The 56,463-nt window shown below is 40.6% G+C and carries 64 protein-coding genes and 1 riboswitch (1 of these 65 only partly in view); of the genes, 53 read left to right on the top strand and 11 right to left on the bottom strand.

Annotation, left to right across the window (positions count from 1 at the left end):
* Positions 1-14 precede the first annotated feature (14 nt).
* Complete coding sequence (locus AC6UD8_RS00855; protein WP_500699098.1) at positions 15-515, top strand: hypothetical protein; 501 nt, start codon at positions 15-17, stop codon at positions 513-515.
* A gap of 50 nt (positions 516-565) precedes the next feature.
* Here AC6UD8_RS00855 and AC6UD8_RS00860 read toward each other — a convergent pair whose 3' ends face one another.
* Positions 566-2,305, bottom strand: coding sequence for a phospho-sugar mutase (locus AC6UD8_RS00860; protein ID WP_500723552.1), 1,740 nt, complete (start codon positions 2,303-2,305; stop codon positions 566-568).
* A gap of 152 nt (positions 2,306-2,457) precedes the next feature.
* Between AC6UD8_RS00860 and AC6UD8_RS00865 the strand changes: the two genes are divergently transcribed.
* From AC6UD8_RS00865 to AC6UD8_RS00925, 13 genes are all read left to right on the top strand, one after another.
* Complete coding sequence (locus tag AC6UD8_RS00865) at positions 2,458-2,730, top strand: GNAT family N-acetyltransferase (RefSeq protein WP_500696433.1); 273 nt, start codon at positions 2,458-2,460, stop codon at positions 2,728-2,730.
* Positions 2,731-2,742: 12 nt separating this feature from the next.
* The gene (galE, locus tag AC6UD8_RS00870; protein WP_500693389.1) at positions 2,743-3,735 is read left to right on the top strand and encodes a UDP-glucose 4-epimerase GalE; all 993 of its coding nucleotides are present in this window, start codon (positions 2,743-2,745) and stop codon (positions 3,733-3,735) included.
* A gap of 14 nt (positions 3,736-3,749) precedes the next feature.
* Positions 3,750-4,661 carry a DMT family transporter gene (locus tag AC6UD8_RS00875; RefSeq protein ID WP_500695371.1) on the top strand — a complete coding sequence of 304 codons (912 nt, stop codon included), beginning with the start codon at positions 3,750-3,752 and terminating at the stop codon, positions 4,659-4,661.
* A gap of 132 nt (positions 4,662-4,793) precedes the next feature.
* Positions 4,794-7,523 carry an MMPL family transporter gene (locus AC6UD8_RS00880; RefSeq protein ID WP_500699100.1) on the top strand — a complete coding sequence of 910 codons (2,730 nt, stop codon included), beginning with the start codon at positions 4,794-4,796 and terminating at the stop codon, positions 7,521-7,523.
* 160 nt (positions 7,524-7,683) lie between these two features.
* Entirely contained in the window at positions 7,684-8,622 is a 939-nt protein-coding gene (locus AC6UD8_RS00885) for a DMT family transporter (RefSeq protein WP_500693392.1), read from the top strand.
* A gap of 8 nt (positions 8,623-8,630) precedes the next feature.
* Positions 8,631-8,948: a DUF7671 family protein gene (locus AC6UD8_RS00890; RefSeq protein WP_500693393.1), complete on the top strand. Its 318-nt coding sequence runs from the start codon at positions 8,631-8,633 to the stop codon at positions 8,946-8,948.
* 16 nt (positions 8,949-8,964) lie between these two features.
* Positions 8,965-9,897, top strand: a complete 933-nt coding sequence (locus AC6UD8_RS00895; RefSeq protein ID WP_500693394.1) for a DMT family transporter — start codon at positions 8,965-8,967, stop codon at positions 9,895-9,897.
* An 88-nt stretch (positions 9,898-9,985) separates the two neighbouring features.
* On the top strand, positions 9,986-10,249 hold the full coding sequence (locus AC6UD8_RS00900) for a hypothetical protein (protein ID WP_500693395.1): 264 nt from the start codon (positions 9,986-9,988) through the stop codon (positions 10,247-10,249).
* A 76-nt stretch (positions 10,250-10,325) separates the two neighbouring features.
* Positions 10,326-10,643 carry a winged helix-turn-helix domain-containing protein gene (locus AC6UD8_RS00905; RefSeq protein ID WP_500699102.1) on the top strand — a complete coding sequence of 106 codons (318 nt, stop codon included), beginning with the start codon at positions 10,326-10,328 and terminating at the stop codon, positions 10,641-10,643.
* Between the two features lie 114 nt (positions 10,644-10,757).
* Entirely contained in the window at positions 10,758-11,444 is a 687-nt protein-coding gene (locus AC6UD8_RS00910) for a response regulator transcription factor (RefSeq protein WP_500699104.1), read from the top strand.
* Complete coding sequence (locus tag AC6UD8_RS00915; protein ID WP_500699107.1) at positions 11,431-12,414, top strand: sensor histidine kinase; 984 nt, start codon at positions 11,431-11,433, stop codon at positions 12,412-12,414. Before AC6UD8_RS00910 ends, AC6UD8_RS00915 begins: the two co-directional genes overlap by 14 nt.
* 90 nt (positions 12,415-12,504) lie before the next feature.
* Positions 12,505-13,266 carry an ABC transporter ATP-binding protein gene (locus AC6UD8_RS00920; RefSeq protein ID WP_500699109.1) on the top strand — a complete coding sequence of 254 codons (762 nt, stop codon included), beginning with the start codon at positions 12,505-12,507 and terminating at the stop codon, positions 13,264-13,266.
* Positions 13,259-15,190 carry an ABC transporter permease gene (locus AC6UD8_RS00925; protein WP_500699112.1) on the top strand — a complete coding sequence of 644 codons (1,932 nt, stop codon included), beginning with the start codon at positions 13,259-13,261 and terminating at the stop codon, positions 15,188-15,190. Before AC6UD8_RS00920 ends, AC6UD8_RS00925 begins: the two co-directional genes overlap by 8 nt.
* Before the next feature lie 86 nt (positions 15,191-15,276).
* On the opposite strand, the gene AC6UD8_RS00930 is transcribed toward AC6UD8_RS00925, so the two are convergent.
* Both AC6UD8_RS00930 and AC6UD8_RS00935 read right to left on the bottom strand, forming a co-directional pair.
* Positions 15,277-15,495 (bottom strand): P8 family protein, encoded by a 219-nt coding sequence (locus AC6UD8_RS00930; protein ID WP_500693400.1) that lies wholly within the window; start codon positions 15,493-15,495, stop codon positions 15,277-15,279.
* A 59-nt stretch (positions 15,496-15,554) separates the two neighbouring features.
* Positions 15,555-16,814, bottom strand: a complete 1,260-nt coding sequence (locus AC6UD8_RS00935; RefSeq protein WP_500699114.1) for an MFS transporter — start codon at positions 16,812-16,814, stop codon at positions 15,555-15,557.
* A 252-nt stretch (positions 16,815-17,066) separates the two neighbouring features.
* Between AC6UD8_RS00935 and pyrF the strand changes: the two genes are divergently transcribed.
* The 7 genes from pyrF to AC6UD8_RS00970 all read left to right on the top strand — a co-directional run bounded on the left by pyrF (position 17,067) and on the right by AC6UD8_RS00970 (position 23,631).
* Positions 17,067-17,795: an orotidine-5'-phosphate decarboxylase gene (gene pyrF, locus AC6UD8_RS00940; RefSeq protein WP_500699116.1), complete on the top strand. Its 729-nt coding sequence runs from the start codon at positions 17,067-17,069 to the stop codon at positions 17,793-17,795.
* A gap of 2 nt (positions 17,796-17,797) precedes the next feature.
* Positions 17,798-18,424 (top strand): orotate phosphoribosyltransferase, encoded by a 627-nt coding sequence (gene pyrE / locus AC6UD8_RS00945; RefSeq protein ID WP_500699118.1) that lies wholly within the window; start codon positions 17,798-17,800, stop codon positions 18,422-18,424.
* A gap of 146 nt (positions 18,425-18,570) precedes the next feature.
* On the top strand, positions 18,571-19,599 hold the full coding sequence (gene adhP, locus AC6UD8_RS00950; protein WP_500696445.1) for an alcohol dehydrogenase AdhP: 1,029 nt from the start codon (positions 18,571-18,573) through the stop codon (positions 19,597-19,599).
* Positions 19,600-19,729: 130 nt separating this feature from the next.
* Positions 19,730-20,923, top strand: a complete 1,194-nt coding sequence (locus AC6UD8_RS00955) for an AbrB/MazE/SpoVT family DNA-binding domain-containing protein (protein ID WP_500693405.1) — start codon at positions 19,730-19,732, stop codon at positions 20,921-20,923.
* Between the two features lie 46 nt (positions 20,924-20,969).
* Complete coding sequence (locus tag AC6UD8_RS00960) at positions 20,970-21,854, top strand: aldo/keto reductase (RefSeq protein WP_500699120.1); 885 nt, start codon at positions 20,970-20,972, stop codon at positions 21,852-21,854.
* Between the two features lie 120 nt (positions 21,855-21,974).
* Positions 21,975-22,835, top strand: a complete 861-nt coding sequence (locus tag AC6UD8_RS00965) for a hypothetical protein (protein ID WP_500693407.1) — start codon at positions 21,975-21,977, stop codon at positions 22,833-22,835.
* Positions 22,836-22,941: 106 nt separating this feature from the next.
* Positions 22,942-23,631, top strand: a complete 690-nt coding sequence (locus AC6UD8_RS00970; RefSeq protein ID WP_500696449.1) for a hypothetical protein — start codon at positions 22,942-22,944, stop codon at positions 23,629-23,631.
* Between the two features lie 50 nt (positions 23,632-23,681).
* Here AC6UD8_RS00970 and AC6UD8_RS00975 read toward each other — a convergent pair whose 3' ends face one another.
* Together AC6UD8_RS00975 and AC6UD8_RS00980 are read right to left on the bottom strand one after the other, a co-directional pair.
* Positions 23,682-24,617 (bottom strand): aldo/keto reductase, encoded by a 936-nt coding sequence (locus AC6UD8_RS00975; protein ID WP_500695357.1) that lies wholly within the window; start codon positions 24,615-24,617, stop codon positions 23,682-23,684.
* Positions 24,618-24,631: 14 nt separating this feature from the next.
* Positions 24,632-25,015, bottom strand: coding sequence for a DUF488 domain-containing protein (locus AC6UD8_RS00980; protein WP_500699122.1), 384 nt, complete (start codon positions 25,013-25,015; stop codon positions 24,632-24,634).
* A 136-nt stretch (positions 25,016-25,151) separates the two neighbouring features.
* On the opposite strand from AC6UD8_RS00980, the gene AC6UD8_RS00985 reads away from it, so the two are divergent.
* From AC6UD8_RS00985 to AC6UD8_RS01100, 24 genes are all read left to right on the top strand, one after another.
* Complete coding sequence (locus tag AC6UD8_RS00985; RefSeq protein ID WP_500693411.1) at positions 25,152-25,694, top strand: hypothetical protein; 543 nt, start codon at positions 25,152-25,154, stop codon at positions 25,692-25,694.
* A 55-nt stretch (positions 25,695-25,749) separates the two neighbouring features.
* The gene (gene fabZ, locus AC6UD8_RS00990) at positions 25,750-26,196 is read left to right on the top strand and encodes a 3-hydroxyacyl-ACP dehydratase FabZ (RefSeq protein ID WP_500699124.1); all 447 of its coding nucleotides are present in this window, start codon (positions 25,750-25,752) and stop codon (positions 26,194-26,196) included.
* A 14-nt stretch (positions 26,197-26,210) separates the two neighbouring features.
* Positions 26,211-27,188, top strand: a complete 978-nt coding sequence (locus tag AC6UD8_RS00995) for a beta-ketoacyl-ACP synthase III (RefSeq protein ID WP_500695354.1) — start codon at positions 26,211-26,213, stop codon at positions 27,186-27,188.
* Between the two features lie 35 nt (positions 27,189-27,223).
* The gene (locus tag AC6UD8_RS01000) at positions 27,224-27,487 is read left to right on the top strand and encodes an acyl carrier protein (RefSeq protein ID WP_500693414.1); all 264 of its coding nucleotides are present in this window, start codon (positions 27,224-27,226) and stop codon (positions 27,485-27,487) included.
* A gap of 34 nt (positions 27,488-27,521) precedes the next feature.
* On the top strand, positions 27,522-28,433 hold the full coding sequence (locus tag AC6UD8_RS01005; RefSeq protein ID WP_500699126.1) for an ACP S-malonyltransferase: 912 nt from the start codon (positions 27,522-27,524) through the stop codon (positions 28,431-28,433).
* A 3-nt stretch (positions 28,434-28,436) separates the two neighbouring features.
* Positions 28,437-29,180: a 3-oxoacyl-ACP reductase FabG gene (gene fabG / locus AC6UD8_RS01010; RefSeq protein WP_500699128.1), complete on the top strand. Its 744-nt coding sequence runs from the start codon at positions 28,437-28,439 to the stop codon at positions 29,178-29,180.
* A 26-nt stretch (positions 29,181-29,206) separates the two neighbouring features.
* Positions 29,207-30,442: a beta-ketoacyl-ACP synthase II gene (fabF, locus tag AC6UD8_RS01015; protein ID WP_500695351.1), complete on the top strand. Its 1,236-nt coding sequence runs from the start codon at positions 29,207-29,209 to the stop codon at positions 30,440-30,442.
* Positions 30,442-30,885: an acetyl-CoA carboxylase biotin carboxyl carrier protein gene (locus AC6UD8_RS01020; RefSeq protein ID WP_500695350.1), complete on the top strand. Its 444-nt coding sequence runs from the start codon at positions 30,442-30,444 to the stop codon at positions 30,883-30,885. Before fabF (AC6UD8_RS01015) ends, AC6UD8_RS01020 begins: the two co-directional genes overlap by 1 nt.
* Before the next feature lie 2 nt (positions 30,886-30,887).
* The gene (locus AC6UD8_RS01025; protein ID WP_500699129.1) at positions 30,888-31,304 is read left to right on the top strand and encodes a 3-hydroxyacyl-ACP dehydratase FabZ family protein; all 417 of its coding nucleotides are present in this window, start codon (positions 30,888-30,890) and stop codon (positions 31,302-31,304) included.
* An 18-nt stretch (positions 31,305-31,322) separates the two neighbouring features.
* A complete protein-coding gene (gene accC / locus AC6UD8_RS01030; protein ID WP_500699131.1) occupies positions 31,323-32,696 on the top strand; it encodes an acetyl-CoA carboxylase biotin carboxylase subunit in 1,374 nt (457 codons plus the stop codon).
* A complete protein-coding gene (locus AC6UD8_RS01035) occupies positions 32,683-33,525 on the top strand; it encodes an acetyl-CoA carboxylase carboxyltransferase subunit beta (protein WP_500699133.1) in 843 nt (280 codons plus the stop codon). The genes accC and AC6UD8_RS01035 overlap by 14 nt, the downstream gene beginning before the upstream one ends.
* Entirely contained in the window at positions 33,518-34,288 is a 771-nt protein-coding gene (accA, locus tag AC6UD8_RS01040) for a carboxyltransferase subunit alpha (protein WP_500699135.1), read from the top strand. Before AC6UD8_RS01035 ends, accA (AC6UD8_RS01040) begins: the two co-directional genes overlap by 8 nt.
* A 65-nt stretch (positions 34,289-34,353) precedes the next feature.
* Positions 34,354-35,118, top strand: coding sequence for an enoyl-ACP reductase FabI (gene fabI / locus AC6UD8_RS01045; RefSeq protein WP_500699137.1), 765 nt, complete (start codon positions 34,354-34,356; stop codon positions 35,116-35,118).
* Positions 35,119-35,390: 272 nt separating this feature from the next.
* Positions 35,391-35,837 carry a 3-hydroxyacyl-ACP dehydratase FabZ gene (gene fabZ / locus AC6UD8_RS01050; RefSeq protein WP_500693424.1) on the top strand — a complete coding sequence of 149 codons (447 nt, stop codon included), beginning with the start codon at positions 35,391-35,393 and terminating at the stop codon, positions 35,835-35,837.
* Between the two features lie 21 nt (positions 35,838-35,858).
* Entirely contained in the window at positions 35,859-36,809 is a 951-nt protein-coding gene (locus AC6UD8_RS01055) for a beta-ketoacyl-ACP synthase III (protein WP_500699139.1), read from the top strand.
* 29 nt (positions 36,810-36,838) lie between these two features.
* Positions 36,839-37,090: an acyl carrier protein gene (locus AC6UD8_RS01060; protein ID WP_500699141.1), complete on the top strand. Its 252-nt coding sequence runs from the start codon at positions 36,839-36,841 to the stop codon at positions 37,088-37,090.
* A gap of 36 nt (positions 37,091-37,126) precedes the next feature.
* Entirely contained in the window at positions 37,127-38,365 is a 1,239-nt protein-coding gene (fabF, locus tag AC6UD8_RS01065) for a beta-ketoacyl-ACP synthase II (protein WP_500693427.1), read from the top strand.
* The gene (locus tag AC6UD8_RS01070) at positions 38,365-38,808 is read left to right on the top strand and encodes an acetyl-CoA carboxylase biotin carboxyl carrier protein (RefSeq protein WP_500699143.1); all 444 of its coding nucleotides are present in this window, start codon (positions 38,365-38,367) and stop codon (positions 38,806-38,808) included. Before fabF (AC6UD8_RS01065) ends, AC6UD8_RS01070 begins: the two co-directional genes overlap by 1 nt.
* A gap of 36 nt (positions 38,809-38,844) precedes the next feature.
* Positions 38,845-40,224, top strand: a complete 1,380-nt coding sequence (locus AC6UD8_RS01075; RefSeq protein ID WP_500699145.1) for an acetyl-CoA carboxylase biotin carboxylase subunit — start codon at positions 38,845-38,847, stop codon at positions 40,222-40,224.
* Complete coding sequence (locus tag AC6UD8_RS01080) at positions 40,205-41,047, top strand: acetyl-CoA carboxylase carboxyltransferase subunit beta (RefSeq protein ID WP_500699147.1); 843 nt, start codon at positions 40,205-40,207, stop codon at positions 41,045-41,047. The genes AC6UD8_RS01075 and AC6UD8_RS01080 overlap by 20 nt, the downstream gene beginning before the upstream one ends.
* On the top strand, positions 41,040-41,810 hold the full coding sequence (gene accA / locus AC6UD8_RS01085) for a carboxyltransferase subunit alpha (protein WP_500693431.1): 771 nt from the start codon (positions 41,040-41,042) through the stop codon (positions 41,808-41,810). Before AC6UD8_RS01080 ends, accA (AC6UD8_RS01085) begins: the two co-directional genes overlap by 8 nt.
* A gap of 115 nt (positions 41,811-41,925) precedes the next feature.
* The gene (locus AC6UD8_RS01090) at positions 41,926-42,507 is read left to right on the top strand and encodes a 4'-phosphopantetheinyl transferase family protein (protein ID WP_500699148.1); all 582 of its coding nucleotides are present in this window, start codon (positions 41,926-41,928) and stop codon (positions 42,505-42,507) included.
* A 3-nt stretch (positions 42,508-42,510) separates the two neighbouring features.
* Positions 42,511-43,293 (top strand): biotin--[acetyl-CoA-carboxylase] ligase, encoded by a 783-nt coding sequence (locus AC6UD8_RS01095; RefSeq protein WP_500699150.1) that lies wholly within the window; start codon positions 42,511-42,513, stop codon positions 43,291-43,293.
* Between the two features lie 75 nt (positions 43,294-43,368).
* A complete protein-coding gene (locus AC6UD8_RS01100; RefSeq protein WP_500699152.1) occupies positions 43,369-44,466 on the top strand; it encodes a M24 family metallopeptidase in 1,098 nt (365 codons plus the stop codon).
* Positions 44,467-44,511: 45 nt separating this feature from the next.
* Here the strand turns inward: AC6UD8_RS01100 and AC6UD8_RS01105 are convergent, their stop codons facing one another.
* Positions 44,512-45,780 (bottom strand): adenylosuccinate synthase, encoded by a 1,269-nt coding sequence (locus tag AC6UD8_RS01105; protein ID WP_500699154.1) that lies wholly within the window; start codon positions 45,778-45,780, stop codon positions 44,512-44,514.
* A gap of 204 nt (positions 45,781-45,984) precedes the next feature.
* Between AC6UD8_RS01105 and purB the strand changes: the two genes are divergently transcribed.
* From purB to AC6UD8_RS01120, 3 genes are all read left to right on the top strand, one after another.
* Positions 45,985-47,280, top strand: coding sequence for an adenylosuccinate lyase (gene purB / locus AC6UD8_RS01110; protein ID WP_500699156.1), 1,296 nt, complete (start codon positions 45,985-45,987; stop codon positions 47,278-47,280).
* Between the two features lie 81 nt (positions 47,281-47,361).
* Positions 47,362-47,453: riboswitch (TPP riboswitch) on the top strand.
* Between the two features lie 67 nt (positions 47,454-47,520).
* Complete coding sequence (locus AC6UD8_RS01115) at positions 47,521-48,084, top strand: ECF transporter S component (RefSeq protein WP_500699158.1); 564 nt, start codon at positions 47,521-47,523, stop codon at positions 48,082-48,084.
* Between the two features lie 33 nt (positions 48,085-48,117).
* A complete protein-coding gene (locus AC6UD8_RS01120) occupies positions 48,118-49,503 on the top strand; it encodes a class II fumarate hydratase (protein ID WP_500693438.1) in 1,386 nt (461 codons plus the stop codon).
* A gap of 69 nt (positions 49,504-49,572) precedes the next feature.
* On the opposite strand, the gene AC6UD8_RS01125 is transcribed toward AC6UD8_RS01120, so the two are convergent.
* Positions 49,573-50,610 carry a YczE/YyaS/YitT family protein gene (locus tag AC6UD8_RS01125; RefSeq protein WP_500696472.1) on the bottom strand — a complete coding sequence of 346 codons (1,038 nt, stop codon included), beginning with the start codon at positions 50,608-50,610 and terminating at the stop codon, positions 49,573-49,575.
* A 192-nt stretch (positions 50,611-50,802) separates the two neighbouring features.
* Here AC6UD8_RS01125 and AC6UD8_RS01130 point away from each other — a divergent pair, with 192 nt between their 5' ends.
* The 3 genes from AC6UD8_RS01130 (at position 50,803) to AC6UD8_RS01140 (ending at position 51,920) form a co-directional block, all read left to right on the top strand.
* Entirely contained in the window at positions 50,803-50,967 is a 165-nt protein-coding gene (locus AC6UD8_RS01130; RefSeq protein ID WP_500693440.1) for a hypothetical protein, read from the top strand.
* A 71-nt stretch (positions 50,968-51,038) separates the two neighbouring features.
* Complete coding sequence (locus AC6UD8_RS01135) at positions 51,039-51,320, top strand: hypothetical protein (RefSeq protein WP_500699161.1); 282 nt, start codon at positions 51,039-51,041, stop codon at positions 51,318-51,320.
* 75 nt (positions 51,321-51,395) lie between these two features.
* Positions 51,396-51,920, top strand: coding sequence for a TetR/AcrR family transcriptional regulator (locus AC6UD8_RS01140; RefSeq protein WP_500695318.1), 525 nt, complete (start codon positions 51,396-51,398; stop codon positions 51,918-51,920).
* A gap of 69 nt (positions 51,921-51,989) precedes the next feature.
* Here AC6UD8_RS01140 and AC6UD8_RS01145 read toward each other — a convergent pair whose 3' ends face one another.
* Positions 51,990-52,190: a cold-shock protein gene (locus AC6UD8_RS01145; RefSeq protein ID WP_010022560.1), complete on the bottom strand. Its 201-nt coding sequence runs from the start codon at positions 52,188-52,190 to the stop codon at positions 51,990-51,992.
* Between the two features lie 202 nt (positions 52,191-52,392).
* On the opposite strand from AC6UD8_RS01145, the gene AC6UD8_RS01150 reads away from it, so the two are divergent.
* Both AC6UD8_RS01150 and AC6UD8_RS01155 read left to right on the top strand, forming a co-directional pair.
* The gene (locus tag AC6UD8_RS01150; RefSeq protein ID WP_500699164.1) at positions 52,393-53,097 is read left to right on the top strand and encodes an NAD(P)H-dependent oxidoreductase; all 705 of its coding nucleotides are present in this window, start codon (positions 52,393-52,395) and stop codon (positions 53,095-53,097) included.
* A gap of 1 nt (position 53,098) precedes the next feature.
* Positions 53,099-53,278 carry a hypothetical protein gene (locus AC6UD8_RS01155; RefSeq protein ID WP_500696474.1) on the top strand — a complete coding sequence of 60 codons (180 nt, stop codon included), beginning with the start codon at positions 53,099-53,101 and terminating at the stop codon, positions 53,276-53,278.
* 114 nt (positions 53,279-53,392) lie between these two features.
* Here the strand turns inward: AC6UD8_RS01155 and AC6UD8_RS01160 are convergent, their stop codons facing one another.
* The 3 genes in view from AC6UD8_RS01160 to AC6UD8_RS01170 are tightly spaced (at most 2 nt apart) and all read right to left on the bottom strand, a layout consistent with a single transcriptional unit that may run on beyond the window.
* Entirely contained in the window at positions 53,393-54,097 is a 705-nt protein-coding gene (locus tag AC6UD8_RS01160; RefSeq protein ID WP_500699166.1) for an MIP/aquaporin family protein, read from the bottom strand.
* Positions 54,098-54,099: 2 nt separating this feature from the next.
* The gene (gene tpiA / locus AC6UD8_RS01165; protein ID WP_500699168.1) at positions 54,100-54,885 is read right to left on the bottom strand and encodes a triose-phosphate isomerase; all 786 of its coding nucleotides are present in this window, start codon (positions 54,883-54,885) and stop codon (positions 54,100-54,102) included.
* A protein-coding gene (locus AC6UD8_RS01170; protein ID WP_500699170.1) for an FAD-dependent oxidoreductase crosses the window boundary here: on the bottom strand, positions 54,878-56,463 show its 3' portion. 232 nt of this gene lie beyond the right edge of the window; 1,586 of the gene's 1,818 nt are visible here — the last part of the coding sequence; the start codon falls outside the window, past its right edge; the stop codon is at positions 54,878-54,880. The genes tpiA and AC6UD8_RS01170 overlap by 8 nt, the downstream gene beginning before the upstream one ends.

The following is a 56,463-nucleotide window of genomic DNA, read 5'->3' on the forward strand; positions in this document are numbered from 1 at the left end:
AAGGGGTTGGCAATTTGAGCTTAAAAAGTTGGTTTAGTAATTTGACGGATAAGGAGACCCCGAGCCTTTCGGATTCGAAACTAGCGGATAACGTTCAATTCATTGATAACGAAGGAAAATACCTTGAAACGGTTGTTAATAGTTTTAAAGATAACTCCGGGTTAATTCATTATCGTGGTGATGGTTACACCGTTGAGAATTCATTTGCGTTTGCGATTGGTGACCTAGTCAATGACGATAACTTGCTTGAAAAATGCGCTTATTCGATTAAATTGTTAAAGAGAATGGACGCACCCAAAAAATCAAAGTTGGCCTCCTTAATTGCGCAGTTGATTAAGATGATTACGTATGTTTCTGATTATGTTACGGGAATGCGGCGTGATATGCGCCAGGGAACAACTGGTCATGCTGCGATCCAGATGTTCTGGCGTAGTGAGAAGGCCATTAAGGAATTTAAAGTTGAAAAAGTGTACACGGTCGCACTTGTTAATGCTGATGAACCAGTAACTAAATGAAAGTATCAAAAAACTGGACTCAAACGAGTCCAGTTTTTGTTTGCTTAAAATTATTTATTTAATAGTTCATCGTCAACGGCTTGAGTGTAGCTCTCGAGTTTTTGATCAGCTGCCTTTGCTGTATCAGCTTTAACACCGATGTAAAACTTGATCTTGGGTTCAGTTCCAGAAGGACGAATTGCAAGCCAAGTCCCATCATCAAGCCAATACTTTAAAACGTTCGATTGTGGTAACTCAATCTTTTGGGTTGAACCATCAGCCATCGTCGTGGTGGAAGTCTGGAAGTCTTCAAGCTTAATCACCTTGGCGCCATTGAATGTTGTCATGGGATGGTCTCTAAAGTCTTTCATGATTGCGGCCATCTTGGATTTACCCTCTAGACCATCGAATTCCTTGGAGATGGTCTTTTCTCTAAAGTAACCGTACTTCTTGTAGATATCCTGAAGACCGTCGTACAGGGTCATCCCCTTTTCCCGGTAGTAAGCAGCAACTTCAGCAAGCAGTAGGGTTGACTGAATGGCGTCCTTATCTCTTACAAACGGTTTGATAAGATAACCGTAGCTTTCTTCAAATCCAAAGAGGAAGGTGTGATCGTGATTTTGTTCAAAGTTTTTGATTTGTTCCGCAATAAACTTGAATCCAGTTAGGACGTTCTTCATCTCGATCCCGTAATTCTTGGCAATATCGGTAGCAAGTTCAGTTGAAACGATTGATTTGACCACTACTCCATCCTTTGGAAGGGTACCAGCGTCTTTTTTGGCTTGAAGAATATAATTTAAAAGAACACTGGCAATTTGGTTTCCAGTCATCAGTTTGTACTCACCGTCAGGTTGTCTAACGGCGGCTCCCAAACGGTCAGCGTCAGGGTCGGTCGCAATCAGAACGTCCGCATCTTCTTTTTTACCCAATTTGATGGCAAGATCGAAGGTTTGCGGGAATTCTGGATTAGGAAATGGTGTAGTAGGAAATTCAGGGTCGGCGATGGTTTGTTCAACAACCGCGTCGTAGTTCTTGAACCCAGCGTCTGAGAGTGCCCGTCTAGCAACAATTTTACCAGTCCCATGAAGGGGAGTGTAGACAAACTTCAGATCTTTTCCTACCTTATTAATCAGGTCATGGTTCACGTTGACCGTTTGAACGGCTTCTAGATAAGGAACGTCGACGTTTTCACCAACGATACTCATGAGCCCATCCTTTCTAAGGTCCTTTTCCTCTGAAACTGGAATTTTGAAGAGGTCGTTGACCTTGCGGATGTAAGTAGTTATTAGATCGGATTCTTTGGGTGGCATTTGACCACCATCTTCACCGTAAATCTTGTAACCATTGTATTGTTTTGGATTGTGACTAGCGGTAATCATGATTCCGGCGTAAGTGTGTAAGTGACGCACAGCAAACGAAAGTTCTGGAGTTGGGCGAATGTCATCAAAAACAAACGTCTTGATGCCATGAGCACCAAGTACCCGAGCCGCTTCGTGAGCAAAGAGTTGCGAATTGTATCGGGGATCAAAACTAATAACAACCCCACGCTTTTTTACCTCAGGATCAAGGGTGTCCATCAGTTGGGCGAGACCCTCAGTGGCCTGTCTAACGGTATAAACGTTTATCCGGTTCGTTCCAGCACCGAGCGTTCCACGCATTCCGGCCGTTCCAAATGAAAGTGATGACCCAAAAGCGTCTTCAATTTGTTCCGAATCGTTTCTCATTTTGGCTAAATCGATTTTTAATTCTGCCGGCATATCTTCTTGAGAAACCCAGTTATCATATTCCTGTTTAGTATCTGTTGCACTCATAATTTTCCTCCTGGAAATAATTTTTCCACGTCGAATAGTTTGAATTGTAACTTCTAATATGGATTATAATTAAAGTCCGACACTCCGTCAATGTAAGCGCCTTTATATTGATGTCAAGACTGTGATATACTTACGCTAAGGTGGTGAGACAAATGAAATTTGATTATGAACCAGGTCGTTTCTATGCTAACGATGTCCATGGTGATTTAATTGCTGAAGTTACTTTTACTGAAGATAATGGAGTAGTCTCCATTAACGAAACATTTGTGAACCCAAGTTATCGTGGCCAGGGTTTAGCTGGAAAGTTAATTATGGTAATGATTGATTACGCCAAAGAAAACCATGATTTAATCAAACCAGTTTGTTCCTTTGCCGTTAAATTTTTCGAAAAAAATACTCAATATGATGATTTATTAGATAAATAGGAGGTAATTAAGATGGCTGTATTAGTTGCTGGAGGAGCTGGATACATTGGCTCACACATGGTCGATCAATTAATTAATAAAGGTTACGATGTTGTAGTGGTTGATAATTTGTCAACGGGACACCGCAAGGCCGTTAATCCTAAAGCAAAGTTTTATGAGGGGGATACTCGTGATTCTGACTTTTTGGATGACGTTTTCGCTAAGGAAAATATCGATGCTGTAATCCACATGGATGCTTTCTCACTGGTTCCCGAATCAATGAAGGATCCTTTGAAGTATTTTGATAACAACGTGATTGGGATGATTAAGCTGTTGGAGTCAATGAAGAAAGCTGGGATTAAGTACTTGGTCTTTTCTTCCACCGCTGCGACCTACGGTAATCCAGAGCGAATTCCAATCTATGAAAAGGATCGAAAAGACCCCATCAACCCTTATGGTGAAAGCAAGTTAATCATGGAGCACATTATGAAGTGGGTTGATGAAGCTTACGGCATTAAGTTTGTTGCTCTTAGATACTTTAACGCTGCTGGAGCCAAGGAAGACGGTTCCATTGGGGAGGATCATCATCCAGAAACCCATTTAATTCCCATCGTCTTAAAGGTTGCCGCAGGTCAGCAGGATACCATGAAGATTTTTGGGGATGATTATGACACGCCAGACGGGACCAACGTTCGTGATTACGTGCACGTCCTTGATTTAGCGGACGCTCATATTTTAGCCATGAAGTATCTGGAAAAGGGTAATCCAAGTAACATCTTTAACCTCGGTTCATCAACTGGTTTTTCCAATAAACAGATCGTTGATGCCGCTCGAAAGGTTACTGGTAAGAAGATTCCGGTTGAAATTGACGCAAGACGTGGTGGCGATCCTGATACCTTGATTGCTAACTCTGACAAGGCGAGAGAAGTTCTTGGTTGGAAACCACAGTTTGATAACGTTGAAGAAATCATTAAAACCGCTTGGACCTGGAAGACTAAGCATCCAAATGGTTACGAAGATAAGTAAATGGGGCACAAATATTGAAGAAAAGTAAAACTTACATTGGTGTCATCCTAGCAATTGCTGGAGCCATCATGTGGGGAATTCAAGGACCTGTTTCGCAGTTCTTGTTTCAAGATAAGAATTTTTCAACGGAATGGTTAATGGGAGTTAAGATGTCGGTTGCCGGCATCTTAATTCTTTTATTTACAAAGTTTGTTCAAAGAAATAGGATTTTAAAGATTTGGCACACCGGATATAGCTGGGTCATCCTGCTCTGTTATGCGATTTTTGGTTTATCGGCCGTTCAGTACCTATACTTACTGACAACGAGAGCCAGTAATGCGGCAACTTCAACTATCATGCAGAGCCTTGGAACGGTCATCATTATGATTTTGACGGTGATTGTGTACAAAAAAGCACCAACGATTCAGCAGGGTGTCGCTGTAGTGGTAGCCCTACTTGGAACGTGGTTACTGGTAACAAAGGGAGATTTGACCCATCTCGCAATGAGTCCTAAAGCGTTTACGCTTGGCCTCTGCCTGGCCTTTGCTGGCGCGCTTCAGACCATGCTGCCGGTCAAACTCCAGGAAAAGTTCAGCACGTTTGTCATCATTGGATGGGCAATGATCGTTGGCGGAGTGATCTTCACCTGCGTTCATCCCTTTTGGGTGAATGTTCCCAAGCTTTCTCTTGGTGGCATTTTGGGAGTGGCCTTCATTGTGCTTTTTGGCACAATGTTGTCATTTCTATGCTTCACATCGAGTTTAAGGTACGTGTCCGCTACGACTGCCGGTCTACTCGATACTTTTGAACCTTTGTCGGCAACGATTGGAACCGTGGTTTTCTTACATACCAGTTTCAATATCTATGAAATCATTGGTGGCATTTTGGTCTTGAGTACCGTTTTTATCCTGGCAATCAGACCCAGAAAAGCATCACTTCAGCACTGACTAATCGGTTGGTGCTTTTTTGATTGAACTGCTTTTGGCGGATTGCTTGTTTGTGATCAATTTTGTATAATTGGAAGCGTTATGAATGAATTAATGTTTTAAGTAAAATATTAAGCATTGAGGAGGAGTTTGATGAATAGGTTCGTCAAAAAATACATATTTTTTGCGATATTTTGGGTTCTTGCTGTTTTAGCTGCCATTTTCTTTTTGCCCAGCATTTCACAGGTAACTGCACAACATGGACAGACTAAGATTCCAGCTAACATGCAGAGTCAGGTTGCTGAAAATATTCAAAAGCATTGGGGCCATCATATTAGCGATACCAGACAAGTTGTACTGGTATATAACAACGGCAATAAACGCATTAATGCTAGTAAACAGGCTAACATTGATCGAACCGTTTCGAAGCTAAAAAATGATGCCGATTACTATGGAATTAAGGGTGTTACCTCAGCAAACGAGAATGCCGCCGCCAAGAAACAACTGATTTCAAAGGACGGTACGACCGAATTAGTTCAACTGAATGTTTCTAAAAAGGACTCGGTTGAAACGATGAACAACAAACTCAAAAAGGGTGCGAAAACGGCGAACTTGAAGTCGTACGTGACGGGATCCGATGTCTTAGATGACGACATGCGGCAGTCAATGATCGACGGCATCAAGCAAACCGAAATCATTGCGGCAGTCTTTATTTTGATTGTGTTGATCATTGTCTTTAAATCTCCAATCGTTCCGTTGATTTCACTTTTGACCGTGGGAGTTTCTTTCATTGTCTCTTTGAGTGTCGTCATGAATTTGGCGAAGTATATGGGCTTTCCACTCTCAAACTTTACCCAGGTCTTTATGGTGGTAGTGCTGTTTGGAATTGGGACTGACTACAATATCCTGCTGTATGACCGGTTTAAGGATAATCTGGGACAAGGAATGGACAAAGTTGAGGCGACGGTCGATGCCAGAAGACGAGCAGGTAAGACCATTCTTTACAGTGGTGGTTCGGTCCTAATTGGTTTCTTTGCCCTTGGACTGGCCAAGTTCTCAATTTACCAGTCTGGAGTGGCAGTTGCCATCGGAGTGGTGGTACTATTACTGGTACTTCTCTCATTAAATCCGTTCTTTATGGCACTCCTTGGTAAGACCATGTACTGGCCCGCTAAAAATCTGTCACCAAAGAAACGGGGTAGTCGAATCTGGTACTTCTTGTCCAGTCATTCAGTTGCACATCCGGTGATGGCGATTGCCTTAGTTCTAGTTTTGACTTTGCCGTTGATTTTCTTTGCGGGAAAGAGCAGCTTGAACTACGATAATTCGGTTGAATTAAGTAATTCATTGCCTTCAAAACAAGGATTAAATACGGTATCCAAGCATTTCTCAAAGGGAACTGCTGAACCGTCAACGATTTATATTCAATCCAAACACAAGGTCAATAACGAGAAGTCAATGATGGAAATTGATCGGATTACTCGTCAATTGGAGAAAAATAAGGAAATTAAGACGGTTGCTTCGGTCACCCAACCAAGTGGTGAACCAATTAACCAACTCTACTTAAACGATCAGCTGGGGACTTTGAACAGCAAGATGCAACAGGCTAATGCTGGTCTAACCCAACTTCAGAGTGGGGCTAACAGTGGTTCATTTAATGCTGATCAACTAAAGGCAATTGGGGCTTCGGCACAATCAATTGGAGATCATTTAAAGACCATTCAAGGCGCTAGTGGAGCAAGTACCGCTCCTGGTCAAACTTCTGGTCAGCAAGTCATCGCCCAGATGCAACAACAAGCCACCGCTATGGGGTCACCAATGAGTCCTCAACAGTTACAAATTGTTGCTTCCGGTCTTCAAAGTGTTAGTTCCAAGGTACAAATGCAACAGGCCGCTTCTATGTCAGGTCTTCAAAATGAATTGGCCGGGATTGCCTCAGATACTCAAAACATTGGTGCAAATGCTCAGGCGATGGGGCAACAGTTGCAAGGGGTCCAAGCCCAATTGTCGCAAGCAAATGATGGCCTAAGTAAGATTAATAAGGGAATGCAACAGTCAAATGAATACTTGACCGGTTTACAGAACTCAGCTGCGGCTGCGAACACGTTCTACATTCCTAATCAGGTGCTTCAAAGTGATACTTTCAAGCAAGCCTTAAACAACTACGTTTCTTCTAATGACAAGATTACAAGCATCACTTTTATCTTAAAAGATAACCCATCAAACGCTAAGTCGATGAACTTGGTTAAGGACGTTCAAAATCAAGTTAAACAGTCACTGAAGGGAACTAGTTTAAATGATGCAACCGTTGCAATTGGGGGAGAGACAGCAACCATGTCTGACACCCATGATATTGCCTCACAAGACTTCTTCAGAACGGCTGTCATCATGTTAGTCGGAATCCTGATTGCACTGATGTTTGTAACTCGTTCAATTTTACAACCACTTTACATTGAAGGAACATTAATTTTGACGTACTTCACTTCATTGACGTTGACACGGATCTTCTCGGATATTTTCCTCGGACAGAGCATGTTGACTTGGAACACGCCGTTCTTTACCTTTATCATGTTGATTGCGTTGGGGGTTGATTACAGTATCTTCTTGATGATGAGGTACCGAGAAACCAAAGACGGAACGCCTGCGAAACGAATCGTTAATTCGGCCAACTATATTGGAGTAGTGGTATTATCTGCTGCTGTGATTTTAGGTGGTACGTTTGCCGCACTGATTCCATCAGGAATTTTGACACTGATTCAGGTTGCCATCGGGGTTATCATTGGTTTAATTATCTTAGTAATCATCTTGCCAATCCTGTTACCAGCTGCCATTCGGTTAACATATCAACCAATGAGTTTTAAACGAGATAAAAACGAAGATTAGTTTTTAATTTAAAAGCGAAACCAGATAAAATTGGTTTCGCTTTTTTATGTTAGATAAAATGACATGGACTATTGACCGCCCTGTTCTTTACGCCTAAAATTAAACTATTAAATTGATATGTAAAAAAATAAATCGGTTTATGCCGAGTTAGGGTGAAAATATGAGTGAAGAAAAGACTAGCATTGGAAAAAGTAAAGTATTAAAAGGCATTGCTTGGGCAACCCTTGCATCCACTTTTTGGGGTATTTCTGGGGTTGTTTTGCAGTTTGTCTCACAAAATGCCGCTATTCCAGCTTCATGGTTCTTGTCCGTCAGAACTATTTTTTCCGGGATTCTACTTTTAGCAATTGGTTCGATTATGTATGGGAAAAAAATCTTCCATGTTTTTAAGGACTGGAAATCGATTATTTGTATTGTGGCATATGGAATCATTGGCTTAGGTGCCAACCTGATGTCGTTTTACCTTAGTGTTCAGGACGGAAACGCAGCATCAGCAACCATCTTGCAGTATTTATCACCACTGTTCATCCTTTTAGGGGGCTTTTTGTTCTTTCATAAACGTCCCTATAAGATTGATTTAATCGTGTTTCTGTTGGCACTTGTCGGGGTGTTTTTGGCAATTACCAAGGGTGACATTAATCAGTTAGCTATTCCGCTGCCAGCGTTACTTTGGGGAATTGTTTCAGGAATCACGGCCGCATGCTACGTTGTCATCCCTCGGCCATTAATGGAAGAAAATTCACCAATTGTCGTCCTTGGATGGGGAACCTTGATTGCCGGATTGGTCTTTAACATTCATCAACCAGTTTGGGTTGGTGTACCTCACTTAACGATGGGTGCGATCATTGGAATTGGTGCCATTGTTATCATTGGAACCGTAATCCCATTTGCATGTTTGCTTCACAGTTTACATTTTGCTTCCTCTGAAGACGTTAGTTTAGTTGATGCCGTTCAGCCAGTAGTGACTTTCATTTTGAGTGTTATCTTCTTGCACACCAAGATTAGTTTAATGGAAATTGTCGGATCCGCCTTGGTAATTCTTGCCATCTACATCTTGCAGGATTCCAAGCGTCGCAATATTAAGCAACAGAAGCTTTAGCCAAGATCATGGCAGATAAATATAAAGTAATTCGCTTTACCGGTGTCCCAGTTAAACTGGATGACTCCGGTAATTACGTAATTAAGAAGGATGAGCAGGGTAATTTTAAACTTCATACTTGGCGGATCGGAAAACATACTAAGGGACATTTTCAGCGCATTGGTCAGGTTTTTTTGACGGAAAATAAATTAAGGGTTGCCATTGTGGCGGATTTTAGTGTATCTTTTAAAAAACGACATTTGTACACACCGATGGAACGTTTTTTAAATGATTACGTTGATTTGAAGTTGATTGATGAGGCAAAGTCACATTTAGATCAAGAGTAGACTGTGAGGAGAGAATATGAAAAGTAAAACGGGTAAGATGAGCAACACCGTTAAAGGAATTAGTTTAGCGGCGTTTGCTTCAACTTCATGGGGTGTTGCTGGCGTTATTACACAGTATGTTTCACAAAACGTTGGGATTCCAGCTGCCTGGTTTTTGTCAGCACGGACTACCGGGGCTGCGATTGTATTGTTACTAGTCAGTGCCATTATTTATGGAAAGGGCATTTTTAGTGTTTTCCGTTCATGGAAATCAATCATGTGGCTAGTTTTATACGGTTTGTTCGGTTTGGCTGCCAACATGGGAAGTTTCTACGTTAGTATCCAGACTGGAAACGCCGCTGCCACCACGATTTTGCAGTACCTGTCACCGCTATTCATCCTACTGGGTGGTTTTCTGTTCATGCACAAAAAGCCCATGAAGATGGACATCGTGGTCTTCATTTTGGCGCTAGCTGGAGTTTTCCTTTCAATTACTAAGGGGGACCTTTCGCAATTATCCATTCCCTTTGACTCGTTTTTCTGGGGGATCATTTCTGGAATCACTGCTGCTTTGTACGTGGTGCTTCCAAGGCCACTGGCTCACGACAACTCACCAATCGTGGTTCTTGGCTGGGGAACTCTGATTGCCAGTTTAGCCTTTAACATTAATCATCCCGTTTGGACCAACGTGCCCCACTTAGGAATGGGTGGAGTCCTTGGTGTTTGTGGGATCATCCTCTTTGGAACCCTCCTGACATTCTCATCACTGATCTACGCTTCCCGCTTTACTTCTTCAGAAGTTATCAGTTTACTAGACGCCATTCAACCGGTTGCAACCTTTATCTTGAGTGTGATCTTTTTACACACTCACATCAGTTGGATTGAAGTCCTTGGTGCCGTTCTGGTTATTTTGGCCGTTTACATCCTTCAGTACGTCCAGCGACACAAGAATCAAGAAGAACTCTTATAACTTTCTTAAACCCTTGAGCATATTGGTTTGAACCCCTGATGTTTCAAGATATAATGATGTCATACTTAAATAAAGGGGAGAGATTGTTATGTCAGACGAAAGTAAAGAAACAAAAGCATTAGATAAGATTTCAGAAATTATGAACGAACTCCAAAAAACTTTGGACAAGGAAGGCACTGAATCACAAGAAGGCCACAAAGTTCATCGTTGGTTAGAAGAACACCGTGCCATTCATGAAATTAAACGCACCCTTCATGAAGTTGGTAAGTTCGACAAGTTCGATTCTGCTGCTTATGATAAATTTATGAAAGATTATAAAAAGGTTGTCGACGATTTGGACGACAACGATTAATAAGCTCTAAAAGGAGGCTACTTGGTAGCTTCCTTTTTTTGTGACAATTTTAATAAATAAAATCGGAGATGAGAATTTGGTAGATAAAAGTAATGGATTTAGTTTTGATGGGTTCACTTTAAATCCGGCAGTGGGAGAACTAAGCAGTAATACACAGTCAATTAAGCTAACTCCAACTGAGACCTCACTAATGGTCCTTTTCATTGAGCATAAGAATAAATTAGTGTCCAAAAAGGAATTGATGACGTTTCTGTGGGCGAACGGAAGTTTTATTGATGAGGATGCCATTGAAGATGACATTAGTTTACTTCGACGCAAGTTAGACCAAGTTGGATTAAAAGAAAAGATTAAGACGGTGCCAATGCGGGGATATAAACTGGTTACTGATCATTGATAATCTAAACTTTTTAGAGAAGTCAGTCATGCTGGCTTCTTTTTTGTGGATGAAAACTAATTATTGATAGTGTAAACTAAGATAAGATTAAGAAAATATAGTAGGAGGGTAGAAATGACACGAATATTTTTAGTTGAAGATGATCAGACAATTGCGAAAGCAGTTGTTAGTGAACTTAAGAAATGGAAATACATAGTAACGGTGGCAAAAGATTGGGAATACCTACTAGATGAATTCAATGCGGTAAAGGCTGATTTAGTTCTAATGGATATTACCTTGCCAATTTATGATGGATTTTATTGGACTGAAAAGATCCGCAAAAAATCAAATGTCCCCATTATTTTTCTTTCGTCTGCAGAAATGGACCCAAACGCAGTTCGTGCCATTTCCGCTGGTGCTGATGATTACATTACTAAACCGTTTTCCACTAACGTATTGAGTTCTAAAATTAGTGCGATGTTGCGTCGTACTAAGAATAACCAACCCAACGAAAACTATTTAGAATATGAAAACTTTAAACTGAACTTTCTAACAAATGAATTCAGTGACGGTAATGATGCGGTTAAGTTAACCCCAACTGAAGCCTACGTTTTACGCATCCTTATATTAAATGTCAATAGTCTAGTCTCGAAAAAGAAATTAATGCGTTTATTGTGGGAAGGTGGGTCGTTCATTGATTTGGACGTTCTTGGAGTAAATATTAGTCGTTTAAGAGGCAAACTAAATAAGGTTGGTCTGGATGATCGAATTGTAACCGAACGAAAACGCGGATATAGGTTAATTTCTGATGAACAAGATTAAATATTGGATTCAATTATTCTTACAACAAACTCCAATCGTATTAGTTTACTTGATCACGCTTAGTTTCATGTTAGTGCTATGTTTGCTTTACAAGTTTCCAATGGAAGTTTGTAAAGATTTGATCAGGTTTACGTGGATACCCGTCGTTTTTATTATTTTGTATCAAATCATTAAGACTAATTACAAAATTTCTAAAACCAAAAAGGATTTTTCTAGTAGAAAAATTAACGAGTTCTCCAAATCTGATCCATTACTTAGATTGACACAGATGAATTTTAATAAACAAATTGATAATGTCACTAGGTTAGAAAAGAAAATTAGACAGAGTGAGAAGAATAATCAGGATTATCTGATGATGTGGAGTCACGAAATGAAGCTTCCAATTGCCGGGCTTAGTATTTTGGCAGAACAATCCGCTAAGGTTGATAGTGATGACGTCGTCAAACAAGTGGCATTAATGCAAAATGAACTTGATAACCTATTAACTTATGAGCGATTGAATAGTTTTAATCATGACTTAAAGTTTGAGTCGTATGATTTAAATTTAATGATTCAGCAGGTTGTAAAAGAGTATTCGATTTTTTTCATCGAAAAACAAATCACTCCAAAAATTGAAGTTGATAACATTAAAGTTTTAACTGATAAGAAATGGCTTTCTTTTGTGTTAAAACAGGTAATTTATAATGGATTAAAGTATGCTTCGAAAAAAACTGTAATTCATGTGAATTGGAAGGGAACTACCCTTAGTGTTCAAGATAGTGGAGTTCCAATCCGTCAAAGTGAGTTGTCACGAATTTTTGAACCTGGTTTTACGGGAACTAACGGGAGAACACGGCAGTCTTCGACAGGGATGGGTTTATATTTAACTAAAACAATCTGTGATGAATTGAATATTAAAATTATGGTGACTTCTAATGAACGCGTCACTACCGTTAAATTAACTTTTTCTGACTTAACAATTGAAAAATAACAAACTGTAAGGTTACTTTCAAAATCGTAAGATCGATTTTTGAAGTGACCTTTTATAATGAATTCATAACTTAAACAAGGGGAATTTTAGATGACTTTATTAAGATTAGAACACGTTAAGAAAGTGTATCGAGAGGGATTAGAAAAGAAAATTGCGCTAAAGGATATTTCTTTTGATGTGAATAAAGGTGATTTTGTTGCCATCATGGGAGAATCTGGTGCTGGGAAGACTACGCTTTTAAACATCATGGCAACCCTCGATAAGCCAACAAGCGGTGTAATCAATTTGAATGGGACAAACATTGATGAGCTATCTGAGGAACAAGCAGCCAGATTTCGACGTGATCATCTAGGTTTTATTTTCCAAGATTTTGATTTACTAGATACATTTAATAATAAAGACAATATATTACTCCCCTTAGTTTTAGCTAAGACCAGTATGGTATTTATGACCAAGCAATTAAATAAAATTGCTGATGAATTAGGAATTAGTAGTATTTTGGAAAAATATCCATACGAAATTTCTGGTGGTCAGAAACAAAGAATTGCATCTGCTAGAGCGTTATTGACTCGTCCAGAATTAGTTTTAGCAGATGAACCAACGGGAGCACTTGATTCTCATAATTCGGCTAGGTTAATGAAACTACTTAATTCAGTAAATGTTGCCGGGCAAACGATTGTGATGGTAACTCACAGTGCCTTATCGGCAAGTTATTCAAAACGAACTCTTTTTATCAAAGATGGGATCATTTATCATGATTTGAGAAAAGGAGACATGAGCCAGAACCAGTACCTTGATGAAATTTCCAACAGTGTTAATTCCATTATTAGGGGAGGTTCTGATAATGATTGAAGCTAAATTATCCTTCCATAGTCTGAGACATAATCTTTCGCGATATGCCCTATTTATCCTTTCAACGTCACTATTAATTGGAATTAACTACATTTTATTTAGTTTATTAAATAATAGTAGTCTTCATAACAGTGAATATTGGAAGTTGATTGAGGCTCTGATGATACTCGGACTGGTATTTGTATTACTTATTTCTGTGATTTTTATTTTCTATGCGAATAGTTTTTTGATGCGACAGCGGGATCAAGAGCTTGGTCTGTATAATATTTTGGGACTGACTAAAGCAAATTTAGATCTGATTCTTTTGATTGAAAATATCATTTTATACTTAGTTAGTAGCGTAATTGGGATAATATTTGGGATCACTTTTGTAAAATTAGCGTTTTTAATTCTTAAACGATTACTAAATGACAACCAAATTAAGAGTACTGTTTCGATTATTGCTATCGGATTGGTGTTACTGATATTTGCTGGTATTTTTCTCTTAATATTTTTATTTGATGTATGTCGCATTATCAAGACTAATCCAATTATGTTGCTTAGGGCGGCAAGCAAGACTCCTAATGAGCCGAAGTCTCATTACCTCTGGGGATTGATGGGATTAATTTGTTTAGCAAGTGGCTATTTCATCTCAGCAACGACTAAGCCCAATAACAGCGTATTATATGTATTTATAATTGCGGTAATTTTAGTTGTAATCGGAACGTACTTGGTTTTTATTACCGGCATCATTTTAATTTTAAAAATGCTGCAAAAAAACAAACGATTTTATTACCAACCCAATCATTTTATTTCTATTTCGGGGATGTTGTATCGAATGAGACAGAATGGTGCAGGATTAGCCTCCATTTGCTTATTATGTACAGCAACTTTGGTGGTAATTGTGGCTACTGTAACTTTATTTATTAACACCCAAGCGTTAGTCAAAAATTTCAGTCCATATGATGTCATGGTTACGAGTAGTACTAAGTTTACTCAGACTAATAAGAAAAGTATTAGTAATATTGCTAGACAGAACCACACTAATATCACTGATTTTAAACAATTAAAACAAACTCAACCACAATCAGGAAACTTTACTGAGGAAGGTAAATTTGTCCCAAGTTTAACTGGTAAAACTGAATTATCAATCGTATCGTTGAAAGATTACAATGATTGGCAGCATCAAAGCGTTAAATTAAAACCGAACCAGGTATTATTTTTCTCACCTAGGTCTAAGATCGTTCCAAAAGAGATTAAGACAAATGGTGGTGAGTATCATGTTAAAAGAATTAATCATTTCTCTGTCACATCAGATTCACCTAACTTAGGGCAGCGTAGGACGTATGTCGTTGCTTCAAACAAAGAGAGTGTCTTGAAAATCAATCCATTGGTGAAAGAAGAGAAAGATGTTCCCTTTCAAAATGTAACTGCTTTTAATATTTATGGAAATGATAAAGCTAAGGCAGCCACTTCTAGACAAATCCAGAAACAATTAAAAATCCCAGAATATGAGTATACTTCTAAACCGATGATGAAAGATTTAATTCAATCTGTTTTTGGTAGTCTGTTATTTGTTGGAATTCTAATTGCTTTTATTATGGTAATTATGACTGCACTAATTATCTATTACAAGCAAATTTCGGAAGGACTGTCTGATAAAAACAGCTTTAAAACAATGAAAAAAGTTGGGTTAAGTACTAAGGAAAGTAAACATGCAATTCATAGTCAAATGCTCATGGTCTTTATGTTGCCAATTGTTGGAACAGTTATAAACTTAGGTTTTGCATATCCAGCTCTATCAAGTGTACTAAAAATGATCGGGGTATATGATTCAAAAGTTATGCTAAGCGTCAGTGTCTGTGCGACACTAGTTTTAATTGTTTTCTATATAGTAATTTATTTGTTAACAACTCATGTTTATCAACGAATCGTTAACAATTAATTCTAATAAAAGAGATGACAATTCAGTCATCTCTTTTTGTATAAAAAAAGAACCCATCAATAATGATGAGTTCTAAGAATCAAAAACTATTTCTTAAGTAACTTTTCAGCATCAGCTTTAACATCGTCATCGCTCATGTTTAAGTACTTTTCCATATCAGATTCAGTCTTCATGGTATCATGACTGTTATCTTCCATGTAGTGATCCCATAATGCATCACGTACTGGAGTTGAGTCGTCGCTCCAATCAAATACTTCTGACATCTTTTCGTCTAATACGCGTGGTGTTTCAAAATCATCAGCCATGTTATATATCCCCTTTTTCATTTATTCATGTTTATTTTAGTTCTTTTGGCTTAAAAATGTTAGTTATTTGCACTTAATTTGGTGTTTTTACTTAATTTTTTAATGCCAGGGATGCTTATCATGGTGACAAAGCTGATTAAATACAAAACGGAAAGGAAAATCATTACTACGTACAGGTTATATTGATCCATTAGAATTCCGATAATGACCGATGACATTCCACCAACAGCTCGCCCAACTCCCACGATGATATTGTTGGCACTACTTCTCACTTCAGTTGGGTAGAGTTGACTCACAACCGCACCGTATCCGCCGTACATCCCGTTTGAGAAGAAACCAACGACCGCACCAATAATTAGTAGAGCAATCGTGGTGTGCGCTAGGGCCAATAAATAAACCATGATTGATGAGGCAATTAGGAAGATCCCAAATGAGAGCCGTGGTCCGATGTGATCAAGAATCGTACCAAACACCATCATACCAATACTCATCCCAATAATGGTGGAAATCATCCACAATGAAGATCCGGCAACGTTTAAGCCACTTTGTTTTTGAACGATGGTTGGAAGCCAGTTCATTAACCCGAAGTATCCGGCGATCTGAACGGTGGTCATAATCATCAAACCGACACTTTGATAGGCGGTCTTAAAGTCTGAAAACATGTATTTTTTAATGGCTTCGACAGTTGAAATGTTCTGTTCCTGCTTTGATTCAAGAAATTCGTCTGACTCGTGTAAGTGGCGTCTAACGAAGAAGATTAGAATGATGGGAATGAGCCCGAACAAGTACAATGCATGCCAGCCAAGGTGTGGAATAATAAAGGCGGCCAGGATGGCTGCAAGTAAGGCACCGACTTGCCCTCCGACTGATGCAATTGATGACATTTTTCCTAACTTATTCTTCGGAAAGGCTTCGGCTAGTAAAGTAATGCCAAGTCCATACTCACCACCAGCTCCAATCCCGGTCAACAGTCTTAGAAAGTAGATTAAGTAGATATTGTTGGCAAACCCCATTAGAGCGGTCGCAAACGCAAAGATGAAGATGGTGTAGGTAAATGTCTTAACTCGACCAAAACTGTCACCAAGAAATCCAAAGATCACGCCACCAAGCAGCATTCCCCAGTTGGTGATGGTTCCAATTAATCCGGCCGCTCCGGCTGAGATATGCAGGGATGCGATGATCGAACTCATTGTAAAAGACAGAAAAAGCACGTCCATGTTTTCAAGACCAAAGCCAGAACTAGACGACAGTAAGACTAGTTTCTGGTTCTTGCTCATTGATGCATGGCTGTGCTCAGTATTATTGCTTATTTTATCCATAATTTCCTCCAAATTAAGACTCGCTGGTCTTGTTTATTTGACGCTGTTAGTGATTATTACATAGTAAAATTGTTTTGACAAGATGAACTTTTACCTTGACGGCCCCACCGATATTCCCTATATTTAGAGTAATAATTAATTAAGTTGGTTCAGAGAAACCAGGATTATGTTTATTAACTGATATAAATTTAATTTTAAAGGACCATTCTCTGACACCCGTCTGTGATTGGTCCTTTTTTGCGAGGTAAGAAAATGAAGAAGACAATGATGATTGCGCTGGATTTTCCGACGCAGATGGACGTAAATACGTTTTTGGACCAGTTTGCGTACCCAAGTCAACTGACGGTCAAGGTTGGGATGGAACTTTTCTATCGGTACGGTCCTGAGACGGTCAAAGAAATCAAAAATAAGGGGTGTTCAATCTTTTTAGACCTGAAGTTAATGGACATTCCTAATACTGTGTACGCGGGTATGTTTCAGCTTGCTCAACTTGGAGTTGATTATGTGACCGTGCACACACTTGGCGGAAGTGAAATGATGAAAGCTGCTAAGCGTGGCTTAGTGGATGGGAGTAATAAATCTCATAATCAGGTTCCCGAGTTATTAGGGGTGACCGAATTAACTTCTATTTCGCAAAAGGGACTCGCTAATGAACAAAATTGTTCTTTGAGCATGAATGAGCAGGTAGTCTCCCTAGCTAAGCAAGCTAAAGATTCTGGTTGTGAGGGAGTCATTACCTCCGCTAAGGAGTTGCCCGATTTAATGAAGCAAGTTGGGACTGACTTTGATTATGTTGTGCCGGGAATCAGAAGTAAAGACAACGCCAGTGAAGATCAAAAACGGGTGGCAACACCAGAACAAGCACGACGTGATGGTGCGTCTGCCATTGTCGTGGGGCGTCCCATTACGCAGAGTGAACATCCTTATCGGGCTTATCAAAAATACAATGATGAATGGAATTTAAAAAAGGGGACAGATTAGTTATGCATAATACAACTGAAATTTTAAAGGACCTGGTTAACGACCAAATCGTTCAACTGAATCCAAGACGCCCCTTTACGTTTGCCAGTGGGATTAAGTCGCCAATTTATACCGACCTACGTTTAACGATTTCGTATCCAGAACTAAGAAAAAAGATTTATCAGGCCCTTGGTCAATTAATTCAGACTAATTTTCCGAACGTCACGGTCATTGGCGGAGTGGCAACGGCTGGAATCCCGCACGCGGCTTGGGTAGCTGAAGCAATGAAGTTACCGATGATCTACGTTAGATCCAAACCAAAAGATCATGGAACCAGTAAACAGATTGAGGGGAAAGTAAGGACAAATGATCATATTGTGCTCATTGATGATCTAATCTCAACTGGCGGAAGCGTGATTAAGGCGGCTCAGGCAGTTCAAAAAGACAGCCATCAAGTTGATGGGGTAGTTTCCATCTTCTCCTATGGTTTTAGCGATGCCGACGATAATTTTAACAAGGCCGATTTAAGATTTGTTCCGCTGTTAACTTATCCTGAACTAATTAAGCAAATGCTTAACAACGGTCAAATCGAAAATAATCAGTACGAGCGACTTAATAAATGGCATCAAGACCCCTGGGCATGGAAATAAATCACTTTTTTAATTCTTCGTCTTTTAAGGATATATTACAATCTGTTATCGCTTACAATTCCCTGTTGACACGTGAAAATTTTAACTATATGATAGGAATTGTTGATAGATAGACGACTATAAATCATGGGAATAGGAGAATTAATATGGTAAAAGCAGCAGTTGTTAGAGATAATTCAGATGGATACGTTGATGTTAAAGATGTCAAACTTCGTCCAATTCACGAGGGTGAAGCTTTAGTTAAAGTTGAGTATTGTGGACTCTGTCATACTGACCTCCACGTTGCCTCGGGTGACTTCGGTGAAGTTCCGGGCCGAATCATTGGTCACGAAGGAGTTGGACGTGTAACTCAAGTTGCTGACGACGTTACCGACTTAAAAGTTGGTGACCGAGTTTCAATCGCTTGGTTCTACTCAGCTGACGGTACTTGTGAGTATTGTGTTACTGGTAATGAGACCTTATGTCGTAACGTTAAAAACTCTGGTTTCACCGTTAACGGTGCCATGGCAGAAGAATGTATCGTTGATGCTAAGTACGCCGTTAAGGTTCCTGAAGGCTTGGACCCCGTTGAAGCAACTTCACTAACCTGTGCCGGTGTTACCACTTACAAAGCTTTAAAGATTGGTGACACGAGACCCGGCAAGTGGGTTGAAATCGTTGGTGCCGGTGGATTAGGTAACCTGGGTGTTCAACTTGCCAAAAACGTCTTTGGTGCTCCAGTTGTAGTTGTGGATGGAGATCCTAAGAAGTTAGAAGCTGCTAAAGAAAATGGTGCCGATGTTTTGATTAACAGACATGACGGTAACGTTGCCGAACAAGTTCAAGATAAAGTTGGTGGGGTTTACGATTCAATCGTTACTGCCGTTAACAAGGATGCTTTCACTCAATCAGTTAACGCTTTACGTCCTGACGGAACCTTAGTTGCGGTTGCTCTACCAAAGGGTGATATGGCACTTAACATCGACAAGACCGTTCTTGACGGTATTAAAGTTGCTGGTTCACTAGTTGGAACTAGACAAGATCTTAGAGAAACCTTCCAGTTCGGTGCTGAAGGTAAGGTTAAACCAATCGTTAGAACTGACAAGTTAGAAAATATCAACAACGTAATTGATGACATGAAGGCTGGTAAGATTGTTGGCCGTGTTGTTTTCGATTTCACTGGTGATGACAAATAAATTAAAATTATCAACTAACTTAAGAAGTAGAATTCATAGAATTCTGCTTCTTTTTTTAATAATTAGTCCTGGGTCCGTTATAATAGAAGAATAAAACTATTTTCAAATTCATAACGAACGAGGAATCATAATGACGGAACCAAAGTATAAAATTGCAATCCCAAATCAGGTCGTTGAACGTCTCCATATTAAGCCGGGAGCCAAATTGAACTTGACACTGCGAAGACAAGGCATGACGGTAGAGAAAGTTAACGATGGCACTCCAAATTCGTGGAACGTTTCGATCTGGTGGTCGCTGATTCCGGCGGTGATGACCGCCTTAATCGCACTGATCTTTTTTAAGTATCGGCACTTTCAGATCGTCCCCATCAGTGGTAAATATTCGATTGCCAGTGGCACCATTGTATTGGGACTGTTTTTTGGTGCTTTACTGTTTACGATCTTTCTCATTAAAAGTCGCAAGAACCCACAAAATACCATTTATCGCAATATTTACTGGCGAAACTTTCCAACGATTGTTCTATCCTTTACTGCCAGTTTATTGGTTGGGCTGCTTGGGGTATTTTGGATTCTGGGAATTGCTTTTAAAGGCGCCACTTTCGATGTGTATACGGCGACCATCATCATTGCCATTTTAGAGGGAATCGTGAACTACGTCATGATTAGTGTGGCAGTGGCTCTAACGCCAACTTTATTAGTCGATCTTTTGAACCTAATCATTGTTTCTGGTGTTCTGATCTCTATGTCGTCAAACAGTCATCGCTACTGGTGGCGCCATAATCTGAGCTTTTTGGGGACGAGTCGAGCAACCGACAGTTGGCAGTTTAACTTGACCATTATCTTTTCCGCTTTATTGATGTGGGCTGTGATTGATTTCTTGTTTGTTTCGTTAAAATCAGTTCAAAGACCAACCATTCAAACTTGGATTTTACGAACCCTTTTGACGTTAATGGCGTTTAACGTGGCCGCTATCGGGATTATTCCCAATGACATTCAGATTCCGTGGATGCATTTTTGGCACACTCAGTTTGGCTGGTCGTTAGTTTGGATTATTATTATTCTAATTGCTGGAATTCGTTGGCTTTGGCCTGGAATTTCTAAAAACTTCCTGAAAACGTCGTATTTGATTGGACTACTACTAGTGCTGGCCAGTATCCTCTTTCAAGTTGTGCACTACTTCTCACTAACAGCCTTTGAGATTACTTCGTTCACGTTGGCTTTTTCTTGGATTATGATGTTATTTCAGTACATCTTAGACGTCGTGAACAAGGGAACGCTTGATTTTACCGTGACGCTCGCTAAAAATAACAAACAAAATTCATGAAATAAATAACGTGATATCCTACAATTAGTTCATGGAGGTGTTAAGTATGAGTAGAGATTTAGAATCAAAAGTACGTTTAAATAATGGCGTTGAAATGCCCCAATTAGGAATGGGTGTTTGGAAGAGTGATAATAAAACCGCCGCTCAATCCGTTGAATGGGCACTAAATGATGGTTATCGAGCAATCGATACCGCTAAACAATATGGAAATGAAGCCGGTGTTGGTGAAGGTCTGAAAAAAGGTCTGACTGACAACGGATTAAAACGTGAAGATGTTTTTCTAACGACTAAAGTATTTAATGGTGATCAAGGATACGATTCAACTCTTGAAGCTTTTGAAGGCCAATTAAAGCGTCTTCAAACTTCATACGTTGATTTGTTACTAATTCACTGGCCAGTTAATGGCAAGTACAAGGAAACTTGGCGCGCTCTTGAAAAGATTTACCATGAGGGTAAAGCACGTGCCATTGGAGTTTCAAACTTCAATATTCGTCGTCTAAGAGATTTGATGAAGCATGCTTCCGTAAAGCCAGCTGTCAACCAAATGGAATTTCATCCCTTAGAACAAGAAGCTGACATTAAAGAATACTGTGACTTAAATGACATTAAACTTGAAGCATGGTCACCACTTGGTGGTGGAGCCGCTTTAAACAATCCACTTGTTAAGAAAGTTGCTGAAAAGTACGGTAAATCAACCGCACAAATCATCATTCGTTGGGACATGCAACGAGGCATTATCTCAATTCCAAAGTCAGCTCATGAAAAATACATTAAAGCCAATGCTGACATCTTTGACTTTGAACTTGACGACGATGACATTCGCCTAATTAATAGCCTTAACGTTGACAAGCGTTCAATTTGGTACGGTGACTTCCGTTGGAATGGGAATCCTGATGCTCCAGTTGACACTGTTGACCAATGGGATGACTAATTTAGTTAAAAGAGAAGCGTGTGCTTCTTTTTTTTATTGGTTGTGATTGTGACTGATAGCGTTTTTATTAAGATTTCGTTATAATGAAATTGTAAATAAATTAACAAAGGGAGAATTATTATGATTATTAAAGCAATTAAAAGTGCCCTTAACGTAACCAAAAAGCATTTTTGGATTTTGTTAGCAATGGTTGTTCCTGCGATCTTAATATCCGCTGTTCTGGGTGGATTGGTTAGCAGCCTGCAAAATTCTGAGGCTTTGAGTTTAAGTTATAGTTTGGGTGCCAGTTTTAGTATCTGGTTAATCTCGATCATCGTTGGAATTATTGGGATTGTATTATTTGAATCAGCAGCGATGGGATACCTGACTGGTGACGAGACCAATACGTTTAAATTTGAGGATGCCTTTGTGGCATTTAAACAAGGAAACACTTGGTTAGTGGCAGCACTGTATGCCGCTTTTATGGATTTGATTAGTTTCATTTTTGGTGCATTATTTGTTGCCTCCGCTGGCGTTATTAGTGCTTCATTTGTTCCTCGAGTCTTTGGTTTTAACACCACCACCGCTCAAGTGGTCGCTTTGATCATTGTTGGAATTGTGATTCTAGCATTAGTTGGAATTGCTTGGATCTTTGTTGCCACTGGGTTAGCGTTCATTTACTTAACCTACTTTGATGCTCAACGAGCTGGTAAAAAAGTTCATCTAATGGATGGCTTTTCAGCTTCATGGAAACTCATGACTGGCAATCGTTGGGGTCTGATTGGTTTGAAAGTTTTGAACCTAATCATTGCCATCGTAACCTACGCGGTAATTGTCCTGGTAGGTGCACTTCTCTGGTGGATCTTTGCCTCAATGTTGACATGGACCGTCTTTGCAATTGTGCTTGAAGTCATTTTGACGGTGCTCGCCATCGCAATTTCAATCTTTTACATGGTGTGGTTCTCAATGGCTAACATTAAATTCTACGAAGAAATTAAATAGTTAATCATTAGTTACAAAAAGAGAAGCAAGTTGCTTCTCTTTTTTTACGTTGTCAAAAAGAACTCGGCGTGTAATAATTCTAGTAACGAAAAATGGAGGAATACATATGATTGCAAATGCAATGACAAAGTCGTGGGGAATCGTGAAGAAGAACTGGTGGATGATGTTTTTAATGGGCATCCCAGCTGGGGTCGTGGGAGCTTTTTCGGATCCAATGATGTTGTTCAAGCTTCAAGGCATGCAAAGAGCCCTTTTCTCAATCTTTGAATTAATCGTTGGTCTGGTGGGAATCTTATTTTCTGCCTCTCTGGCCATGGGATACGCCAAGAGTATTCAAAATGATAGTTTTAAGTTTAAGAATGCTTTTGTGGCTTTTAATCGTAAGTATAATTGGCCTGTCATCATTCTGGTAGGACTATTAATGACACTTGCAGAGGCCTTTGCAACCCTCCTATTGATTGTTCCCGGCGTCATCTTGTCGGTTGGATGGGGTCTTTGGATGTATTCGTATCAAGATGAAATTGAGACCGGAAAAGAAGTTGGGATTACTCAAGCATTTACCGATGCTTGGCAAACAACGAAGGGTTACAAGTGGAACTTTTTTTATCTGCAGCTGTTATTTTTCTGTATGTATTTCGTATTAACCATTTTGATGACAGCCGTTACAACCGTTGTGAAGGGTAATTCTATTTTAGCCGCGGTGGTTTCTGTAATTGTATATGTTCCAATGATTTTCATTAGTTTCTGGAATTCAGCGGCTCAAATCATTTTCTACCGTGAAATTAAAAATAAATAAGTGTCAAAAAAGCGTTCATCATTTGATGAACGCTTTTCATTTCTTAATTTCTATTTAAATAGGGTGTTAATTTGATCATACTCGGCGTGGCTAAGGTCAATGTCTAACGCTTTAGCATTGCTTTTGACTTGCTCTGGCTTTTTGGCACCCGGAATAACAACCGTGATATCAGGATTCTTGATGTACCAAGCAATGACGATTTGAGCAACGGTAGCGTCATGCTTGTCGGCAATTGGCTTTAGTTGGTCAACTTTTTCAACAATCTTTTTGAACTCTTTGCCTTTAAAGTCGGGATTGTCATGTCTGATATCATCCTTTGGGAACTTAGTCTCTTTGCTGTACTTGCCGGTCAAGAGTCCAGATGCAAGTGGGAAGAATGGAACAAATGAAATATCGTGTTCCTTTAGATATGGGAATCTTTCTCTTTCGGCTGAGCGATCAATCAAGTTGTATTCTTCTTCATCAATGTCAACCAGTCCGTCAAGGTTGGCCTGCTTTAATTGTTTCATTGACATGTTTGAAACTCCGATGGCACGAATCTTACCGGCTTTTTTCATTTCGTTTAAAGCAGCCACTGATTCGTTTAATGGGGTGTGATCATCTGGAAAATGGATGTAGAAGATATCAACGTAGTCGGTTTGAAGTCGTTTCAAACTATCTTCGACGCATTGTTTTAAGTATTCCGGAGAGTCATCAATAACAACGCTTCCATCGCTTTGAACCTTTTGACAACCCTTAGTAGCGATCTGAATCTTAGAACGATCGTATCCCTTGATGGCTTCACCGATTAGTTTTTCTGATTCGCCCATGCCATACGCAAAGGCAGTATCTAGCAGGGTAATGCCAGAGTCTAAAGCTGTTTTAACGATTTCGATTCCGGTTTGGTCACTTAAGTTTGGAAATAAGTTGTGACCACCAACGGCATTAGTGCCTAAACCTAGTGGGACGGTCGTTACGTCTGATTTACCAATTTCTACTGTTTTCATGTTAAATTCCTCCATTACTGATTGAGTTCTGCTTTAATCTCAGGTTGGGCAAGCAAATAGTGATAGATAATGATCGCTTGATTATGCTTCGTATCTTTTGCTCCATACAATAAAATTACGTTGCCCGATTTTAAGTGGGTGGAAACTAATGATACAAATCCGGGCATTTGTGGATTATTTTTTAGTTCATCCAAATACTTTTGTTTGAATTCCTCAAACTTGGCGGGGTCGTGTCCGAACCATTTTCTTAGTTCGGTACTTGGAGCGATTGATTTGAACCAAATATCTAGATCGGCGTTAACCTTCGAGATTCCACGAGGCCAGAGACGATCAACTAGGATTCGGTATCCATCCTTATCGACGGGCTTGGTATAGATTCGTTCAAGCTTCAATTCCATTTTTCTTACCTACCTTCATTGATTATTTGATCTCTTATACTATAAGCAAGTATACGATACCTTGGTGCCCAAACGTTAGAATTTAGTCTTCAATGTGGTAAAATCAAGTGTAAAAAAATTAAGGAGGGACAGTATCATGGTTAGAAAAAATCGGATTTCGGATGGTATTTCCAAATTGCACGGTTCGGCCAATGAATTCTTGAAAAAATTTCAAACTGAAATCGATGAAAAACGACATCCTAATAAACAGAGAGTGATTGATGGGACAGATATTGAGCTGGCGCCACGGCAAAAGATTGAACGTCATCGTTATCCAGATTTGGTGGACTATGGCACCTATTATTCCGCAATCATGGATAATGGGCATACTGTTCTGGTCAACCCAGATTACCTTGAGTACAGCGTTGAGGTTATGCCCGGTTCCTATGATCAAGAGCATCATTTCATAAATGACACTAATCACTGGCGGATGTACTATGTTGATGGTGTTGGAATCGATCGTTACTCGGCTCCCATCCCAGAGTCATATGATTATCTTCAAGATATGGATAATGATGAGGCCGATAAATTCCCAGGAATTCCTGGAGATCGATACGGAAATCGATGGGCGATTGGGTATAATTCAAAGGATAAAATCCTCTTAGTAAGTAGCGAGGCACTCAGTTTGAATAAACGTTAAGATGTTACCAAACGTCACATTTGTAACGTAAAACTAAATTTTGTGAGATGAAAATATGGAACAGTTAAGAATTGATAAAATAATGGAAATTCTTCCAAACCGTAACCCAACTTTATTTGTGGACCGAGTGGATCAGCTAACCCCGGGCGAATCAATCGATGCCGTAAAGAACGTCACCGCTAATGAAAATTATTTTCAGGGTCATTTCCCCGGATTTCCACTAATGCCAGGAGTTTTAATTGTTGAGACCTTATCGCAGGTGGCGTCAATCCTCATTTTGAAATCGCTTGATGTTGATCCTAAAAGTAAGGTTACTAAACTTAACAAAACTAAAAATGTGAAGTTTAGACACATGGTTCGACCCGGCGACACTTTGAAAGTTCACGTTGATTTAAAAGAAGTTAACGATGGAACCTACACGATGGTGGCTGATAGTGAAGTTAATGGCGATAAAGCTTGTTCGGCCACGCTTGGATTCTCGTTAGCTGACCGGGTCGATTAAGTAGGTGATAAGTAGTGAGTGCTTTTAAAATTATTTCAAGCGCCAAAAGTGTTCCTGAAAAGGTCGTCACTAATGACGACCTGGCTAAGATTATGGACACCTCTGATGAATGGATCAAGAGACGAACGGGCATTTCAAGTCGGCACATTGCGGTTAATGAATCTACAACGTCAATGAGTGTGGAAGTGGCTCAAAAGCTTTTGAAAAGTTCTGGGACTGATCCTAAAGACTTGGATTATGTAATTGTGGCCACCATGTCATCTGATTATCAGACTCCATCGACGGCTGCTAGCGTTCAGGGTGCAATTGATGCTACCAATGCGGTGGCGTTTGATATTGATGCCGCATGTACGGGTTTTGCGTTTGGAACGTCAATTCTTAATTCGTTGTTAGCAAAAAAGAACGGTAGTTGTGGGATTTTGATTGGTGCGGAAGTATTAAGTAAGTTTTTGGACTGGTCAGATCGATCAACTGCCGTGCTTTTTGGTGATGGAGCCGCTGGAATCTTGGTTCAAAATGATCCTAGTTCTGATTCGAAGATCTTAGGAGAGTCCCTTCAAACTTATGGTGATTTGGGGTCAGCTTTAACAGCTGGACACTTTCCCTGCGTTACACCATTTGGGAAAAGTACCAATCAGGAAAATCGGTTCTTTAAGATGGATGGTCATAAAGTGTTTAACTTTGCGTTAAAGAGGGTTCCCAGTTCAATTAAAATAGCACTAACAGATGCTCATTTAGCTTTAGATGATATTGATGTTTTTGTCATGCATCAAGCTAATGCCAGAATTATTACTAGCGTTGTTAGAAGGCTTGATTTGCCGAAAAGTCGGTTCCCAATTGATATTGATGAATATGGGAATACAGCGGCAGCTAGTGAACCACTGCTATTGGCAGATTTGCTTACAAGCGGTAAAATTCAAAGAGGAAACAAAGTTGCCCTTGTCGGTTTTGGTGGCGGATTAACTACTGGAACTGTTATAATTAATTATTGAGGACAAACAAATTTTATTAAATGGAGTGATTATTTATGGCTGAAAAAGCAGATAAGAATCAGATTTTTGACAAGATTAAGGCGGTTGTTACCGACCAAACCGATATCAACCCCGATGACATTAAAATGGACGCTAACTTCAAAGATAACTTGGATTTAGATTCATTAGATATCTTTGAAATTGTGGATGCCCTAGAAGATGCCTATGACATCGAAATTGATAGTGACGAGGGCATGGAGACGGTTTCTGACCTAGTTGATTATGTTGCAAAGCAAATTGACGAAAAGAACGATAAATAATAAAGTGTTTTTTATTTTAGGAGTGTTTTAAATTTTGAAAATCGGTTATTTATTCAGTGGCCAGGGACAACAGTTTGCTAACATGGGATCTGACTTGTATCAAAATAACGATACCTATAAAAACGTGGTCGATACCGCGTCGCATACTTTAAATCTTGATCTATCCGATCCGAAGGTTTTTGACGATCCTGAAAATACTCAGATTGCTATTTTGACTTTGAGTTATGGGATTTACCAGATTTTAGCTGGCAAGCTTCCTAAAGCGCAGGCAATGATGGGTCTTAGTTTAGGCGAGTATAGTGCTTTAGTATCTGCTAAAGCACTATCTTTTCAATCAGGATTAAAATTAGTGCGTGACCGAAGCCACTACATGGATGAAGCCGGAAAGCAAAATCCCGGTTCAATGGCTGCTGTGTTAAAGGTTGAGCCCCAAGTAGTGGTTGACGTAACAAACGAAGTTGACGGGGCATATCCAGCTAATTTCAATACTAGCGAACAAACTGTGATTGGTGGGACTGAGTCTGGGGTCAAAACGGCTAGTGCAGAACTTAAGAACCGGGGAGCAAAGCGAGTCGTTCCCTTAAAAGTTGCCGTTTCTTCACATACTCCGCTGATGCAACTAGCTAGTGATTTGCTTTCAAAACGAATGGAGAATGTTGCCTTTAAAACCCCGGAGGTTCCAGTTATTAGTAATACTGACGTTGACCTGTTTAACAAGGATAATCTTTCCGATACGTTAACCCGTCAGTTGGTCAATCCAACCCACTTTAAAGCGGATCTAGAATTCATGGTCAAAAACTACGGAGTAGATACGCTGATTGAAATCGGGCCGGGGAACACACTGACTAAATTTGCAAAAAAGACACTTAAAGATGTCGATGCTTATAGCGTTGACAGTTTAAAGAAATTAAATGATTTACAAGCAAAACTTGGTTTGGAGGACTAATTCATGACAACGAAAAATGACAAAAGCACGGTTTTAATTACCGGTGCTACTAAGGGAATTGGTCTGGCAAATGCCAAACGATTAGCAAAAGATCCACATAATTTTGTGATTGTGAATTCTCATCGAGAATTAAGTGATGACGAAGTAAAAGATTTAAAGTCACAGTTTGACACTGAGATTGAGATCTTGATTGGCGACGTTTCAAAAGAAGAAGACGCTGAGTCAATGGTGAACCAGATCTTAGATGAACATGATCATCTCGATGTATTGGTTAATAATGCTGGGATTACCAGGGACAAACTCTTAACGCGGATGAGCGAAGAGGATTTTAAAGCTGTGTTAGACACCAACCTCGTTGGAACGTTTAACATGACTAAGTATGCCTTAAAGACCATGCAAAAGAAACGAGCTGGTGTTATCATCAACACTTCCAGTATTTCGGGACTTCACGGAAATATGGGACAGGCTAATTATTCGGCAAGCAAATCAGGGATTGTTGGTTTAACAAAGACGACGGCACAAGAGGGATCACTTAGAGGGGTTCGTTGTAACGCCGTTGCTCCTGGCATGATCAAGACCGACATGACGGCCAAATTGAGTGACAAAATTATTTCGAGGTGGGAAGATACCATTCCCCTTCATCGTTTTGGAAGTGCTGAAGAAGTAGCCGAAACAATCGAGTTTTTGATTAATAATCAATACATTACGGGACAGGTAATCACTGTTGATGGCGGACTCACAATGTAGTTCCGTTTATTTAAGGGAGGATTCAATTGGGTAATAGAGTTGTTGTTACGGGCATGGGTGCAGTAACCCCAATCGGGAACGATGCTGAGACTTTTATTGATAATTTGTTGGCTTCAAAGGTTGGAATCGAAAAAATCACTAGTTTTGACACCTCTGAGATTAAAGCTCACGTGGCAGCCGGCGTAAAGGACTTTGATCCAAGCAAACGCTTAGCTAAACGAGACTATCATCGAGTAGATCCATTTGCGCAATACGCACTTTACAGTGCCGTAGAGGCAATGGACCAAGCTGGGTTGAAACGAGGAGAATATGATGGAAAGGATCTTGGCGTCATCTACGGATCTGGGATTGGTGGTATTAGTACCATCGAGACGCAGGTTCTAAAAATGTACAAAAAGGGTCCCAGACGTCTTTCCCCGTTATTTATCCCAGAAACCATTATTAATATGGCTGCTGGCAATATTTCGATTTACTTTGGCGCTAAAAACACCAGTAAAGCCGTGGTTACAGCTTGTGCAACTGGAACCAACGCGATTGGCGATGCTTATGAATACCTTAAAGCTGGCAAGGCTAAAATGATGATCGCTGGTGGATCAGAGGCAGCAATTACTCCGGTTGGAATTTCAGCCTTTGCGGCCCTAACAGCTCTTTCTTCAAGTGAAGATCCAGCTCACGCTTCCATGCCATTTGATAAAGATCGGGACGGTTTTGTAATGGGCGCTGGTGCTGGAACCCTAGTGCTTGAAGATTACGATCACGCCAAAGCACGTGATGCACATATTTTGGGTGAAATCGTTGGCTACGGCCAAACGAGTGACGCTTACAACCTTACTGCTCCGGATCCAGATGGGGAAGGGGCCATTGGGGCCATGCAACAAGCATTGGATGAAGCTCACATCAAGACTTCCGATCTTGATTACATTAATGCCCATGGCACAGCAACTCAATCTAATGATGTTTCTGAGTCAAAGGCCATTAGCAAGTTGTTTAAAGATAATGACCACGTCTTGGTTAGTTCAACCAAAGGGATGACTGGTCATGCCCTTGGAGCTGCAGGGGCCATTGAGGCAGTGGCAATTCTTGGATCCATGAAGCATAGTCAAATGCCAGTGAATGTTGGTGTCAGTACCCAGGATCCAGAAAGTCATATCAGGCTAGTGGATAAAGAGAATGCTAAAAGACCGGTCAATACCGCCATTAGTAATTCATTTGGATTTGGTGGTCATAACGCGGTCATTGCGATAAAGAAGTGGAATCAATAATGAATGAAAAAGACATTGAAAAATTAATAACTAAATTTGATAAGTCCAACTTACAAGAATTAAAAATTGACGAAAACGGTCAACAACTTTATTTCTCCAAGATTGACAGTCATTCTAAACCAGTCACCCACGTTGAAAAAACGGCGGATGATAAATCGGATGAAAATCAGGAAAAGCTTCAGTTGAATGCACCTACTAGTGGTAATTATCAACTAAAGGCACCGATGGTGGGAATATTGTATTTTGCTCCTAGTCCTGAAAAGCCCGACTTCAAAAAAGATGGTGATCGCGTTCAAAAGGGTGAAACGGTTTGTATCATTGAGGCCATGAAGATGGTCAATGAAGTTAAAAGTCCGGTGAGCGGAACCATCGTGAAACGTCTGGTTGATAATGGTTCGATGGTTGAGTATAACGAACCAGTTTATGAGATTAAGGAGGATTAGTTATGACATTGAATGTTAATGATTATATCCCTCAACGTCCACCCATTCAGATGATCGATAAGATTGACACCATTACCCCGGGAGCGGGAGCCGAGGCCACTAAGATGTTGGCAGGAAACGAATGGTACTTTGCAAATCAAGGTAATCATCCGACACTGCCACGTCCGTTGGTGCTCGAGTCAATGGCTCAGACTGGAGTGGTTGCTCTCTTATCAATGCCAGAATACAAGGGTAAAAACGCCTTTTTTGGTGGAATCAAACAAGCTGAATTTAAAGATGACTTTCGACCGGGCGATGTTTTACATTTAAAGGTTGATTTATTAAAGGTTAAACATAATATTGGAATTGGAAAAGGTGTTGTCACTAGGGACGGACAAGAAATCGCTAATGCAACGTTGATGTTTGCGGTTGAATCATAGTGAGTGAAAGGTGATTTAATGTTTAAAAAGGTACTGGTGGCTAATCGGGGCGAGATTGCAGTCCAGATTATCCGTGCGCTTCATGATATGAATATTAAGGCAGTGGCAGTGTATTCAACTGCTGACGCTGATAGTTTATTCGTAAAATTGGCCGATGAGTCAGTTTGTATCGGTGGACCATTTCCAGACGAGTCATATCTCAATATGGCAGCAATTGTTGATGCAGCGGTACTTACTGGTTGCGATGCTTTGCACCCGGGATATGGCTTTTTGTCTGAAAACGCTGATTTTGCGGAACTTTGCAATCAGTGTGGCATTAAGTTTATCGGTCCAAGTGCTAAGGTTATAAATTTGATGGGAAATAAAGGCAATGCTAAGGAAGCCATGAAAAAAAGTGGTGTTCCAACGATTCCTGGCAGTGATGGTTTTATTGACTCCGTAGAACAAGCCAAAGAAGTCGCTCATCAAATTGGTTATCCAGTAATGCTGAAGGCTGCTGCCGGCGGTGGTGGTAAGGGCATCCGAAAAGTTGCTGATGACGATGAACTAGCTAAGGCTTTTCAGGATACGAAACGGGAGGCTAAACTTTCCTTTGGCGATGACCGATTATACATGGAAAAAGATCTAAACGACGCCAAGCACATTGAGATGCAAGTCATTGCCGATGAGCATGGTAACGTTGTTTATTTCCCCGAACGTGATTGTTCACTTCAACGTAATCACCAGAAGATCATTGAAGAAAGTCCATGTTCTGAAATCACTTCCACAAAGCGCCAAGAACTTGGTCAGATCGTCGTTAACGCCACCAAGGGAATCCAGTATACAAATACGGGTACATACGAGTTCTTAATGGATCAGGATCACAACTTCTACTTTATGGAAATGAACACCAGATTGCAGGTTGAGTACACCATTACCGAAGAAGTTGCCGATGTGGAAATCATTAAAGCTCAGATCTTAGTTGCAGAAGGCGAAAAGTTACCCTTCACGCAGGCTGATTGTGACGTAAAAGGCTACGCTTTGGAGTGTCGAATTGATGCAGAAGATCCCAGCAATAATTTTGCCCCATCGCCGGGTAAGATTACGAGTTTGCACCAGACTTATGGTACAAAGGGAGTTCGAGTGGACTCTGGCATTGGACAAAACGACGTCATTTCGCCCTACTACGATTCAATGATTGCCAAAATCATTGTTCACTTGCCCACTAAGAAACAGGCTGTCCATAAGATGCGTCGGGTTCTTAATGAGTTTCACATTGAAGGGGTCAAAACCAACCGAGATTTCTTGATTGCTTTACTAAATGACAAGCATTTCTTGGCTGGGGATTTTAACAATAATTACATTGAAAGTACGTTCTTAAAAGAATGGATGAAGAAACATGGCAAAAAGTGATTTTGAGAATTTGAATTCTGATGAGCTGACCAAAAGAATGGATCAGATTCCTAATGATATTTGGGTGAAATGTCCTTATTGTGGGACTACTTTTTACAAAAAGAAACTTGGTAAGTACAAAGAATGCCCAAATTGTGGCTATGCTTTTCGGATTGGAGCCAAAGAACGCATCCAAATGATGTGCGACGACTTTGCACCCATTAATACTGATTTAAAGGCTTCCAAAAAATTTAAAGACGATAAGTACGTGGCAAAACTAAAGAAGGCCAGAGAGATTACTGGGATAAACGAAAGTGTCCTATCAGGAATCGGAACGATCAACGGTGTCAAAGTTGCGGTTGCAGCGATGGACTGGCGTTTTATTATGGCCAGTCTAGGGACAGCTACTGGAGAGATCTTGGCTCGTTTATTTGAAACGGCTACTAAAAAGGGCCTGCCGGTGATTGTCTTCACTGCTTCTGGGGGTGCGCGAATGCAGGAGGGAATTCATTCCTTAATGCAGATGGCCAAGGTCTCTGAGGCTGTGGCTGAACACAGTAAGGCTGGGTTGCTTTACATCAGTGTGCTGGGCGATCCTACCACTGGTGGTGTGACCGCCAGCTTTGCCATGCAGGGTGATATTTTGTTGTCAGAACCCCATGCTTTGATTGGTTTTGCTGGTCGTCGGGTGATTGAAAAAACGATCCAACAGCGTCCGCCAAAAGATTTTCAGCGGGCTGAAACGTTGCTTAAAAATGGCTTCTTGGACGATGTCATTAAACGTTCTGAATTGAAAGAAACGTTAGGGAAGTTACTAAAATGGCATCAGGTAGGTGATCTTAATGGCTAAAAAAACGGCATGGGATAAGGTGCTGGCCGCTAGAGCTGCCAAAAAAATTGGGGTTGATGATTTAATCAATGGCATTACCGATGATTTTATGGAACTTCATGGTGACCGGGCATATGGTGATGATCCCGCTGTTTATGGTGGGATTGGCACCATGGACAACATTGCCACTACGTTTGTGGGGATTAGAAAGGGATCAGACCTGAACTCTAACATTGAACGGCACTTTGGTTCCGCAGAACCAGACGGGTATCGGAAGGCTTTACGTCTGATGAAGCAGGCCGAAAAGTTCGACCGGCCGATTGTCACCTTGATTAATACACCAGGCGCCTATCCTGGCGTTGATGCTGAGTATCATGGAATTGGTTATACGATTGCGCAATTAATCTTACAGGGAATGCAACTAACCGTTCCTTATATTAGTGTGATCGTTGGCGAAGGTGGCAGTGGTGGTGCTTTAGCACTGGCTGTCGGTGATTGTGTCTGGGCCTTTGAGGATAGTATTTATTCGGTGCTCTCACCCGAAGGTTACGCCACGATTTTGTGGAAAGACCCCAGTCGGATGAAAGAAGCTGCTTCAGTGATGAAATTAACGCCGGATGATTTGTTGTCCGAGGGAATCATCGATCGGATTATTCCCGAAGCTGATACGGTTGATGGTTTCGAACGTTTCAGAGGTGATCTGGTTAAAAAAATTAGGGAATTAAATGCATTATCTAAGGATGATTTGGTTGCTAAGCGACTTTCCCGTTACCGAAATTTTTAATGAATGAATTAATTTTTTGATATAATGATGTAAATTAGATATTTGGTTCTAGGAGGATTTTGAAGATGGCTGATTTATTAAAAGGAAAAAAAGTTGTTGTGATGGGTGTGGCGAATAGAAAAAGTATTGCTTGGGGATGTGCACAAGCAATTAAGTCACTTGGAGCTCAAGTTATTTTGACATACCAAAATGATCGTTTAAAGAAGAGTATTGAGAAGACCATTGGTGATGAAGAGTTCCCACTGGTTGAATGTGATGTGGCCGAAGATGCTAACGTCCAAAAGGCTTTTTCCGAAATTCATGACCGTTTTGGAAACATCGATGGGGTTATTCATGCCATTGCTTTTGCTGACAAAGAAACCCTTCAAAATGGTGTGATTAACACCAAAAAAGATGGTTACAACTTAGCCGAAGACATTAGTGCGTACTCATTTATCTCAGTTACTCGTTATGCCAGCAAGATTATGAACAAGCCTGGTAGCATTTTAACGTTAACTTATATGGGTTCAACTCGTGCCATTCCTGATTACAACATGATGGGAATTGCTAAGGCATCCCTTGAATCAGCTATGCGTTACCTTGCTTCTGAACTTGGTAAAGACCAAATTCGAGTAAACGCAATTTCCGCTGGAGCCGTTAAAACTTTGGCTGTTACCGGAATTAAGGGTCATCGTGACCTTCTTAAAATGTCACAATCATTCACCGTTGATGGTGAGAATGTAACAACTGATCAGATTGGTAACGTTGCTGCTTTCTTAGTTAGTGATTTATCAATCGGTGTTACTGGTGACATTATCTACGTTGACAAGGGTGTTCATTTACTTGCCTAAATTAAAATTAATTTAAATATCCCATAGTCGTTGATCGGCTATGGGATTTTTTTGACTCAAAGGTGGGAGTTTGGTCATGATTACACATTAAAACAAGTGTAACCAGACACATACTTGCTGTAAAAAGTTGATGTGCCGGGCTTTTGTGCCGGAATTATTCTAACTGGAATGGTTTTTGATTGCTAAATAACCAAAACTTGTGGAATATGAACACATGGTAATTATGCGAAGTACCATACTTGAATCAAATTAGATTAATAGAGGTGAATAATTTGAGTTTAATGAATGCAAAAGAAATTATGGATCTGATTCCTAATCGTTATCCGATTTTATTTATTGATCGGGTCGATGCGATGGACCCAGGTAAGTCAATTACGGCTACCAAGAATGTTACGATTAACGAAAATTATTTCCAAGGACATTTTCCTGGTAATCCGGTTATGCCCGGTGTTTTGATTATTGAATCAATGGCTCAGGTGGCTTCAATTTTGATTTTAAAGTCGCCCCAGTTTAAGAACAAGACGGTTTATATGGGTAGCATCCGCAACGCGAAATTCAGAAAGATGGTGGAGCCCGGTGATGTGCTACGCTTTGAGGTTAAGATTGATAAGGTTAGAGGAAGTGCTGGCTCAGTTTCGTGTGTGGCATACGTTGGCGATAAAAAGGCTTGTGACGCTCAGTTGACCTTTATCGTAAGTAACAAGGAAAGAGAACAATAAAATAGGTAATAGGAGTCGCAAATGGGTAGTTTTTCAATCTTAGAAACGGCAAGGTCAACGCCCAATAATGTTGTTACTAATCATGATTTAACTAAAATCATGGATACCTCTGATGAGTGGATCAAACGACGGACCGGTATTCACGCCCGTCACATTTCTAAGTCAGAGACTAATACTTCCATGTGTACTGATGTTGCAACCAAGCTCATTAATAAGGCCAATATTTCTGCAAGTGACGTTGATTTCATCATCGTAGCCACCATGTCATCAGACTTTCAAACTCCTTCAACTGCAGCAGCGGTTCAGGGAAATCTTTATGCCGACAATGCAGTTGCCTTTGATCTAAACGCCGCTTGTTCCGGATTTGCTTACGGAATTTACGTCTTGAATGCGTTGCTTGCAAATAAGCCGCATTCAAAAGGAATTTTAATTGGCGGTGAGAAGCTAAGCAAGTACCTTGATTGGTCAGACCGTTCAACGGCGGTCCTGTTTGGGGATGGTGCTGCGGGAATTCTAGCTACCAATGATGGAAGTGAGTCAGAGGTACTTGCTAGTGACTTAGAAACAGTTGGAGAACTTGGTAATTCGCTAACGGCTGGGCACTTCGCTGATGATACGCACCAGTCATATTTCAAGATGGATGGTCATGAAGTGTATCGTTTTGCTACTCAAAGAGTTCCCAAGTCCATCGAGCTAGCGCTTTCAAAGGCAAACATTGACTTAAGTGATGTGAAGTACTTTATCGTTCATCAAGCAAATGAACGAATTATTAAAAGTATTGCTAACAAATTAGGTTTATCGATGGAAAAGTTTCCCGTTAATATCAATAAGTATGGCAATACCGCTGCGGCAAGCGAACCACTGCTATTAAGTGAAATGGTAGAGGAGCATCAGATTAACCGTGGTGACAATCTTGTTTTAACCGGTTTTGGTGGGGGATTAACCATTGGAACCGTAGTAATTAGATACTAAATACAAAAAATATTATGGAGTGATAAATTATGGCAGACCAAAACGAAATTTTTAACAAAATCAAGGACTTAATCGCAAAACAAACTGATGTACCAGCAGCAGACATCAAGATGGACACTAACCTTAAGGAAGACGTTGATATTGATAGTCTTGACTTTTTTGAAGTGGTTGACGGACTTGAAAATGAATATGACATTGAAATTGAAAGTGATGAAGACATCAACACCGTTCAACAATTAGTTGACTACATTCAAAAGAAGATTGCGGAGAACGATAAATAATCAGTAAAATTATTTATTTGAACAGGAGGAAATCATTTGAGTAATCGAGTAGTTGTAACAGGGATGGGAGCTGTCACCCCCATCGGAAATGATGCCGAAACCTTTTCCAACAATTTGTTCAACTCTAAAGTGGGCATTGCACCAATTACCAAATTTGATGCTAGTAACACGGGTGTAACGGTAGCTGCTGAAGTTAAAGACTTTGATCCAAGCAAGCGTTTAGATAAACGTGCCTACAAACGAATTGATCTTTTTTCACAGTACGCTTTGTACAGTGCTAAAGAGGCCATGGATCAAGCTGGCCTGAAACAGGGTGATTACGAACCTGAGGACCTTGGTGTCATGTACGGAAATGGAATTGGTGGTCTTACTACCATTGAGAGTGACATCATCAAGATGCACGAAAAGGGACCAAAGCGAGTTTCACCACTTTTTGTTCCTAAAGCCATTGCTAACATGGCAGCTGGAAATGTTTCCATGTACTTTGATGCGGAAAACACGTCTCAGACCATTGTGACGGCTTGTGCTTCAGCTAATAATGCCATTGGAAACGCCTTTGAACTAATTAAACAAGGGAAAGCCAAGATGATGATTGCTGGTGGAACTGAAGCTGCCATCACCGAGATTGGAATTGCTGGATTTGCTAAATTGACCGCTCTTTCAACCGCTGAAAAAGTAGAAGATGCCTCAATGCCATTTGATAAAGACCGTAATGGCTTTGTCATGGGAGAAGGGGCTGGTACTCTTGTACTTGAGGATTATGACCATGCTAAAGCACGTGGTGCTAATATTTTGGCCGAAGTGGTTGGATATGGTGCTACCAGCGATGCTTATCATATGACTGCTCCGAACCCCTCTGGAAAAGGTGCCATTAGAGCCATGAAGGAAGCCATTGACGAAGGTCACATTAAAACTAGTGAACTTGATTACGTTAATGCGCACGGTACCAGCACTCACGCTAATGATGTTGCTGAAGCTGGTGCGATTGAAAAGTTGTTTAAAGATAACGATCACGTCAAGGTTAGTTCCATTAAAGGAATGGTAGGACACTCATTGGGAGCTGCTGGTGGACTTGAAGCGGTTGCTTTAGTTGCTGCCCTTCAAAATGATCAGATGCCAGTTAACGTGGGGATGAAGCATAAGGATCCTGAGATTCACGTTGATTTGGTTAATGAAGATAACAAAAAGGCACCCGTTAATACTGCAATTAGTAATGCCTTTGGCTTTGGTGGTCACAATGCGGTAATTGCAATGAAGAAGTGGAATGAAGATTAGTGAATGAACAAGATATTGAAAAATTAATTGATAAATTTGAGCAATCGAGTTTACAAGAAATTAAGATTAATCAGAATGAAGGGGCCGTTTACTTATCCAAAATTCCTGATCACGACAGCTTGCATGCAAGTGAGTCAGTTAATGAATCCATAAAGCCGGCTCAACTTGAATCTGCGTCAATTGATGCAACTGACGACTCCGATAATTATCAATTGAAAGCTCCAATGGTTGGAATTCTTTATTACGCTCCAAGCCCAGAAAAGGCCGACTTTAAGCAAGATGGCGATCACGTTAAAAAGGGTGAGACCGTTTGTGTAATTGAAGCCATGAAGTTGGTTAATGAGGTTAAAAGTCCAGTGAGTGGGACCATCGTTAAACGAATACCAAAAAGTGGTTCGATGGTGGAATACAATGAACCAATTTTTGAAATTAAGGAAGACTAGAAAGCTCAATTCATATTATTTTAAAAAGGTGATTTAATGTTTAAAAAAGTGCTGGTTGCAAACCGCGGTGAAATCGCAGTTCAGATCATCCGTGCACTTCACGAAATGAACATCAAGGCGGTGGCGGTTTATTCAACCGCTGATGCTGATAGTTTATTCGTAAAATTAGCTGACGAATCCGTATGTATTGGTGGACCGTTTCCAGATGAGTCATACCTAAACATGGCAGCAATTATTGATTCCGCGGTTCTTTGCGGATGTGATGCGCTCCATCCTGGGTATGGCTTTTTGTCTGAAAATGCTGATTTTGCTGAATTATGTGAACAGTGCGGAATTAAATTTATTGGTCCCACCGCTTCAGTAATTAATCTGATGGGGAATAAGGGTAATGCCAAAGAAGCCATGAAAAAGAATGGCGTTCCGATAATTCCTGGTAGCGATGGGTTTGTTGATACTTACGACCAGGCTAAAGAAGTGGCCCAAAAAACTGGTTATCCCGTGATGTTAAAGGCTGCTGCCGGTGGTGGCGGTAAGGGAATTCGAAAAGTTACTAGTGAATCTGAATTAAAAAAAGCCTTTAGTGATACGAAGCGTGAAGCCAAACTTTCATTTGGGGATGACCGGCTTTACATGGAAAAAGATTTAAATGATGCCAAACACATTGAAATGCAAGTCATCGCCGATGAACACGGGCACGTGGTCTACTTTCCGGAACGAGACTGCTCAATGCAGCGTAATCACCAAAAAGTGATCGAAGAAAGTCCCTGTTCCAAGATTACACCCAACAAACGCCGAGAACTGGGTCAGATAGTGGCGAAGGCCGCCAAAGGGATTTGTTACACAAACACCGGGACCTTTGAATTCTTGATGGATCAAGAACATCATTTCTATTTTATGGAGATGAACACCAGACTTCAGGTCGAATATACCGTTACCGAAGAGGTTACTGGAGTAGAGATTATTAAGGCTCAGATTTTAGTGGCAGAAGGACAATCACTCCCTTTTAATCAACAAGACTGTGAGATAAAGGGTTACTCACTTGAATGTCGGATCGATGCCGAGGATCCTAGCAATAATTTTGCTCCATCACCTGGTAAACTTCAGCAGGTGAAATTTACCCATGAATCTGATTCCATTCGAATTGATTCTGGGGTTGAAGCTGGCGACATGATTTCACCTTATTATGATTCGATGATTGCTAAAGTTATTGTGCATAAACCGACAAAACGGGAAGCCGTGTCCGAGATGAAGCAAATTTTGAACGAATTTGTTGTGAAGGGGGTCACCACCAATCGCGATTTCTTGATTGGTTTGATTTCTGATCAGCATTTCTTAACTGGTGATTTTAACAATAATTACATTGAGAGTACGTTCTTAAAAGAATGGATGAAGCAGTATGACAAGCAAACGGTTTGAAAGTATTAGTCAAAAAGAGTTAAGTCAGCGAATGGATCAAATTCCTGATCACATCTGGGTCAAATGTCCAATTTGTCAGAAAAATTTCTACAAGAAAGACCTGGGCAGGTATAAAGAGTGTCCTAATTGTTACTATGCCTTTCGGATTGGTGCTAAAGAACGCATTGAGTTAATGTGTGATGATTTTGAACCCATTAATACCGATTTGAAGGCTTCTAAAAAATTTAACGACGAAAAGTACGTAGCTAAATTGAAGAAGGCACGCGCGGTGACTGGTCTAAATGAGAGTGTTTTGTCTGGGATTGGTACCATTGATGGAAATCAGGTAGCGATGGCTGCGATGGACTGGCGATTTGTGATGGCTAGTCTTGGGACGGCAACGGGTGAGATTTTGGCACGATTATTTGAAACGGCGACAAAAAGGAAGCTACCTGTGATCGTATTCACCGCATCGGGAGGAGCCCGGATGCAAGAGGGGATTCATTCCCTGATGCAGATGGCCAAAGTGTCTGAAGCGGTTGCGCAACACAGTAAAGCGGGCTTACTGTACGTCAGTGTTCCCTGTGATCCCACTACTGGTGGGGTGACTGCCAGTTTTGCAATGCAGGGAGACATTATTTTGTCAGAGCCCCACGCTTTGATTGGTTTTGCGGGACGTCGGGTGATTGAAAAGACGATTCAACAGCGCCCACCAAAAGACTTTCAACGATCAGAGACATTACTTAAAAATGGGTTTTTGGATGGGGTCGTGAGACGACGCGATCTAAAAGAGACACTTAATAAAATTCTAAAGTGGCATCGGGTAGGTGACAATGATGAGTAAACCAACCGCATGGGATAGAGTTATAAATGCTAGAGCTGCGGGTAAGATTGGGGTTGATGACCTCATTAACGGAATTACCGAAGATTTTATGGAACTGCATGGTGATCGTGCTTACGGTGATGATCCCGCCGTATACGCTGGGATTGGAACCCTTGATGAAATTCCGACGACGTTGATTGGGATTAGAAAGGGCTCGGATCTAAATTCCAACATCGAACGGCACTTTGGCTCGGCTGAGCCTGACGGATACCGCAAAGCGCTGCGATTAATGAAGCAGGCCGAAAAATTCAATCGTCCAATTGTTACCTTGATTAATACTCCTGGAGCTTATCCTGGTGTAGAAGCCGAGTACCACGGGATTGGCTATACGATTGCGCAATTAATCTTACAGGGAATGCAACTGAAAGTTCCTTACGTAAGTGTGATTGTTGGTGAAGGTGGCAGTGGTGGTGCCCTGGCATTAGCTGTTGGTGATTGCGTCTGGGCTTTTGAGGATAGTATCTATTCGGTTCTTTCCCCAGAAGGATATGCCACCATTTTGTGGAAAGATGCTAGTCGGATGAAAGAAGCTGCTTCAGTCATGAAGTTGACTCCAGATGACTTACTAAAAGAAGGAATCATTGATCGGATTATTCCTGAAGTAAATACCGCCGATGGCTTTGAACGGTTTCGTGGTGATTTGGTTAAAAAAATTAAAGAACTAAATGCGATGCCAAAGGATGAGATGCTTAAGAAGCGGTTTGCTAGGTACCGTAATTTTTAGTCAATGACCAAGATGTATGAGAGTGTTACTATTGTATCTGTTGAAAATAGTGAGACTCTTATTTTTTATCTCTCGGACCCAATCAGGTCTAATAAAATGAAAATGAGGAATTAGCATGATTAAATTTTTAAGTGATTCGATCACCACAAAAGCATTTCAACCATACTACCAAGACTTAGAAATCACCGATAAGCCCAAAAAGCAACAGACGCTTGTTGGAAGGGTTTTGTTAGCTAAACTGGTGGGGATGCCAGTACAAGACGCCATTAAAAACGTTGACATTGATTTTGGACATTACGGGAAACCCTATTTTGTGCCAAATGGCTATCATTTTAACATTGCTCACTCTCATGACGCGGTTTTGGTGGTAATTTCTGATCAACCAATTGGAGTTGACTTAGAACAGATTCGTCCTTATGACTACACCAGGATTACCAAGGCTTTCACCCCAGCAGAACTTGATTACTTAAAGAATTTAAGGGGAGAACGGCAAGGTGAACAAGCCTTAAGATTATGGACCATCAAGGAAGCGGTCTTAAAACTTCAGGGAGTCGGATTGATCGGAAAACCCAAGTCCGTTGAGGTTTCATTACCTCACATGGAAAGTGCTAGAAGAAACGATGATTTGTACCAGATTAACTTTTTGGACGTGGGATGGAAATACATTGGGACTCTTGCTACCCAGGTGGGTGAGTAAATCATGAACGATATTTTAAACGCACGTGTAATTCACAGTTTAATTAGTAATCCCATTGATCAAATCGAGGTTTATGACCAGTTACCGTCGACTAACGAAGAGGCTCAAGTGGAGGTCTGGCATCGTCCTAGCATGATCATTGCTAACGAACAGACGAAGGGGAAAGGCCAAAATGGCCATCATTTTTATTCTCCTGCAAACAACGGCGTTTATTTTACGGTGGTGTTTCAGGCCCAACCAAGGTATCTTGATAATCCAGGTATCTTAACGCTTGGAATTGGCATTGCCGTTACGGACGCCATTAAACGGGTCTACAACATCGATACTCAATTAAAATGGGTGAATGACGTGTATCACGATGACAGTAAGGTCTGTGGGATTTTAACTGAAATTCAGAGTAACGAAGATAACGAGCCCGAGAACTTTATCATGGGCATCGGCCTCGATATTGGGATCATGCCGTTTTCACGTAATGGTGACCAAATGGTGGGAAGTTTAAACGTGGTGCCGCCACTTAAAAGGAACCAGTTAATTGCTTCGGTTTATGACCATTTGTACGAGGTCTATCATCATTGGAACGACGATCGGATTATTAATCATTATACTAAGCGACTGCTGTGGATTAACGAACAAGTTTCCCTGATCAATCATGATAATGAAATCACTGGGAAATTAGCGGGAATCGACGAACGTGGGCACCTTTTGTTAAAGACACGAGACCAGCAAACGTTAAACCTGGATCCGAATGTGACCAGACATATTAGGAAGATGAAAGCTGACGATTGATGTTAGGTTTCTCTTTTTGTGTTGATTAAATTTAATTGTATGCTAAAATTAGCAACAAATTCAGGAGGTCTTATTATGGTTAAATTAAATGAAATGAGAGACTACGTTAACCAAAAAAAGCTTGATGTTGCTTACATCAGTAATTTTGAGGATATTAAGTACTTTACTGGTTTTGGTAGTGATCCCGTTGAACGGGTGTTGGCACTTTTTATTTTTCCTGATGCGGAACCATTTCTGTTTGCACCAGAACTCGAAGTGGAGGCCATAAAGGAGTCAGGATGGAAGTATCCCGTTTATGGTTACTTAGACCATGAAGATCCCTTTAAACTGATTGCCAAGCACATTCGTGATGTAACTCCTGATCCCAAGCGATTTGGGATTGAAGACGACAACTTGGTCATTAGTCGTTATCAACAGCTTCAAGCTGAATTTCCGAAGGCTGACTTTAGCACTAACGTGGCTCCAGAAGTTAGTGAACTGCGGGTAATTAAGACGCCATATGAGATTGAACAGTTAGACGCTGCTGGAAAAGAAGCCGACTTTGCCTTTCAAGTTGGTTTTGAGACCGCTAAAGCCGGTAAAACGGAGGCAGAAGTGGCTGCTGAGATTGAGTACCAAGAAAAAGTCAGAGGGGTTATGAACATGAGTTTTGATACTCTGGTTCAGACTGGACCTCACGCGGCGGAACCACATGGTGCTACTGATATGAACAAGATTAAGAACGATAACCTGTTATTATTTGATTTAGGAACGGTTCATAATGGCTACATCTCTGATGCTTCCCGGACGGTCGCTGTTGGTGATAAAATTCCGGCCAAACAAAAAGAGATTTATGACGTTTGTTTGGAAGCTCAGTTAGCTGCCCAATCTGCCGCTAAACCAGGTATTCGGGCCGAAGACCTGGATGCGGTTGCAAGAGATATCATTGACAAGGCTGGTTATGGTAAATACTTCATCCACCGTTTAGGACACGGCATGGGGATGGGTGAGCATGAATTCCCTTCAATCATGGAGGGCAATAAGATGATATTAAAGGAAGGCATGTGCTTTTCAATTGAACCGGGTATCTACATTCCTGGCGTAGCTGGGGTTCGAATTGAAGATTGCATCCACTTAACCAAGGATGGAAATGAACCATTTACTCACACGTCCAAAGAATTACGTTATGTATAAGAGTTGACATAAAAAGACCCTGGATTTTATCCAGGGTCTTATTTTTTACATTTGATGGGTCTGTTCTCGCTTGGGACCAGTTGAGAAAGTGATTAACGGGATACCTACAAGTTCTGAAACCCGGTCAAGAAACTTTTGGGCGTTTTTAGGAAGCTTGTCGTAGGTATCACAATTAGTGATATCCTCGTTCCATCCCTGGAGCGTTTCGTAGACCGGTTTGCACTTGTCCAAGATATCCAAGTTAGCGGGGTAATAAGTGATTTTCTTACCGTCTAGTTCATATGCGGTACAAATCTTAATTTCTTTTAATCCGTCTAAAACATCCAGACAGTTTAAGGCTAAGTGGGTTAGACCAGAAACACGACGAGCGTGTCTTAAGGCAACGCTGTCAAACCAACCGATTCGTCTGGGACGCTTGGTCACAACCCCGTACTCATGGGCGGTTTCTCTGATATAGTTACCGGTCTCATCTAATAGTTCCGTTGGAAATGGTCCCTCACCAACACGTGAAGTATAGGCTTTACAAGTTCCAATGACCCGATCAATCTTGCTGGGTCCAATCCCAGCACCAACGGCAGCGCCTCCGGCAACAGGGTTCGAAGAAGTGACGTAGGGATATGTCCCATGGTCAACGTCTAACATAATTCCTTGAGCGCCTTCAAACAGGACGTTTTGGTTATGATTGATTTCATCGTTTAAAAGAACGGAGGTTTCGGTTACGTATGGTTTTAATCGTTTCCCTAACTGGACGTATTCATTATAGATTTCTTCAAAATTAAGGGGCTCATGGTCGTATAGTTTAACCAAAATTTCATTCTTTTCAGCCAAGACGTCTTTCAAACGCTTCTTGAAAGTTACTGGATCAATTAAATCAGCCACCCGAATTCCGACCCTAGCAACCTTGTCCATGTAAGCAGGGCCAATTCCCTTTTGGGTCGTCCCGATCTTATGATGTTTGTGTTCCTCTTGAAGCTTATCAAAAAGAGGATGGTATGGCATGATGACTTGAGCACGAGATGATACACGGAGGTTGTCGGTAGAAACACCATGTTCGTTTAGATAGTCGACTTCTTTAAATAGTGACTTGGGGTTCAAAACAACGCCGTTTCCAATTACTGCCAACTTGTCAGAATAGAAAATTCCGGACGGAACGAGTTGAACGTGAAAATTTTGATTGTGATACACAATGGTGTGACCAGCATTGTCACCGCCCTGATATCTAGCAATGATATCTGCGTCAGCACTTAGGGTATCGACAATCTTTCCTTTGCCTTCATCGCCCCATTGACTACCAACAACAACTGTTACAGACATAAATAGCACCTCGTAAATGAATTTTTTGACCAAGAACAGTTTACCAATCACATATGGAAAAATCAAGAACGTTCAAAATATTGTTAAAAATAATGTTCGTGTTTTATTGAATATTAGAATTATAATAAAGTAGTAGCGGCGTTGATTTGACTGAAAAGAAAACATTATGTAAGATTATCCTGTAATTATAATGAGGTGAATGAAATGATTGATCGTTATACAAGAGCACCAATGAAGCGAATTTGGAGTAAGCAGAATCAGTATCAGACATGGCTTGAAGTTGAGATTGCGATTGATGAAGCATGGAATAAGTTAGGTAAGATTCCAGATGCTGACATTATTGCCATTAAAAGAAACGCGACCTTTGACGTGGACCGCATTGCACAGATTGAATCGGAAACTCACCATGATGTGGTGGCTTTTACCCGCGATGTTTCGGAGTCGCTTGGCCCCGAAAAAAAGTGGATCCATTACGGCGTTACTAGTACTGATGTTGTCGATACCGCTCAGGGACTTAGACTAAAGCAGGCTGACGAGATTCTTCGTCAGGATATTTTAACTTTAATGGATACCATTAAGCAGAAAGCCTTAAAATATAAGGATACGGTTGAAATTGGAAGAACCCATGGGGTTCAGGCGGAACCAATGACTTTTGGCTTAAAGATGGCACGTTGGTATTCAGAAATGAAACGGAACCTAAAACGATTTAACGAAGCAGCTGCCGGAGTGGAAGCCGGGAAAATTTCTGGAGCCGTTGGGACATTTGCTAACATTGACCCTCAGGTAGAGGCTTACGTATGCGATAAGTTAGGACTACGTGCCCAAGAAATTACTAGTCAAGTCTTACCTCGTGATTTGCATGCCGAATATATCGCCACTTTGGCATTGATTGCCACTAGTCTTGAAAATTTTGCAACGGAGATTCGTGGTTTGCAACGTTCTGAGATTCATGAAGTAGAAGAGCATTTTAATCCTGGTCAAAAGGGTTCTTCGGCAATGCCACATAAACGGAACCCAATTGGATCAGAAAACATTTGTGGATTGGCCAGAACCATGCGTGGACTAATCACCACTGCCTACGAGAACGTTTCTTTGTGGCATGAACGTGATATTTCCCATTCTTCGGCTGAGCGAATTATTCTACCAGAGAGTACCACGCTCTTAGATTACATGCTCCATCGTTTCAACAACATTCTTTCAAATCTGGACGTGTTCCCAAAACGGATGAAGGAAAATATGAATTTAACTTATGGCCTAATTTACAGTCAACGAGTAATGCTAAAACTGATTGATAAAGGCATGAGTCGGGAAGAAGCGTACGACTTAGTTCAACCACTGACGGCTCAGTCATGGGAAAACCGCGAGTCATTTGAAAAGTTAGTTAAAGCTAACGATCAGATTAATGAACGGTTGTCTGACCAAGAGATTAACGATGCGTTTGATTATCATTACCACCTTAGACACGTTGATGATATTTTCAAACGGGTCGGATTAGAATAGGTTAAATGGAGTTGCATTAATGCATCTCCATTTTGATTTTGATTGCTTTTACCATTCAATCAGTATATTATTAAAGTGAATTATATAATTCTGGGGTGCCGAAAGGCTGAGATAATACCCATTGAACCTGATCAGGTTAAGACCTGCGAAGGGATCCGACTACACTACAAGTGTCATTTTTAATCATGTGTTGAAGTTCCCGGGGTAGATCCAGGAACTTTTTTTATTGGAGGAGATCACATGAAAATTTTGAGAGAATGGCATTTAAAGGACATTATTTTAGTTACATTGATTGGTGCTTTTTGTGGAGTGATTTTTTGGGGAACTTCATTTCTCTATAATATCTTAGCTGCGGCACTGACACCATTTGGATTGCAGCCGTTTGCAAACGAAGCCACCTTTGGATTATGGACGCTTGCTGGACCGTTAGCAGCGTTTATCATTCGCATCCCATTTTCCGCTACCCTTGGTGAGTTACTGGGAGCCTTCGTCGAGATGATCCTTGGCAGTCAGTGGGGAATTGCTGATTTGTTATCCGGCTTAATTCAAGGACTATCGTCTGAGTTAGGATTTGCCATATTGGGATATAAACATTATGATTGGTTAGGAATCATAAGTACGACGATTACCACCACGGTAATTACGTTTGCTTGGGATATGATCAAAAGTGGATACGCAAATTATCATTTTGGATTTTTACTCCTACTGTTTTTAACCCGGCTTGTATCGGTCTTCTTATTCAGCGGAGTGCTGACTTATTTCATCAGTCGTTTACTAGAAAAGAGTCAGGTCTTAAGCAGATAGGTCGTACCCAATATTTAATTAGGGGATGACAAAATGTCTGATTATCGAATTGAAAGTGACACGCTTGGAGACGTCAAGGTGCCAAAGGATGCTTTGTGGGGTGCTCAAACCGAGCGGAGCCGGCATAATTTTCCTGTCGGTCCCAAGTTACCAGTATTGGTAATTCGCGCTCTCATAAACATTAAAGCAAGTGCCGCCGAGGTGAGCATCAAACAAGACACCATCGATCGAAAAAAGGGTGAGTTGATTGAGCAGGGTGCCCAAAAACTATTGAGTCTTTCCGATAATCAATTAATGCAAAACTTCCCGTTACACATTTACCAAACTGGATCGGGAACTCAGACTAACATGAACGTGAACGAGGTGATTGCCCACGTTGCTAATCAGATTAATCCAAAGATTAATGTTTTACCAAATGATGATGTTAATCATTCCCAGAGTTCAAATGATACGTTTCCAACGGCAATGAACATTGCAAGTCTGGTTGCCATCAATCAGCTGTTACCTGAGTTGGAGCATTTGATTAATGTTATGCATCACTTACAGAAAAAGTATTGGGATGTGGTTAAGATTGGGCGCACTCATTTACAGGACGCCACTCCGATGACGTTTGGACAGGAAGTGTCGGGATGGGCTAGCACCATTCAACACGACCTTGATTTTGTGAGGGACAATTCGAAGTCACTACTGGGGCTACCAATTGGTGGGACCGCTGTCGGAACCGGTCTTAATACGACGGAAGACTTTGATAAGGAAATGGTTCAAACCCTGGGTAATAAGTATCATGAGCCGTTTGAAGTTGAAAATAAATTTTATGGATTAGCTTCCCATTCGGCCATTACCATGACTCATGGGGCTGTGCGGACGCTTGCAACTGATCTGATGAAGATTGCCAATGACATTAAATTTCTAGCGAGTGGTCCTAGAGCTGGTTACGGTGAGATTAAAATTCCCGCTAATGAACCTGGGTCATCGATTATGCCTGGCAAGGTGAACCCGACTCAGGGTGAAGCCATGGATATGGTAGTAGCGCGCATCATGGGAAATGATACGACCATCGAAGTTGCTAACACTCAAGGAAACTTTGAAATGAATGTCTATAAGCCAATTATCATATCCTGTTTTCTTGATTCCGTTCAGTCACTGACAGGCATCTTAAGCCATTTTACGGACTTGATGGTCAAAGGGATTGAAGTCAACCAAGATCGCATGGAGGAGTTGGTCCATAATTCTTTGATGACGGTGACGGCATTGTCGCCACACATTGGCTATCATCGAGCAGCTGAAATTGCCAATGCCGCTTTAAAGGGAAAAACGAATCTTAGACAGGCGGCCATTGATTCAGGATACGTCACTGGTGATAACTTTGATAAATGGGTTGAGCCATTAAAAATGACTAATTATAAGCGCGAACAATGATCAAGATTGTAAATAAAAAAGGTCCAGCAACTAACGTCTCCGTTATTGCTGGACCTTTTGGGTATTTAATTACTTTTTGGAATCATTGAGATTATTATTGTTGGCATCAGAATTTTTTGAATTTTGAGGAGCACTATCAGCAGTACTACCAGTTGATTGTGGATTAACGTTACCGTTTTTGCTTCGTTTCATCATTTCTGCCATCAACATTCTGTACTGGGTCCGGTAAGCATTGTAAGCCTTCTGTGAGTCTTCCATGTTCGTTTGGGCGTCGTGAAGACGAGTCCCTAACTGTTGATTAGTGTACCCTGATAAGTTCATCTGAACGTTTAAAGTGGCGTTATAAGCATGGGTTAGATAATGGTACCCAGATAACGTCGCCTTAGAAATCGTACTAGCGGCGTGTTTAACTGTTGGCTGTTCACTGAAGTCGTCAATTCCGTTAACAATGGGGTCACTAATGTGTTTGTTCCAGTAGGAAATTAGTGGACCGGCAAAGAAGGCGACGATGATTGATGCAAATCCAACGGGGCCACCAGCAAGGACAGCGGCAATCAAGAAGAGGATATCTTGGATCACACGAGCCGTCTTGTACTTGATGTGTAGTCGTGATGATACAATTGGAGCAATGGCATCATAGGGGGCAACCCCAAGATTAGGAGCCATGTAGATTGAACTACCAGCCGTAAATAGGATTAGTCCCAAGAAGGCATTAGCAACGATTACGAAGAAGTTAATCCCCGACGGAAAGATTTGTTGGTAAAATTGAGTGAAAATTTGAATCTCAAATCCAACTAACACCATGTTCATGATGGTTCCAATTCCGATCATGTGACGGTCAAGGAACAAGACAAACACGAAGATTACCAGGTTAGCCAGTAACTGGTACAAACCAAGTGACATGTGCAGATGGTTTGACATACCAATATTAACGGCAGTAAAAGGATCAAGACCTAAAATCTTGCTTGATCGAAGTAACGTGGCACCAAGTGATAACATGGTGATACCAACAAACGACATTAAAACTTTAAGTAATATATTAAATGTTTTACCGTACCAAGTCATTTGTGGTGCGGCAGTATTGCCTGATTGGGTAGAATTACTCATTGAATAGACTTCCTTCTTAATTTGATATTTGTATTATAACTTATTGCATACAGGATTGTAAGGGCTGGGCGGCACAAACGTATTGATACGGGCAATAAATTACAAGAGATGACTAATTTTGAAATATGTATTATAATTCTTGTTAACTTGAACTAATCATTTAAGTTGATTTTGTATTTGGAGGGATTGCTTATGAATATTAAAGTATTAAACAAGCAAGGCGCTCTACCAGTCAAAGACTGGCAACAGCGTGAAAATAACCTTTTTCGAGTTCATCAGCTAATGCACAATAAGAAACTTCAATTGAGTAAATCAGCCAGAGCAATGATTGCACCCATCTTGAAACCGTTAACTTAGTAAATTTTAGTAATTTAATTGCAAGGTGCTGCGGTTTCAACTAAAATGCAATTGTCTAGGAAGTGAGTATAATGGTTGATTCAGATTTGAAACAACAGGTCAAAGATTTATTGGCTCGTAATAAAGAGCTTAAAAGTAAAATTCAAGCTTTGACAAATGGTACTGACATTTCAGATAAGAGCACTAGTGATTTGAAGTCACAGGTGGTCCAGTTTCAAGACGAATTAAAAAATGCTCTCGATCGAGCTACTCAGTATGAAAATAAATATAATAAAATGAGTACTGAATACATGGAATTATCAAATCAGTATCATGAATTGCAAACGCAACTTGACTCGTTAAAAAATAAATAAGTGTGAGGAGAACATTCTTCACGCTTATTTATTTGCCAAGTTAATCTCTCATGTTTATGGTCGAATGGTGAAAATATGGCAAAAAAAGAAACAGCCAAAAAGAGAATAATTGAAGGAACGTTTGAGATGCTCCAAACTAAGTCTTATCAAGAAATTACGGTGAAAGACATTTCCAAGCACGTTGGGGTTTCCCGGATGACGTTTTATCGTAACTTCCATACCAAGGAAGACGTCATCGTTGGTCAATTTCAGGAGACCTTTTCAACCTTTATTAATCGTTTACTAGCGCAAAAGGTCTCTAATTTTAACGGCCTGGCAACGACTTTCTTTACGATTATTAAAGAGAATAAGCGGATGATGGATGTAATCGTTGATAATGATCTGTCTTATTTGTTACTTAAAATCTTAAAAAAATACATTACGAATTTGGTTGACGACGATATATTAGAGTTGCGTGCCAATTCATCGAAAATGCTAATTGCGTTGATTTCAGGTGGTTTAACTGAAGTTTTACTAACGTGGACAGAAGACGGGATGGAAGAGCCCGTTGAAGAATTGGTCATCTTTGCATCGAAGTACATGAACTTTAAGGTTAACTAATTTTTTAATTTAAAAATATGTATAAAAAAAGAGCTCTGCGATTGCAGAACTCTTTTTGTTTGGCTAAAATTAGTCCATTGGAGTAACGTTAGCAGCTTGGGGACCACGGTCTCCTTCTTCAACGTCCAAAGTAACCTTTTCGCCTTCGTCAAGGGTCTTGAAGCCATCCTTGTTGATAGCTGAGTAATGTACGAATACATCACCATCATCAGTAGTAATAAAACCATAACCCTTGTCAGCGTTAAACCATTTAACAGTACCTTGTTTCATAATATGAAACCTCCTAGCGCATAGCGCAATAAATTTTTCAGTGTTGCTTAGTTTGAATCTTAAAAGGAAGTCATTTCATAATAATACAAAACAAGAAACCTTAGAAACTCGAAACCATTCACACATCTATTTAAATATAACATAAATTCTACTGATGTCAATATGATAGACTTATATTAATCAATTAAAAGAAGATGAAGGCATGAAAACATTAATAATCGTTTCACACCCCAAGTTTCAGGACTCAATTACCCAGGAATTTCTAAGAACCAGTCAAGCTGATTTAGCCGATGTTACATGGCACTGTTTAGATGAAATATATGGAAGTGATCCAATTGACGTGCAAGCTGAGCGTGACCTCTTAAATAAGGCTGATCGGATCATTTTTCAGTTTCCACTTTATTGGTATAGTGCCCCCTCATCGCTTAAAGTTTGGGAGGATGAGGTCTTAAGTCGGGCCTACACGTATGCTAATGAAGATGGCCGTTTAAAGGGCAAGAAACTCGGAATCGTGACGAGTGTGGGCTACCCTAAATCATCGTTTGCGATGGGTGCTAGTCAATCCTTTAGTATTTCTCAAATTATGACACCATACGAAGCCCTTGCTAGACAAGCGGGTATGAAGTTTATGACACCACTTGTGATTTCGCAATTCGGGTACATGTCGGATGATGAGAAAAAAAAGTTGCTTGTTGACTACCAGATGTATTTGACGGCTAAGTATCCCTTTAACTTTAACGAACGTGAGACGTGGATGGCTTTTCAACTAAAGAAATTGGCAACTGGAAGTATGAAATCACATAAGCAGGATCTGGATTTAATTATTAAAGAAGTGGAAACCAGTCAAGATAATTTAAATGACTTAAAGGAACAAATTAACCTAATTCGGAATCAGGAGGAAGACTAATATGGATGATAACGAAGAATGGACGACTAATAAGATTAATGAATTAATTAAGACCCAGACGTCATTTATTAATCGTTCACTGTTATATGGATGTAAACAGTTAGTTAAAGAACAGGCCAAAAGAAATGAGCAGGCTGAAAATGAAATTGATGGGAGAAGTTGGAGTCCCGAAAAATGGTAAGGACTCTTTACGTTGATGGTATTGACAACAAAAGGGACCCGTCGTTAAAGACGAGCCCCTGTGGGTAGTGTTTGATTTAAAAGCTCCGGTTTGGGAGCTTTTTTATTTATAATACTAAATTCGTTCGCTTCGGTCTGAAATAATGTATTGGTTTATTAAGGCTGCCAGAACCGAACCGACAAGCGGTGCTGTTAGATAAAGCCATAGTGATTTTAATGCTAATCCACCAGCAAAAATAGCGGGGAACAATGATCGGACGGGATTCATTGAAGCGCCGGTTAACTTACCACCAACAATTACCAGAACAAAGATGGTAAAGCCGACGGCAATTGGTGACTGAATGGCATACATATTTGTTTTAGAATGGTTTAAGACTAGGATCACAATTAACAAAGTGGTGGTCAGTAGAACTTCGGTGAAGAAAGCAATTGGAGCGGAGATGTGGGGGAAGACCGTTCCACCTAAATAATTAGTGCTAACTTCCTTGTTCCAACTTTCACCAGTCTTGTTAAGCAGTGAGACGTAGGTTAAAACGACACAAATTTCACCTAAGAGACCGCCGACTAGTTGACTAATTACATAAATAATCGCCTCTTTTCCGGGCATTCTTTTAGTTAAATACATGGTAAGGGTTACGGCTGGATTTAGATGAGCTCCTGAAAGTGGTCCAGTGGCATAAACCAGAATGGATAAGGTGAGACCCCACCCAACCGACGGACCTAACTGGTCAGCGTACGGTCCGCTGAAAATGATGAGGCCTGTTCCTAAATAGATTAATAAGGCAGTCCCAACCAGTTCACCAAAGATTTTTAATTTCATTATTAGGTTCCTCTTTGAACTTCGGCCACGTCATTGATGATTTTAAGAAAGGTATCTGAAGATAATGAGGCTCTTCCAATCAGCAGTCCGTCGATATTTGGTAATGAAAAAATGGCTTTGGCATTTTCTGGGGTGACTGCTCCACCGTATTGAATCCTGATCTTTTCGGCAGTGTCATTTCCGAAAATAATCTTAAGGGAGGTGCGAATCACCCGTGCTGCATGTTCAATCTCCGCTAATGAGGCTGTTTTAGCAGCACCGATGGACCACGATGGTTCGTATGCGATGACTAAATGTTCAGCATCCTTTCTATTGATGCCAGCAAATGAAACGGCAATTTCGGTTAAGGGTGACATCTCCAGATCATCAGGATTATAGGTTGAGGTATCCTCCGAGATTGCCACTACCGGAGTGAGGTGATTGCGAAAGCTGCCCATGATTTTTAATCCAATTGTACCGTTCGTTTCTTTAAACATCTTGCGGCGTTCATAGTGACCAATGATAGAACCATTGATTCCAAGGTCTGATAATGCAACCGGGGATGTTTCTCCGGTGTACGGACCTTCGTCGGCCCAGTGCAAATTTTCGGCAAAAACTTCGATGGGCTCTTTTTGGGATTGAATGAACTGAACCATTTTATATAGGTAGACGTTTTGAGCCGCAATGCCAACTTGAACGAGGTTTTTATCAGGTAACTTACCTTCTAATGATTTTAAGAAGTCCTCAATATCTTTGCTGGTTTTGTTCATTTTCCAATTTGCTAAAATAAGTGGAATTCGATTACTCATTGAGACTAGCCTCCTTTAGTTTCTTTAATTGAGACTGATGGCGGATCTTAAAGTATTCCCTGGTCATGTTTTCTTTAGTTGCTCGATCCCAGCCTAATTGGCGGCTCATTTCATCGATGACCGGCCTCTCGATTTGATCGGTTTTCTCGGAATCAAATAGGAGGTAGTTCGTTCTTCTAAGTAAGAAGTCGATCGGACGACTGATCATTTCGTGATCGATTGAGTAGTGAAGAACACTTGTTTCTGCCAAGGTTAAACCTGGCGCAGTGACGCCACTGGCAACGTAGTTAGCGATTAAGGGAGTGTTTGATCCAAACAGGTTGGCAATCGCCATGGCTTCCTTGGTGCTTAAGCCGCGGTTGACTAAGGTGGCAGCATAACTTTTAATGTTGCCATTAACGTCGTTTGAATCGAAGTGGCCACCAGAGATTTGGTAATTTTTAGAGTCAATTAATGAAACAGGTTGATCAAATTTTTGTTCCAGTTCTTTTTTGACGAGTTTCATCGTGTCTTCGCCCATTAGCCGGTAATCAGTTAATTTACCGCCAGACACGTTGATGACACCGTCGACCAGTTTGATTTCAAATCCACGTGAAACACTTGAAGCACTTTGGTCGTTTGAAACTACCGAATGAACGTAATTGTTAACGTCGTTGTGGTCAATCTGTTGGTTAAAGTATTGATTGATTTTAGTGTCTAAGTGGTGCAGATCGTCGTCATTTAAGTTTTTGTGCGTGGTATTCCCGTTATAATCACCGGATTCAATCAAAGGACGAATGCCAGCCCAGCTTGCTTCTATATCGTTAGTCGTTAAGTTAGCGTTTGGGAAGTGTTGGTTAACGGCCTTTAAGAGATAGTCAACATCTTTTTGATTAACGGTTGGGTTGCTGTAATCACCATCGTAATCCGTGTCCGTCGTTCCAAAGTAAGTTTTTCCAAATCTTGGGATGATAAAAATCATCCGACCGTCGTCTAACCCAGAGTCTAAGTAAACGGGGAGGGGCACCTTAAGTTTGCTTTGATCAACTACTAAGTGAACTCCCTTGGTAGGTCTGATTTTTTGCTTATGATCGTAATCAAACATTTTAACAATGCCATCGTACCAAGGGCCTGCCGCATTGATGACGATTTTGGATTTAATTGGAAATTCGGTGTTATCTTCTCTATCAATCACGTTTACAATCTTTTGATTGTGATCGTTTTCGATGTTGACTGCTTTAACGTGACTAACTGCAACGGCACCATCACTGACTGCTTGTTTAATGTTTTCGATTGTGAGGCGCGCATCGTTATTTTTGTAATCAAGATAGACTCCCATCCCAACTAAATGATTGTGGCTTAGGTTGGGTAATTTTTTCTCTGCATCCGCTTTTGACAATGTTTGGTGTGCAAAGGGACTGTCTTTTGAAACGTTGGCTAAACGATCGTAAATGGCCATGGCGACTTCTGCGCTTAACGGGGTGAAAGTGTCATCCTTATTATCGTAAAGTGGCAGTAGCATTTTGGAAGGACGAGGGATGTGTGGAGCGATATGTTGCACAATGGCTCGTTCCTTGACGGTGTCGTTTACGACGTCGA

The sequence above is a fragment of the Fructilactobacillus sp. X1R3C1 genome, assembly GCF_059901545.1.

What these genes read in the sequence shown, in the direction of transcription:
- AC6UD8_RS00860 (WP_500723552.1), bottom strand. Translation starts at nt 2,305, where the DNA reads ATGAGTGCAACAGATACTAAACAGGAATATGATAACTGGGTTTCTCAA.
- AC6UD8_RS00865 (WP_500696433.1), top strand. Translation starts at nt 2,458, where the DNA reads ATGAAATTTGATTATGAACCAGGTCGTTTCTATGCTAACGATGTCCAT.
- galE (WP_500693389.1), top strand. Translation starts at nt 2,743, where the DNA reads ATGGCTGTATTAGTTGCTGGAGGAGCTGGATACATTGGCTCACACATG.
- AC6UD8_RS00880 (WP_500699100.1), top strand. Translation starts at nt 4,794, where the DNA reads ATGAATAGGTTCGTCAAAAAATACATATTTTTTGCGATATTTTGGGTT.
- AC6UD8_RS00885 (WP_500693392.1), top strand. Translation starts at nt 7,684, where the DNA reads ATGAGTGAAGAAAAGACTAGCATTGGAAAAAGTAAAGTATTAAAAGGC.
- AC6UD8_RS00890 (WP_500693393.1), top strand. Translation starts at nt 8,631, where the DNA reads ATGGCAGATAAATATAAAGTAATTCGCTTTACCGGTGTCCCAGTTAAA.
- AC6UD8_RS00895 (WP_500693394.1), top strand. Translation starts at nt 8,965, where the DNA reads ATGAAAAGTAAAACGGGTAAGATGAGCAACACCGTTAAAGGAATTAGT.
- AC6UD8_RS00900 (WP_500693395.1), top strand. Translation starts at nt 9,986, where the DNA reads ATGTCAGACGAAAGTAAAGAAACAAAAGCATTAGATAAGATTTCAGAA.
- AC6UD8_RS00910 (WP_500699104.1), top strand. Translation starts at nt 10,758, where the DNA reads ATGACACGAATATTTTTAGTTGAAGATGATCAGACAATTGCGAAAGCA.
- AC6UD8_RS00915 (WP_500699107.1), top strand. Translation starts at nt 11,431, where the DNA reads ATGAACAAGATTAAATATTGGATTCAATTATTCTTACAACAAACTCCA.
- AC6UD8_RS00920 (WP_500699109.1), top strand. Translation starts at nt 12,505, where the DNA reads ATGACTTTATTAAGATTAGAACACGTTAAGAAAGTGTATCGAGAGGGA.
- AC6UD8_RS00925 (WP_500699112.1), top strand. Translation starts at nt 13,259, where the DNA reads ATGATTGAAGCTAAATTATCCTTCCATAGTCTGAGACATAATCTTTCG.
- AC6UD8_RS00930 (WP_500693400.1), bottom strand. Translation starts at nt 15,495, where the DNA reads ATGGCTGATGATTTTGAAACACCACGCGTATTAGACGAAAAGATGTCA.
- AC6UD8_RS00935 (WP_500699114.1), bottom strand. Translation starts at nt 16,814, where the DNA reads ATGGATAAAATAAGCAATAATACTGAGCACAGCCATGCATCAATGAGC.
- pyrF (WP_500699116.1), top strand. Translation starts at nt 17,067, where the DNA reads ATGAAGAAGACAATGATGATTGCGCTGGATTTTCCGACGCAGATGGAC.
- pyrE (WP_500699118.1), top strand. Translation starts at nt 17,798, where the DNA reads ATGCATAATACAACTGAAATTTTAAAGGACCTGGTTAACGACCAAATC.
- adhP (WP_500696445.1), top strand. Translation starts at nt 18,571, where the DNA reads ATGGTAAAAGCAGCAGTTGTTAGAGATAATTCAGATGGATACGTTGAT.
- AC6UD8_RS00955 (WP_500693405.1), top strand. Translation starts at nt 19,730, where the DNA reads ATGACGGAACCAAAGTATAAAATTGCAATCCCAAATCAGGTCGTTGAA.
- AC6UD8_RS00960 (WP_500699120.1), top strand. Translation starts at nt 20,970, where the DNA reads ATGAGTAGAGATTTAGAATCAAAAGTACGTTTAAATAATGGCGTTGAA.
- AC6UD8_RS00965 (WP_500693407.1), top strand. Translation starts at nt 21,975, where the DNA reads ATGATTATTAAAGCAATTAAAAGTGCCCTTAACGTAACCAAAAAGCAT.
- AC6UD8_RS00970 (WP_500696449.1), top strand. Translation starts at nt 22,942, where the DNA reads ATGATTGCAAATGCAATGACAAAGTCGTGGGGAATCGTGAAGAAGAAC.
- AC6UD8_RS00975 (WP_500695357.1), bottom strand. Translation starts at nt 24,617, where the DNA reads ATGAAAACAGTAGAAATTGGTAAATCAGACGTAACGACCGTCCCACTA.
- AC6UD8_RS00980 (WP_500699122.1), bottom strand. Translation starts at nt 25,015, where the DNA reads ATGGAATTGAAGCTTGAACGAATCTATACCAAGCCCGTCGATAAGGAT.
- AC6UD8_RS00985 (WP_500693411.1), top strand. Translation starts at nt 25,152, where the DNA reads ATGGTTAGAAAAAATCGGATTTCGGATGGTATTTCCAAATTGCACGGT.
- fabZ (WP_500699124.1), top strand. Translation starts at nt 25,750, where the DNA reads ATGGAACAGTTAAGAATTGATAAAATAATGGAAATTCTTCCAAACCGT.
- AC6UD8_RS01000 (WP_500693414.1), top strand. Translation starts at nt 27,224, where the DNA reads ATGGCTGAAAAAGCAGATAAGAATCAGATTTTTGACAAGATTAAGGCG.
- fabG (WP_500699128.1), top strand. Translation starts at nt 28,437, where the DNA reads ATGACAACGAAAAATGACAAAAGCACGGTTTTAATTACCGGTGCTACT.
- AC6UD8_RS01020 (WP_500695350.1), top strand. Translation starts at nt 30,442, where the DNA reads ATGAATGAAAAAGACATTGAAAAATTAATAACTAAATTTGATAAGTCC.
- AC6UD8_RS01025 (WP_500699129.1), top strand. Translation starts at nt 30,888, where the DNA reads ATGACATTGAATGTTAATGATTATATCCCTCAACGTCCACCCATTCAG.
- accC (WP_500699131.1), top strand. Translation starts at nt 31,323, where the DNA reads ATGTTTAAAAAGGTACTGGTGGCTAATCGGGGCGAGATTGCAGTCCAG.
- AC6UD8_RS01035 (WP_500699133.1), top strand. Translation starts at nt 32,683, where the DNA reads ATGGCAAAAAGTGATTTTGAGAATTTGAATTCTGATGAGCTGACCAAA.
- accA (WP_500699135.1), top strand. Translation starts at nt 33,518, where the DNA reads ATGGCTAAAAAAACGGCATGGGATAAGGTGCTGGCCGCTAGAGCTGCC.
- fabI (WP_500699137.1), top strand. Translation starts at nt 34,354, where the DNA reads ATGGCTGATTTATTAAAAGGAAAAAAAGTTGTTGTGATGGGTGTGGCG.
- AC6UD8_RS01055 (WP_500699139.1), top strand. Translation starts at nt 35,859, where the DNA reads ATGGGTAGTTTTTCAATCTTAGAAACGGCAAGGTCAACGCCCAATAAT.
- AC6UD8_RS01060 (WP_500699141.1), top strand. Translation starts at nt 36,839, where the DNA reads ATGGCAGACCAAAACGAAATTTTTAACAAAATCAAGGACTTAATCGCA.
- AC6UD8_RS01075 (WP_500699145.1), top strand. Translation starts at nt 38,845, where the DNA reads ATGTTTAAAAAAGTGCTGGTTGCAAACCGCGGTGAAATCGCAGTTCAG.
- AC6UD8_RS01080 (WP_500699147.1), top strand. Translation starts at nt 40,205, where the DNA reads ATGACAAGCAAACGGTTTGAAAGTATTAGTCAAAAAGAGTTAAGTCAG.
- accA (WP_500693431.1), top strand. Translation starts at nt 41,040, where the DNA reads ATGAGTAAACCAACCGCATGGGATAGAGTTATAAATGCTAGAGCTGCG.
- AC6UD8_RS01090 (WP_500699148.1), top strand. Translation starts at nt 41,926, where the DNA reads ATGATTAAATTTTTAAGTGATTCGATCACCACAAAAGCATTTCAACCA.
- AC6UD8_RS01095 (WP_500699150.1), top strand. Translation starts at nt 42,511, where the DNA reads ATGAACGATATTTTAAACGCACGTGTAATTCACAGTTTAATTAGTAAT.
- AC6UD8_RS01100 (WP_500699152.1), top strand. Translation starts at nt 43,369, where the DNA reads ATGGTTAAATTAAATGAAATGAGAGACTACGTTAACCAAAAAAAGCTT.
- AC6UD8_RS01105 (WP_500699154.1), bottom strand. Translation starts at nt 45,780, where the DNA reads ATGTCTGTAACAGTTGTTGTTGGTAGTCAATGGGGCGATGAAGGCAAA.
- purB (WP_500699156.1), top strand. Translation starts at nt 45,985, where the DNA reads ATGATTGATCGTTATACAAGAGCACCAATGAAGCGAATTTGGAGTAAG.
- AC6UD8_RS01115 (WP_500699158.1), top strand. Translation starts at nt 47,521, where the DNA reads ATGAAAATTTTGAGAGAATGGCATTTAAAGGACATTATTTTAGTTACA.
- AC6UD8_RS01120 (WP_500693438.1), top strand. Translation starts at nt 48,118, where the DNA reads ATGTCTGATTATCGAATTGAAAGTGACACGCTTGGAGACGTCAAGGTG.
- AC6UD8_RS01125 (WP_500696472.1), bottom strand. Translation starts at nt 50,610, where the DNA reads ATGAGTAATTCTACCCAATCAGGCAATACTGCCGCACCACAAATGACT.
- AC6UD8_RS01130 (WP_500693440.1), top strand. Translation starts at nt 50,803, where the DNA reads ATGAATATTAAAGTATTAAACAAGCAAGGCGCTCTACCAGTCAAAGAC.
- AC6UD8_RS01135 (WP_500699161.1), top strand. Translation starts at nt 51,039, where the DNA reads ATGGTTGATTCAGATTTGAAACAACAGGTCAAAGATTTATTGGCTCGT.
- AC6UD8_RS01140 (WP_500695318.1), top strand. Translation starts at nt 51,396, where the DNA reads ATGGCAAAAAAAGAAACAGCCAAAAAGAGAATAATTGAAGGAACGTTT.
- AC6UD8_RS01145 (WP_010022560.1), bottom strand. Translation starts at nt 52,190, where the DNA reads ATGAAACAAGGTACTGTTAAATGGTTTAACGCTGACAAGGGTTATGGT.
- AC6UD8_RS01150 (WP_500699164.1), top strand. Translation starts at nt 52,393, where the DNA reads ATGAAAACATTAATAATCGTTTCACACCCCAAGTTTCAGGACTCAATT.
- AC6UD8_RS01155 (WP_500696474.1), top strand. Translation starts at nt 53,099, where the DNA reads ATGGATGATAACGAAGAATGGACGACTAATAAGATTAATGAATTAATT.
- AC6UD8_RS01160 (WP_500699166.1), bottom strand. Translation starts at nt 54,097, where the DNA reads ATGAAATTAAAAATCTTTGGTGAACTGGTTGGGACTGCCTTATTAATC.
- tpiA (WP_500699168.1), bottom strand. Translation starts at nt 54,885, where the DNA reads ATGAGTAATCGAATTCCACTTATTTTAGCAAATTGGAAAATGAACAAA.